The 54,564-nt window shown below is 64.6% G+C and carries 59 protein-coding genes and 1 other RNA gene (1 of these 60 running past the window's edge); 20 read left to right on the top strand and 40 right to left on the bottom strand.

All coding sequences use genetic code 11. The features are described from left to right. The 13 genes from murC to rsmI form a co-directional block, all read right to left on the bottom strand. Positions 1-1,105, bottom strand: partial view of a UDP-N-acetylmuramate--L-alanine ligase gene (murC, locus tag HMPREF2581_RS21400; protein ID WP_003094121.1) — the 5' portion only. It extends 338 nt beyond the left edge of the window; 1,105 of the gene's 1,443 nt are visible here — the first part of the coding sequence; it begins with the start codon at positions 1,103-1,105; its stop codon lies off the left edge, out of view. Then, a complete protein-coding gene (murG, locus tag HMPREF2581_RS21395) occupies positions 1,098-2,171 on the bottom strand; it encodes an undecaprenyldiphospho-muramoylpentapeptide beta-N-acetylglucosaminyltransferase (protein ID WP_003103107.1) in 1,074 nt (357 codons plus the stop codon). Before murG ends, murC begins: the two co-directional genes overlap by 8 nt. Further along, the gene (ftsW, locus tag HMPREF2581_RS21390) at positions 2,161-3,360 is read right to left on the bottom strand and encodes a putative lipid II flippase FtsW (RefSeq protein ID WP_003094125.1); all 1,200 of its coding nucleotides are present in this window, start codon (positions 3,358-3,360) and stop codon (positions 2,161-2,163) included. The genes murG and ftsW overlap by 11 nt, the downstream gene beginning before the upstream one ends. Next, positions 3,360-4,706 (bottom strand): UDP-N-acetylmuramoyl-L-alanine--D-glutamate ligase, encoded by a 1,347-nt coding sequence (gene murD, locus HMPREF2581_RS21385; protein WP_003141276.1) that lies wholly within the window; start codon positions 4,704-4,706, stop codon positions 3,360-3,362. The genes ftsW and murD overlap by 1 nt, the downstream gene beginning before the upstream one ends. Positions 4,707-4,719: 13 nt before the next feature. Beyond that, complete coding sequence (gene mraY / locus HMPREF2581_RS21380) at positions 4,720-5,802, bottom strand: phospho-N-acetylmuramoyl-pentapeptide-transferase (RefSeq protein ID WP_003094129.1); 1,083 nt, start codon at positions 5,800-5,802, stop codon at positions 4,720-4,722. Then, entirely contained in the window at positions 5,802-7,178 is a 1,377-nt protein-coding gene (gene murF, locus HMPREF2581_RS21375) for a UDP-N-acetylmuramoyl-tripeptide--D-alanyl-D-alanine ligase (protein WP_003094130.1), read from the bottom strand. The genes mraY and murF overlap by 1 nt, the downstream gene beginning before the upstream one ends. Continuing rightward, a complete protein-coding gene (locus HMPREF2581_RS21370) occupies positions 7,171-8,634 on the bottom strand; it encodes a UDP-N-acetylmuramoyl-L-alanyl-D-glutamate--2,6-diaminopimelate ligase (protein WP_003094133.1) in 1,464 nt (487 codons plus the stop codon). The genes murF and HMPREF2581_RS21370 overlap by 8 nt, the downstream gene beginning before the upstream one ends. Continuing rightward, on the bottom strand, positions 8,634-10,373 hold the full coding sequence (gene ftsI / locus HMPREF2581_RS21365; protein ID WP_003094139.1) for a peptidoglycan D,D-transpeptidase FtsI: 1,740 nt from the start codon (positions 10,371-10,373) through the stop codon (positions 8,634-8,636). The genes HMPREF2581_RS21370 and ftsI overlap by 1 nt, the downstream gene beginning before the upstream one ends. Beyond that, positions 10,370-10,663, bottom strand: coding sequence for a cell division protein FtsL (gene ftsL / locus HMPREF2581_RS21360; RefSeq protein ID WP_003094142.1), 294 nt, complete (start codon positions 10,661-10,663; stop codon positions 10,370-10,372). Before ftsL ends, ftsI begins: the two co-directional genes overlap by 4 nt. After that, complete coding sequence (gene rsmH, locus HMPREF2581_RS21355; RefSeq protein WP_003141279.1) at positions 10,660-11,601, bottom strand: 16S rRNA (cytosine(1402)-N(4))-methyltransferase RsmH; 942 nt, start codon at positions 11,599-11,601, stop codon at positions 10,660-10,662. The genes ftsL and rsmH overlap by 4 nt, the downstream gene beginning before the upstream one ends. Positions 11,602-11,603: 2 nt before the next feature. Next, positions 11,604-12,059, bottom strand: a complete 456-nt coding sequence (gene mraZ, locus HMPREF2581_RS21350; RefSeq protein ID WP_003103101.1) for a division/cell wall cluster transcriptional repressor MraZ — start codon at positions 12,057-12,059, stop codon at positions 11,604-11,606. Positions 12,060-12,373: 314 nt separating this feature from the next. Beyond that, an RNA gene (gene rnpB / locus HMPREF2581_RS21345) (RNase P RNA component class A) lies at positions 12,374-12,723 on the bottom strand. Positions 12,724-12,763: 40 nt separating this feature from the next. Continuing rightward, entirely contained in the window at positions 12,764-13,612 is an 849-nt protein-coding gene (gene rsmI / locus HMPREF2581_RS21340; protein ID WP_003134739.1) for a 16S rRNA (cytidine(1402)-2'-O)-methyltransferase, read from the bottom strand. 126 nt (positions 13,613-13,738) lie between these two features. Between rsmI and HMPREF2581_RS21335 the strand changes: the two genes are divergently transcribed. The 4 genes from HMPREF2581_RS21335 to HMPREF2581_RS21320 are packed head-to-tail and all read left to right on the top strand — an operon-like array spanning position 13,739 to position 17,124. Next, a complete protein-coding gene (locus tag HMPREF2581_RS21335; protein WP_003141282.1) occupies positions 13,739-15,553 on the top strand; it encodes a penicillin-binding protein activator in 1,815 nt (604 codons plus the stop codon). Further along, complete coding sequence (locus HMPREF2581_RS21330; protein ID WP_003110149.1) at positions 15,550-15,927, top strand: YraN family protein; 378 nt, start codon at positions 15,550-15,552, stop codon at positions 15,925-15,927. Before HMPREF2581_RS21335 ends, HMPREF2581_RS21330 begins: the two co-directional genes overlap by 4 nt. Positions 15,928-15,955: 28 nt before the next feature. After that, positions 15,956-16,549 (top strand): phosphoheptose isomerase, encoded by a 594-nt coding sequence (locus tag HMPREF2581_RS21325; RefSeq protein ID WP_003094149.1) that lies wholly within the window; start codon positions 15,956-15,958, stop codon positions 16,547-16,549. Continuing rightward, positions 16,546-17,124, top strand: a complete 579-nt coding sequence (locus HMPREF2581_RS21320) for a BON domain-containing protein (RefSeq protein ID WP_003094151.1) — start codon at positions 16,546-16,548, stop codon at positions 17,122-17,124. The genes HMPREF2581_RS21325 and HMPREF2581_RS21320 overlap by 4 nt, the downstream gene beginning before the upstream one ends. Before the next feature lie 56 nt (positions 17,125-17,180). On the opposite strand, the gene HMPREF2581_RS21315 is transcribed toward HMPREF2581_RS21320, so the two are convergent. The 7 genes from HMPREF2581_RS21315 to rplM all read right to left on the bottom strand — a co-directional run bounded on the left by HMPREF2581_RS21315 (position 17,181) and on the right by rplM (position 21,974). Beyond that, positions 17,181-17,588, bottom strand: coding sequence for a ClpXP protease specificity-enhancing factor (locus HMPREF2581_RS21315; protein WP_003094153.1), 408 nt, complete (start codon positions 17,586-17,588; stop codon positions 17,181-17,183). Positions 17,589-17,599: 11 nt separating this feature from the next. Beyond that, positions 17,600-18,217, bottom strand: a complete 618-nt coding sequence (locus HMPREF2581_RS21310; RefSeq protein ID WP_003094155.1) for a glutathione S-transferase N-terminal domain-containing protein — start codon at positions 18,215-18,217, stop codon at positions 17,600-17,602. Between the two features lie 85 nt (positions 18,218-18,302). Then, positions 18,303-19,085: a cytochrome c1 gene (locus HMPREF2581_RS21305; RefSeq protein ID WP_003094157.1), complete on the bottom strand. Its 783-nt coding sequence runs from the start codon at positions 19,083-19,085 to the stop codon at positions 18,303-18,305. Beyond that, on the bottom strand, positions 19,085-20,296 hold the full coding sequence (locus tag HMPREF2581_RS21300; RefSeq protein WP_003094159.1) for a cytochrome b: 1,212 nt from the start codon (positions 20,294-20,296) through the stop codon (positions 19,085-19,087). The genes HMPREF2581_RS21305 and HMPREF2581_RS21300 overlap by 1 nt, the downstream gene beginning before the upstream one ends. Next, complete coding sequence (gene petA, locus HMPREF2581_RS21295) at positions 20,296-20,889, bottom strand: ubiquinol-cytochrome c reductase iron-sulfur subunit (RefSeq protein WP_003100631.1); 594 nt, start codon at positions 20,887-20,889, stop codon at positions 20,296-20,298. Before petA ends, HMPREF2581_RS21300 begins: the two co-directional genes overlap by 1 nt. 249 nt (positions 20,890-21,138) lie before the next feature. Continuing rightward, complete coding sequence (gene rpsI, locus HMPREF2581_RS21290; RefSeq protein WP_003098810.1) at positions 21,139-21,531, bottom strand: 30S ribosomal protein S9; 393 nt, start codon at positions 21,529-21,531, stop codon at positions 21,139-21,141. Positions 21,532-21,545: 14 nt separating this feature from the next. Next, positions 21,546-21,974: a 50S ribosomal protein L13 gene (gene rplM, locus HMPREF2581_RS21285; protein ID WP_003094164.1), complete on the bottom strand. Its 429-nt coding sequence runs from the start codon at positions 21,972-21,974 to the stop codon at positions 21,546-21,548. Positions 21,975-22,219: 245 nt separating this feature from the next. On the opposite strand from rplM, the gene HMPREF2581_RS21280 reads away from it, so the two are divergent. Next, on the top strand, positions 22,220-23,257 hold the full coding sequence (locus HMPREF2581_RS21280) for an NADP(H)-dependent aldo-keto reductase (RefSeq protein WP_003141286.1): 1,038 nt from the start codon (positions 22,220-22,222) through the stop codon (positions 23,255-23,257). 84 nt (positions 23,258-23,341) lie between these two features. Here HMPREF2581_RS21280 and HMPREF2581_RS21275 read toward each other — a convergent pair whose 3' ends face one another. Beyond that, positions 23,342-24,487, bottom strand: coding sequence for an acyl-CoA dehydrogenase family protein (locus HMPREF2581_RS21275; protein ID WP_003134747.1), 1,146 nt, complete (start codon positions 24,485-24,487; stop codon positions 23,342-23,344). A gap of 253 nt (positions 24,488-24,740) precedes the next feature. On the opposite strand from HMPREF2581_RS21275, the gene HMPREF2581_RS21270 reads away from it, so the two are divergent. Together HMPREF2581_RS21270 and HMPREF2581_RS21265 are read left to right on the top strand one after the other, a co-directional pair. Next, positions 24,741-25,640, top strand: coding sequence for a GlxA family transcriptional regulator (locus HMPREF2581_RS21270; RefSeq protein WP_003120906.1), 900 nt, complete (start codon positions 24,741-24,743; stop codon positions 25,638-25,640). Between the two features lie 158 nt (positions 25,641-25,798). After that, a complete protein-coding gene (locus HMPREF2581_RS21265; protein WP_003110032.1) occupies positions 25,799-26,761 on the top strand; it encodes a hypothetical protein in 963 nt (320 codons plus the stop codon). A 64-nt stretch (positions 26,762-26,825) separates the two neighbouring features. Here HMPREF2581_RS21265 and zapE read toward each other — a convergent pair whose 3' ends face one another. The 3 genes from zapE to HMPREF2581_RS21250 form a co-directional block, all read right to left on the bottom strand. Then, the gene (zapE, locus tag HMPREF2581_RS21260) at positions 26,826-27,920 is read right to left on the bottom strand and encodes a cell division protein ZapE (RefSeq protein WP_003094297.1); all 1,095 of its coding nucleotides are present in this window, start codon (positions 27,918-27,920) and stop codon (positions 26,826-26,828) included. A gap of 94 nt (positions 27,921-28,014) precedes the next feature. Continuing rightward, the gene (locus HMPREF2581_RS21255; protein ID WP_003094300.1) at positions 28,015-29,361 is read right to left on the bottom strand and encodes a tryptophan--tRNA ligase; all 1,347 of its coding nucleotides are present in this window, start codon (positions 29,359-29,361) and stop codon (positions 28,015-28,017) included. A 67-nt stretch (positions 29,362-29,428) separates the two neighbouring features. Then, complete coding sequence (locus HMPREF2581_RS21250) at positions 29,429-30,058, bottom strand: alpha/beta hydrolase (protein WP_003094302.1); 630 nt, start codon at positions 30,056-30,058, stop codon at positions 29,429-29,431. A gap of 144 nt (positions 30,059-30,202) precedes the next feature. Between HMPREF2581_RS21250 and HMPREF2581_RS21245 the strand changes: the two genes are divergently transcribed. Then, entirely contained in the window at positions 30,203-30,649 is a 447-nt protein-coding gene (locus tag HMPREF2581_RS21245) for a Z-ring associated ZapG family protein (RefSeq protein ID WP_003094304.1), read from the top strand. Positions 30,650-30,722: 73 nt separating this feature from the next. Here the strand turns inward: HMPREF2581_RS21245 and cysN are convergent, their stop codons facing one another. Continuing rightward, entirely contained in the window at positions 30,723-32,624 is a 1,902-nt protein-coding gene (cysN, locus tag HMPREF2581_RS21240; protein WP_003110029.1) for a sulfate adenylyltransferase subunit CysN, read from the bottom strand. Between the two features lie 11 nt (positions 32,625-32,635). Further along, on the bottom strand, positions 32,636-33,553 hold the full coding sequence (gene cysD / locus HMPREF2581_RS21235; protein WP_003094311.1) for a sulfate adenylyltransferase subunit CysD: 918 nt from the start codon (positions 33,551-33,553) through the stop codon (positions 32,636-32,638). Between the two features lie 344 nt (positions 33,554-33,897). Between cysD and mltB the strand changes: the two genes are divergently transcribed. Beyond that, positions 33,898-35,001, top strand: a complete 1,104-nt coding sequence (gene mltB, locus HMPREF2581_RS21230; RefSeq protein ID WP_070867380.1) for a lytic murein transglycosylase B — start codon at positions 33,898-33,900, stop codon at positions 34,999-35,001. Here the strand turns inward: mltB and HMPREF2581_RS21225 are convergent. Then, entirely contained in the window at positions 34,988-35,746 is a 759-nt protein-coding gene (locus HMPREF2581_RS21225; RefSeq protein WP_003094318.1) for a Nif3-like dinuclear metal center hexameric protein, read from the bottom strand. The genes mltB and HMPREF2581_RS21225 overlap by 14 nt on opposite strands. Positions 35,747-35,862: 116 nt before the next feature. Between HMPREF2581_RS21225 and algW the strand changes: the two genes are divergently transcribed. After that, positions 35,863-37,032 carry a Do family serine endopeptidase AlgW gene (gene algW, locus HMPREF2581_RS21220; RefSeq protein ID WP_003094320.1) on the top strand — a complete coding sequence of 390 codons (1,170 nt, stop codon included), beginning with the start codon at positions 35,863-35,865 and terminating at the stop codon, positions 37,030-37,032. A gap of 42 nt (positions 37,033-37,074) precedes the next feature. Here the strand turns inward: algW and hisC are convergent, their stop codons facing one another. From hisC to HMPREF2581_RS21170, 10 genes are all read right to left on the bottom strand, one after another. After that, the gene (hisC, locus tag HMPREF2581_RS21215) at positions 37,075-38,130 is read right to left on the bottom strand and encodes a histidinol-phosphate transaminase (protein WP_003141292.1); all 1,056 of its coding nucleotides are present in this window, start codon (positions 38,128-38,130) and stop codon (positions 37,075-37,077) included. A 2-nt stretch (positions 38,131-38,132) separates the two neighbouring features. Continuing rightward, positions 38,133-39,455, bottom strand: a complete 1,323-nt coding sequence (gene hisD, locus HMPREF2581_RS21210) for a histidinol dehydrogenase (RefSeq protein WP_003094326.1) — start codon at positions 39,453-39,455, stop codon at positions 38,133-38,135. Between the two features lie 125 nt (positions 39,456-39,580). After that, positions 39,581-40,216, bottom strand: coding sequence for an ATP phosphoribosyltransferase (gene hisG / locus HMPREF2581_RS21205; RefSeq protein WP_003094331.1), 636 nt, complete (start codon positions 40,214-40,216; stop codon positions 39,581-39,583). Between the two features lie 17 nt (positions 40,217-40,233). After that, positions 40,234-41,499, bottom strand: a complete 1,266-nt coding sequence (gene murA, locus HMPREF2581_RS21200; protein ID WP_003094332.1) for a UDP-N-acetylglucosamine 1-carboxyvinyltransferase — start codon at positions 41,497-41,499, stop codon at positions 40,234-40,236. Positions 41,500-41,519: 20 nt separating this feature from the next. Next, a complete protein-coding gene (locus HMPREF2581_RS21195) occupies positions 41,520-41,759 on the bottom strand; it encodes a BolA family protein (protein ID WP_003094334.1) in 240 nt (79 codons plus the stop codon). A 116-nt stretch (positions 41,760-41,875) separates the two neighbouring features. Next, positions 41,876-42,184, bottom strand: coding sequence for an STAS domain-containing protein (locus HMPREF2581_RS21190; RefSeq protein ID WP_003094335.1), 309 nt, complete (start codon positions 42,182-42,184; stop codon positions 41,876-41,878). After that, positions 42,181-42,828, bottom strand: a complete 648-nt coding sequence (locus HMPREF2581_RS21185) for an MlaC/ttg2D family ABC transporter substrate-binding protein (RefSeq protein ID WP_003094337.1) — start codon at positions 42,826-42,828, stop codon at positions 42,181-42,183. Before HMPREF2581_RS21185 ends, HMPREF2581_RS21190 begins: the two co-directional genes overlap by 4 nt. Before the next feature lie 11 nt (positions 42,829-42,839). Further along, the gene (gene mlaD / locus HMPREF2581_RS21180) at positions 42,840-43,313 is read right to left on the bottom strand and encodes an outer membrane lipid asymmetry maintenance protein MlaD (protein ID WP_003094339.1); all 474 of its coding nucleotides are present in this window, start codon (positions 43,311-43,313) and stop codon (positions 42,840-42,842) included. Continuing rightward, complete coding sequence (gene mlaE / locus HMPREF2581_RS21175; RefSeq protein ID WP_003094341.1) at positions 43,314-44,111, bottom strand: lipid asymmetry maintenance ABC transporter permease subunit MlaE; 798 nt, start codon at positions 44,109-44,111, stop codon at positions 43,314-43,316. Further along, positions 44,111-44,920, bottom strand: a complete 810-nt coding sequence (locus HMPREF2581_RS21170; RefSeq protein ID WP_003094343.1) for an ATP-binding cassette domain-containing protein — start codon at positions 44,918-44,920, stop codon at positions 44,111-44,113. Before HMPREF2581_RS21170 ends, mlaE begins: the two co-directional genes overlap by 1 nt. Positions 44,921-45,333: 413 nt before the next feature. Between HMPREF2581_RS21170 and kdsD the strand changes: the two genes are divergently transcribed. The 10 genes from kdsD (at position 45,334) to HMPREF2581_RS21120 (ending at position 52,420) form a co-directional block, all read left to right on the top strand. After that, the gene (kdsD, locus tag HMPREF2581_RS21165) at positions 45,334-46,314 is read left to right on the top strand and encodes an arabinose-5-phosphate isomerase KdsD (protein WP_003094347.1); all 981 of its coding nucleotides are present in this window, start codon (positions 45,334-45,336) and stop codon (positions 46,312-46,314) included. Further along, complete coding sequence (locus HMPREF2581_RS21160; RefSeq protein WP_003094350.1) at positions 46,314-46,853, top strand: KdsC family phosphatase; 540 nt, start codon at positions 46,314-46,316, stop codon at positions 46,851-46,853. Before kdsD ends, HMPREF2581_RS21160 begins: the two co-directional genes overlap by 1 nt. Before the next feature lie 8 nt (positions 46,854-46,861). Then, positions 46,862-47,434 carry an LPS export ABC transporter periplasmic protein LptC gene (gene lptC, locus HMPREF2581_RS21155; protein WP_003094353.1) on the top strand — a complete coding sequence of 191 codons (573 nt, stop codon included), beginning with the start codon at positions 46,862-46,864 and terminating at the stop codon, positions 47,432-47,434. After that, positions 47,421-47,948, top strand: a complete 528-nt coding sequence (gene lptA / locus HMPREF2581_RS21150; protein ID WP_003120916.1) for a lipopolysaccharide transport periplasmic protein LptA — start codon at positions 47,421-47,423, stop codon at positions 47,946-47,948. Before lptC ends, lptA begins: the two co-directional genes overlap by 14 nt. Next, on the top strand, positions 47,948-48,673 hold the full coding sequence (gene lptB / locus HMPREF2581_RS21145) for an LPS export ABC transporter ATP-binding protein (protein WP_003094355.1): 726 nt from the start codon (positions 47,948-47,950) through the stop codon (positions 48,671-48,673). The genes lptA and lptB overlap by 1 nt, the downstream gene beginning before the upstream one ends. A gap of 225 nt (positions 48,674-48,898) precedes the next feature. Then, positions 48,899-50,392, top strand: a complete 1,494-nt coding sequence (locus HMPREF2581_RS21140) for an RNA polymerase factor sigma-54 (RefSeq protein ID WP_003094357.1) — start codon at positions 48,899-48,901, stop codon at positions 50,390-50,392. Between the two features lie 77 nt (positions 50,393-50,469). Beyond that, positions 50,470-50,778 (top strand): ribosome hibernation-promoting factor, HPF/YfiA family, encoded by a 309-nt coding sequence (hpf, locus tag HMPREF2581_RS21135; RefSeq protein ID WP_003094359.1) that lies wholly within the window; start codon positions 50,470-50,472, stop codon positions 50,776-50,778. Positions 50,779-50,791: 13 nt separating this feature from the next. Next, positions 50,792-51,256, top strand: coding sequence for a PTS IIA-like nitrogen regulatory protein PtsN (gene ptsN, locus HMPREF2581_RS21130; RefSeq protein WP_003098853.1), 465 nt, complete (start codon positions 50,792-50,794; stop codon positions 51,254-51,256). Position 51,257: 1 nt separating this feature from the next. After that, complete coding sequence (rapZ, locus tag HMPREF2581_RS21125; RefSeq protein ID WP_003094361.1) at positions 51,258-52,118, top strand: RNase adapter RapZ; 861 nt, start codon at positions 51,258-51,260, stop codon at positions 52,116-52,118. A gap of 29 nt (positions 52,119-52,147) precedes the next feature. Next, the gene (locus tag HMPREF2581_RS21120; RefSeq protein WP_003094362.1) at positions 52,148-52,420 is read left to right on the top strand and encodes an HPr family phosphocarrier protein; all 273 of its coding nucleotides are present in this window, start codon (positions 52,148-52,150) and stop codon (positions 52,418-52,420) included. Positions 52,421-52,516: 96 nt separating this feature from the next. Here the strand turns inward: HMPREF2581_RS21120 and HMPREF2581_RS21115 are convergent, their stop codons facing one another. Genes HMPREF2581_RS21115 through HMPREF2581_RS21105 form a run of 3 tightly spaced genes read right to left on the bottom strand, consistent with a single transcriptional unit; the run spans position 52,517 to position 54,541 of the window. Further along, positions 52,517-53,449 carry a ZIP family metal transporter gene (locus HMPREF2581_RS21115; protein ID WP_003120918.1) on the bottom strand — a complete coding sequence of 311 codons (933 nt, stop codon included), beginning with the start codon at positions 53,447-53,449 and terminating at the stop codon, positions 52,517-52,519. Positions 53,450-53,467: 18 nt separating this feature from the next. Continuing rightward, positions 53,468-54,079, bottom strand: coding sequence for a superoxide dismutase (locus HMPREF2581_RS21110; RefSeq protein WP_003098862.1), 612 nt, complete (start codon positions 54,077-54,079; stop codon positions 53,468-53,470). 12 nt (positions 54,080-54,091) lie between these two features. Continuing rightward, the gene (locus HMPREF2581_RS21105; protein ID WP_003094369.1) at positions 54,092-54,541 is read right to left on the bottom strand and encodes a hypothetical protein; all 450 of its coding nucleotides are present in this window, start codon (positions 54,539-54,541) and stop codon (positions 54,092-54,094) included. Positions 54,542-54,564 lie beyond the last annotated feature (23 nt).

Here is a 54,564-nt window from a genome sequence, read left to right as displayed (position 1 = left end):
CCATCACCAGGCGACGCTCCGGCCAACCGCCACGGATCGCCTTGATCACCGCGGCGACTTCGCGCGGATGGTGGCCGTAGTCGTCCACCAGCATCACGCTGCCACCCTCGACCTGCAGCTCGCCGTAGACCTGGAAGCGCCGGCCTACGCCCTGGAAGCCGGACAGCCCCTGGACGATGGCTTCGTCGGAGATGCCCTCGTCGGTAGCGATGACGATGGTCGCCAGGGAATTCAGCACGTTGTGCAGGCCGGGCATGTTCACCGAGACGTCCAGCGGCTCGCGCTCCGGGCGCAACACGGTGAACCAGGTGCGCATGCCTTCCTGGCGGATGTTGATCGCGCGCACGTCGGCGTCTTCGCTGAGGCCGTAGGTCACGGTCGGGCGGGCGATCTGCGGGAGGATCTCGCGCACCACCGGGTCATCCACGCACATCACTGCCAGTCCGTAGAACGGCAGGTTGTGGAGGAACTCGACGAAGGTCTTCTTCAGCTTGTTGAAGTCGCCGCCGTAGGTCGCCATGTGGTCGGCGTCGATATTGGTGACCACCGCGACCATCGGTTGCAGGTGCAGGAAGCTGGCGTCGCTCTCGTCGGCCTCGGCCACCAGGTAGCGGCTGGCGCCAAGCTGGGCGTTGGTCCCGGCGGCGTTCAGCCGACCGCCGATGACGAAGGTCGGGTCCAGGCCGCCGGCGGCGAACACCGAGGCGATCAGGCTGGTAGTGGTGGTCTTGCCGTGGGTGCCGGCTACCGCGATGCCGTGCCGGTAGCGCATCAGTTCGGCGAGCATCTCCGCACGCGGCACCACCGGAATCCGCCGTTCCAGGGCCGAGGCCACTTCCGGGTTGGCCCGGTTGATGGCACTGGACACCACCAGCACGTCGGCACCGTCGGCGTTTTCCGCCTGGTGGCCGATGAAGATCTGCGCGCCGAACTTCTCCAGGCGCTCGGTCACCGCCGAGGCCTTGAGGTCCGAGCCGGATACCTCGTAGCCGAGGTTCAGCAGCACTTCGGCGATCCCGCACATGCCGGCGCCGCCGATGCCGACGAAATGGATGCGGCGGATACGGCGCATGGTCCGGGTGACGCCATTCGGTTCTTTAACCACGGGCCACCTCCAGGCAGGCATCGACCACCGTCCGGGTAGCCTCGGGTTTCGCCAGGCTGCGTGCCTGGTCTGCCATGGAGCGCAGGGTTTCGGGATGCATCAGGACCTCGGACAGCTGCGCGGCCAGTTCGGCCGCGCCGGTAGACTTTTGCGGCAGCAGGCGGCCGGCGCCGCTGCGTACCAGGAATTCGGCATTGCGGGTCTGGTGATCGTCGATCGCGTGAGGCAACGGCACCAGGAAGGCGGGTAATCCCGCCGCCGTCAGCTCGCTGACGGTCAGCGCGCCGGCGCGGCAGATCACCAGGTCGGCCCAGGCATAGGCCGCGGCCATATCGCTGATGAAGGGCGCGACGTCCGCTTCGACCGCCACTGTGCGATAACGCTCGGCGGTAATCTCGGCATGCTGACGACCGGCCTGATGGCGGATTGCCGGACGGATTTCCAGCGGCACCTGCGCGAGGGCCTCTGGCAACAGCTTGTTCAGCGGTTCCGCGCCAAGGCTGCCGCCGAGCACCAGCAGATTGACCCGACGGCCGGTCAGCGGCGCGCGGGCGTGCGCGTCGAGGAACAGCTCGCCGCGCACCGGATTGCCGGTGGTCAGACGCTTGTCGCTGGCCGGGAAGGTATCCGGGAATGCCTCGCAGACGCGCCTGGCGATCGGCGCCAGGCTGCGGTTGGCGGTGCCGGCCACGGCGTTCTGCTCGTGGATCACCAGCGGCACGCCATTGAGGCGCGCGGCCAGGCCGCCCGGGCCGGTGACATAGCCACCCAGGCCGAGCACGCAGACCGGCCTCAGCTGGCGGATCACCCGCAGCGCCTGGAACAGCGACTTGAGCAGTTCCAGCGGCGCCTTGACCAGCGACTTCAGGCCCTTGCCGCGCAGCCCGCTGACCTGGATCAGGTGCAACGGCAGGCCGGCCTTGGGTACCAGGTCATTCTCGATGCCGCGCGGCGTCCCCAGCCAGTGCACGGCATAGCCGCGCGCCTGGAACTCCCGCGCACAGGCGAGCGCCGGGAACACGTGTCCGCCGGTGCCACCCGCCATGATCAGGACATTACCTTTCATCGGCAAAGTCCTCTTCGTTGAACTCATATTCCTCGCTACCCAGGTGGGTTCGCCGTTCCCATTCGATGCGCAGCAACATCCCCAGACAGGCACAGCAGATCACCAGCGAACTGCCGCCGTAGCTGAGGAACGGCAGGGTCAGGCCCTTGGTCGGCAGCAGGCCGACGTTCACCCCGATGTTGATCAGGAACTGGCCGATCCAGAGGAAGGCCAGGCCGTAGGCCACGTAGGCGGAGAAGAACTGCTTGGCCTGCTCGGCCCAGATGCCGATGTACAGCGCGCGCAGGCTGACGAACACGAACAGGGCGACGGTCGCCAGGGCGCCGACGATGCCCAGCTCCTCTGCAAGCACGGCGAAGACGAAGTCGGTGTGCGCCTCCGGCAGGTAGAACTGCTTCTGGATGCTGTTGCCCAGTCCCATGCCCAACCAGCCGCCGCGGCCGAAGGCGATCAGCGCCTGGCTCAACTGATAGCCGGCGCCGAACTGGTCGGCCCAGGGGTCGGTGAAGTTGGTCAGGCGTGCCATCCGGTAGGGCTGGGTCTGGATCAGCAGGACCACCGCGCCGACCGCCAGCAGCACCATCAGGCCGAAGCGGAACAGCCCCACCCCGCCGAGGAACAGCATGGCCGCGGCAGCGCCCATCATTACCACGGTGGCGCCGAAGTCCGGCTCGCGCAGCAGCAGGCCGGCCATCGGCAGCAACACCACGAAGGGCTTGAAGAAGCCCATCCAGCTTTCCCGGACCTCCTGCTGGCGGCGGATCAGGTAGCCGGCCATGAAGATCACCACGCAGACCTTGGCGATCTCCGAAGGCTGGATGTTGAACAGGCCGAAGCCGATCCAGCGCATCGAGCCGTTCACCTCGCGGCCGATACCGGGGGTGATCACCAGCACCAGCAGGCCGAAGGCGACCAGCAACAGCTTCCAGCCCCAACGCTGCCAGGTGGCCATCGGGACCATCATGGTCAGGCCGCAGGAAATCAGGCCGATCACCAGGTAGATCAGGTGACGGACGGAGAAGTACAGCGGGTTGCCCGACTGCGCCGCCGCCACCTCGGAAGAGGCGGAAGTCACCATCACCAGGCCGAGGCCGAGCAGCGCCAGGCAACCCGCCAGCAGCGGGAAGTCCAGGTCGATGCCGTGCCGGCTCAACAGCGGCGACGGGAAGGGGCGCAACACCGACAGCATCACGCTAGCTCCTCTACGGCTTTGGCGAACAGGCGTCCGCGTTCTTCGAAGTTCTTGAACATGTCCAGGCTCGCGCAGGCCGGCGACAACAGCACCGCATCGCCTTCGCGGGCCAGCTCGGCGGCCTGCCGGACTGCTTCGTCCAGCGTTGCGACGCGCACCAGCGGTACCGCGTTGCCCAGTGCCTGGGCAATCAGCCCGGCGTCACGGCCAAGCAGTACCACCGCCCGGCAGAAGCGCGCGACCGGCTCGCGCAGGTCATGGAAATCGGCGCCCTTGCCGTCTCCGCCGGCGAGCAGCACCAGCTTGCCGTCGATGTCGGCACCCAGCCCCTCGATCGCCGCCAGGGCGGCGCCGACGTTGGTGGCCTTGGAATCGTCGTAGTAGCTCACGCCCTGCCGCTCGCGTACCCACTGGCAGCGATGAGCCAGGCCGGAAAACGCCTTCAGCGCGCCGAGCATGGCGTCGAACGGCAGGCCGACCGCATGGCCCAGCGCCAGCGCGGCGAGCGCGTTGGAATAGTTGTGGGCGCCACGGATCTTCAGTTCGCCGACCGGCAGCAGCTTGTCGAACTGGAACGCCAGCCACTTCTGGCCGTCTTCCTCGATCAGGCCGAAAGCCTTGAAGTCCGGCTTGTTCAGGTCGAACGACCAGCACGGCACGGTATCGGCGATCAGCGGTCGGGTCAGGGCATCGGCGCGATTCACCACGACCTGGCGGGCACCGCGGAAGATCCGGTGCTTGGCCAGGTGGTAGTCAGCCATGCCGTCGTAGCGATCCATATGGTCTTCGCTGACGTTCAGCACGGTCGCCACCTCGGCGTTGAGGCGATCGCAGGTTTCCAGCTGGAAGCTCGACAGCTCCAGCACGTACAGCTCGATGTCGTCGGCCAGCAGGTCGAGCGCCGGGGTGCCGAGGTTGCCGCCGACGGCGACACGCTTGTCCGCGGCCACCGCCATTTCGCCCACCAGGGTGGTCACGGTGCTCTTCGCGTTGGAACCGGTGATGGCGACGATCGGTGCCTTCGCCTCGCGGGCGAAGAGATCGATGTCACCGGAGATGCGCACGCCTTTCGCGGCGGCCTGTACCAGCGCAGGGGTGCGCAGCGACAAGCCGGGGCTGACGTAGAGTTCGCGGGCGGAGCAGAGGAACTCGGCGTCGAGTTCGCCGCAACGCACTTCCACCTGCGGATACTGGGCACGCAGGGTGGCCAGCTCCGGCGGGTTCTCTCGGGTATCGACCACGGCGAAAGGCAAGCCGCGGCGCGCCAGGTAGCGCACCAGGGACATGCCGCTCTTGCCGAGGCCGACAACGATGCGGAAGTGGTCGGAGGCGATCAGGCTCATGCTCTCTTCGTCCTCAACGCAGCTTCAAGGTGGCGAGGCCGATCAGCACCAGGATCACGGTGATGATCCAGAAGCGCACGATCACGCGCGGCTCCGGCCAGCCTTTCAGTTCGAAATGGTGATGGATCGGCGCCATGCGGAAGACGCGGCGTCCGGTCAGCTTGAAGGAAGCGACCTGGATCATCACCGAGAGGGTTTCCATGACGAACACCCCACCCATGATGAACAGCACGATCTCCTGGCGCACGATCACCGCGATGGTGCCCAGCGCGGCGCCCAGCGCCAGCGCGCCGACGTCGCCCATGAAGACCTGCGCCGGATAGGTGTTGAACCAGAGGAAGCCGAGGCCGGCGCCGACCAGCGCGGCGCAGAACACGATCAGCTCGCCGGCGCCCGGTACGTTGGGAATCAGCAGGTACTCGGCGAACTTCACGTTGCCCGACAGGTAGCAGAAGATGCCCAGCGCGCCGGCAACCATTACCGTCGGCATGATCGCCAGGCCGTCGAGACCGTCGGTGAGGTTCACCGCATTGCTCGAACCGACGATGACGAAGTAGGTCAGGACCACGAAGAAGATGCCCAACTGGATCTCGACGCTCTTCAGCATCGGCACGATCAGGGTGGTCTCGATCGGGGTTTCGGCAGTCATATAGAGGAACACGGCGGCGCCGATGCCAAACACCGACTGCCAGAAGTACTTCCAGCGGCTCGGCAGGCCGCGGGAGTTCTTCTCGATCACCTTGCGGTAGTCGTCCACCCAGCCGATGGCACCGAACAGCAGGGTAACGACCAGCACCACCCACACGTAGCGGTTGGAAAGATCCGCCCACAGCAGCGTGCTGATGGCGATGGCGGTAAGGATCAGGGCGCCGCCCATGGTCGGGGTGCCCTTCTTCGACAGGTGCGACTGCGGACCGTCGTTGCGCACGGCCTGGCCGATCTGGCGGATCTGCAAGGTACGGATCATCCAGGGCCCCAGCCACAGCGACAGCGACAGCGCGGTGAGCACGCTGAGAATGCCGCGCAGGGTCAGGTACTGGAAGACGCCGAAGCCCTTGTAGAACTGTTGCAGGTATTCGGCCAGCAGCAGGAGCATTAGTGACTCTCCTCGGAGGAACCGCACAGCGCCGCGACGACTTTGTCCATCGCCGCGCTGCGGGAACCCTTGATCAAAATGGTGGTTGTCGGTTGTTCGGTGGCCAGCGCCCCGATCAGGCTGGCCTGGTCGGCGAAGTGCCGGCCCGTGGCGCCGAACGCCTGTACGGCGTGGGCCATCAGCGGTCCGACCGCATAGAGCGCGGACACCTTGCCAGCGGCGTAGGCGCCCACCTCGCGGTGGGCCTGCTCGGCCCAGGAACCGAGTTCGCCCATGTCTCCGAGGACCAGGACGGTGCGCCCGGAAAAGCCGCTCAGTATATCAATCGCCGCCAGCATTGACGCGGGGTTGGCGTTGTAGCTGTCGTCTATCACACGCAGCCCGCTGGCGGTCAGTTGCGCTACCGCGCGGCCCTTGACCGGCTGCAGCGCCTGCAGCCCGGCGACGATCCCATCCAGCGGCACGCCCAGTGCATGGGCGGCAGCGGCGGCAGCCAGGGCATTGGCGACATTGTGCCGCCCCAGCAGGTTGAGCTGGACCTGCGCTTCACCCGCTACGCCCTGCAGCCTGAAGCCCATGCAGCCGCGCGCATCGCGCTGCAGATCGGCGGCGCGGAAATCGGCCTGGGGCCGGTCGAGGGAGAAAGTCAGCAACGGACGGCCGCTGGCACGGGCCTTCCAGGTGTCGAAGGCCTTGTCGTCCAGGTTCAGCACGGCGGTGCCGTCGGCGGCCAGCCCTTCGAGTATCTCGCCCTTCGCCTCGACGATCTTCTCCGGTCCGCCGAACTCGCCGACATGGGCGGTGCCGGCATTGGTGATGATCGCCACGTGCGGGCGGGTCAGCTCGACCGTGTAGGCGATCTCGCCGATGCGCGAGGCGCCCAGTTCGATCACTGCGCTACGGTGCTGCGGCGCCAGTTGCAGCAGGGTCAGCGGTACGCCGAGGTCGTTGTTCAGATTGCCACGGGTAGCCAGCACCGACTCGGCATCGCCGGCCTGGGTACGCAGGATGCTGGCGAGCATCTCCTTGACCGTGGTCTTGCCGCTGGAGCCCGTCATGGCCGCCAGCGGGCCGGTGAACTTGCGCCGGTTCAGCGCGCCCAGTCGCCCCAGGGCCGCACGGGTATCGCGCACCAGCAATTGCGGCAGGGGCGCGTCGGCGACTTCGCGCTCCACCAGCGCAGCCACCGCGCCCTTGGCGGCAACCTCGGAGAGATAGTCGTGGCCGTCGAAACGCGGCCCACTCAGGGCAATGAACAGTTGGCCGGGCCCGATGGCGCGACTGTCGGTGGAAACCGCCGAAAAGACGGCGTCCTCGCCGATCAGGCGGGCGTCCAGCGCGACCGTCAACTGGCTGAGGCGAAGAGGCTCAAGCATGCGGCACCTCCCAGGCGGCCAGGGCGCGCTCGGCCTGCTCGATGTCGGAGAACGGATGGCGTACGCCGTCGATCTCCTGATAATCCTCGTGACCCTTGCCAGCCAGGAGCACCACGTCATCCACCGCAGCGGAAGCGATCAGATGGGCGATCGCCTCACCGCGCGACGGCAGGAAGGTAACCTTGTCAGCGGCAGCGAAGCCTTTGCGGATATCGGCGATGATCGCCGCACTGGCCTCGGTGCGCGGGTTGTCGTCGGTGACCAGCACCCCATCCGCCAGGCGTTCGGCGATCGCAGCCATCAACGGACGCTTGCCGGCATCGCGATCGCCACCGCAGCCGAACAGGCACAGCAGGCGCGCGGCCGCGTGCGGACGCAGGGCCTCCAGGACTTTTTCCAGGGCGTCGGGAGTATGCGCGTAGTCCACCACCACCAGCGGCTTGTCGCCGCCTCCCAGGCGCTGCATGCGGCCGACCGGCCCCTGCAGTTGCGGCAAGGTGCGGAGGATATCGCCCAGGGGATAGCCCAGGCCAAGCAGCGCACCGACCGCCGCCAGCAGGTTGCTCAGGTTGAAGCGGCCGAGCAACGGGCTGCGCAGCAGGCCCTCGCCGTGCGGAGTGACCAGTGCCGCCTCGATGCCGGCGTCGCCGAAGCGCGCTTCGCGGCAATAGAGGAACGCCGAGCTGTCGGTGAGGCTGTAGGTGATCAACTCCGAGTCCTGTTCCTCGCCGGCCAGTCGACGGCCGAAATCGTCGTCCAGGTTGATCACCCGGCAGCGCAGGCCCGGCCAGGCGAACAGCTTGGCCTTGGCGGCGGCATAGGCTTCCATCGAACCGTGATAGTCGAGGTGGTCGCGGGACAGATTGGTGAACACCGCGATATCGAAACCGAGCGCCGCCACGCGGCCCTGGTCGAGGCCGTGGGAAGACACTTCCATCGCTACCGCGCGGGCGCCGGCCTGCTTCAGCGTGGCCAGCGTGGCTTGCACCGCGAGCGGGTCCGGCGTGGTGTGCCGGCCGCTCTCCAGGGCGCCGTAGAAACCGGTGCCGAGGGTGCCGACGATGCCGCAGCGCTCGCCGAGCAGATCCAGGGCCTGGGCCACCAGTTGGCTGACGCTGGTCTTGCCGTTGGTGCCGGTGACGCCGATCAGGTCCAGCCCGCGGCTCGGCTCGCCGTAGAAACGCCCGGCGACCGCCGACAGTTGCGCGGCCAGCCCCTTCACCGCGATCAGCGGCGCATCGCTGGGCGGCAGCTCTCCGGCGCCTTCCGCCTCGTAAGCCACGGCAGCCGCGCCCTTGGCCAGGGCATCGGCGATGTGCGCACGACCATCCTGGCGCCCGCCCGGCACCGCCAGGAACAGGTCGCCCGGACGAACGCCGCGGCTATCCAGGGTCAGCTCGCGGATCAGCAGATCGCGCTCGGCCTGGGGAAACAGTTGGTTCAGGCTCATAGGCATCAGCCACGCCCTCCTTTTGCGGGCGCAGCATTGACCTGCTGCTGTTCGGTGGCCGTCGGCAGGTTATCCGGCGGCACGTTCATCAGGCGCAGCGCGCCAGCCATGACCTTGCTGAACACCGGCGCCGACACCAGGCCGCCGAAGTAGCCCGCCTTGCTCGGCTCGTCGATCACCACGACCATCGCGATGCGCGGATCGGTGGCCGGGGCGAAACCGGCGAACAGCGAGCGATAGGCGTTTTCCCGGTAGCCCTTGGTGCCGACCGAGACCTTGCGCGCGGTCCCGCTCTTGCCGGCGGCGTGGTAACCCGGCACCTGGGCGCGGAACACCCCGCCCTGGGCCTCGACCACTTGTTGCAGCATGCCCTGCACGGTGGAAGCCACTTCCGGCGAGATCACCTGCACGCCATCCGGCACGCGGTCGACTCGGGTCATGCTCAGCGGCACGCTCTTGCCGTCGTTGGCCAGGGCCGCATAGGCATGCGCCAACTGGATCGCGGTTACCGAGAGACCGTAGCCGTAGGCCAGGGTCGCGGTTTCCGCCTTCGGCCACTTGCGGTGGTTGGGCAGGTTGCCGACGCGCTCGCCGGGGAAGCCCAACCCCGTGTCCTGCCCGAGGCCGACCTGTTGCATGACCGAGTAGATGGATTCGGCGCCGATGTCGAAGGCGATCTTGCTGATGCCGACGTTGCTCGACTTGATCAGGATGCCGGTGAGATCGAGTTGCCGCGAATTGCGCGATACGTCGCGAATGGTGTAGCGGCCGATCTGCAGGGTGCCCGGGTAGACGTCGACGATATCGCTGGGTTTCCAACGCCCGCTGGCCAGCGCCGCGCTCATCGAGAACGGTTTGACCGTCGAGCCCGGCTCGAACACGTCGATCATCGCCCGGTTGCGCATGGCCGCCGGCTGCAGGTTACGACGATTGTTCGGGTTGTAGGTCGGCTGGTTGGTCATGGCCAGGATCTCCCCGGTCTTCACGTCCATGATCACCAGGCTGCCGGCCTTGGCGCCGTTCTCCAGCAGAGCGTTGCGCAGTTCGCGATGAGCCAGGTACTGCAGGCGCAGGTCGATGGACAGCGCCAGGGTCTTGCCCGGCTTGGCATTCTTGGTGACCTGCACGTCCTTGATCACGCGGCCACGGCGATCCTTGAGCACCTGGCGCTTGCCCGGCACGCCGGCCAGCCATTCGTCGAAAGCCAGCTCGATACCTTCGCGACCGCGGTCGTCGACATCGGTGAAGCCGACCGCATGGGCCACCACTTCGCCAGCCGGGTAGAAACGCCGGAACTCCTCGATGGAGTACACGCCCGGCACCTTCAGGGCGATCACGCCTTCGCCCTGTTCCGGGGTCAGCCCACGGACCAGATAGATGAACTCGCGCTCGGCGTTCTGCTCGATGCGGTCGGCGAACAGCTTGGTATCCTGCCCGAGCGCCGCCGCCAGTTGCGGCCAGCGTTCCTTGGCGGTCATCAGCTCCTTGGGGTTGGCCCACAGGGTGGTGACCGGGGTGCTCACCGCCAGCGGTTCGCCGTTGCGGTCAGTGATCAGGCCCCGGTGCGCAGGGATAGCGATATGCCGCACGCTACGCGCGTCGCCCTGGCCCTTGAGGAAGTCATGGTCGATCACGTGCAGGTCGACGATTCGCCAGACGATGGCGCCGACCATCGCCAGCAGCAGGCCGACGATCACGCAGAACCGCCATGGGTAGAGGGCGCCCTGGAAATAATTCAGTTTCATGGCGCCACCATCCTGACCTCGGCCGGGTCGGGAACGCGCATGCGCAACTGTTCCACCGCCAGGCTTTCGATGCGGCTATGAGCGGTCCAGGTGCTCTGCTCGAGAATCAACCGGCCCCACTCGGCCTGCGCCTTGTCGCGCACGCTCAGCTCGGAATACAGCGAGTTGAGCAGTTGCCGGTTCCAGTAGGTGCTGTAGGCCACGGCAATCGCCGAGAGCAACAGACCTATATAAAGCAGCAACATGAGGAAGCTGCCGGTAGGCAGGCGCTTGACGAAGAGACGGCTCATCTCAGCTTCTCCGCCACGCGCATGACCGCGCTGCGCGAGCGCGGGTTGGCCTTGAGTTCTTCTTCCGAAGCGTACTGCGGCTTGCCCAGCAGCTTCAGGCGCGGCTCGAAGACCTTGGAACGGATCGGCAGGTCGCGCGGCAGGTTGTCCGCCTCGCCCTTGGCGTGCTTGCGCATGAACAGCTTGACGATGCGGTCTTCCAGGGAATGGAAACTGATCACCACCAGGCGGCCGCCGACGGCCAGCGATTCGAGCGCGGCGTCAAGGCCGCGCTCGAGATCGCCCAATTCATTGTTCACATGGATGCGCAGGCCCTGGAATGCGCGGGTCGCCGGATTCTTGCCCTTCTCCCAGGCGGGGTTGGCAACCGTGATCACTTCGGCGAGATCAGCGGTCCGTTCGAACGGCCGCTCCTGACGGCGCTGCACAATGGCGCGGGCCATCCGCTTGGCGAAGCGCTCTTCGCCATATACCTTGAAGACCCGGGCGATTTCCTCTTCGGTGGCGTTGGCGATGAACTCCGCTGCGCTGATGCCCTGGCCGGGATTCATGCGCATGTCCAGGGGACCATCGTTGAGGAAGCTGAAGCCGCGCTCGGGATCGTCGAGTTGCGGCGACGACACGCCAAGGTCGAGCAGGACGCCATCGACCCGACCTTCGAGACCGCGTGCGCGCACCTCATCGCCCAGTTCGGCGAACGAGCGCTGCACAATGACGAAGCGGCCGTCTTCGGCCGCCAATGCTTTTCCTGTCTGGATGGCCTGGGGATCTTTGTCGAATCCGAGCAGGCGTCCCCCGGTGCCCAGTTTCTCGAGCAAGGCTCGACTATGGCCCCCTCTTCCGAAGGTACCGTCCAGATAGCAGCCGTCCTCCCGCGGGGCCAGTGCGGAAACGGCCTCCTCGAGCAGAACGGTGATATGGCGGTAGGTGGCATTCATAGTCAAAGGATCAGGTCGCGTAGTTCGTCCGGCAGCCCACCGGGTTGTTTGATTGCCGCCAGGTCGGCTTCAGCCATGGCGTTCCAGGCATCCTCATCCCACAACTGAAACTTGTTCAGTTGCCCCACCAGCATCGCCCGCTTGTCCAGCTTGGCGTACTCGCGCAGGCGCGGCGGAATCAGGAAACGCCCGTTTCCGTCCAGTTCCAGATCGACGGCATTACCGATCAGCAGCCGCTGCAGGCGCCGCGTTTCTTCTCGCAAAGAAGGCAGCTCGCGCAGCTTGGCTTCGATCAGTTCCCATTCGGGCAAGGGGTAAACGGTGAGGCAGGGGTCGACTGCGTCGATAGTGACGATGAGCTGGCCGGCACAACGCGAAACGAGCTCGTCACGATACCGACTCGGCATCGCGAGGCGCCCTTTGGCGTCAAGACTTATGGCATTAGCTCCGCGAAACACGTCAGCGCTTCCCCTGTGGTTGGCTTTCCATGCCAATTGATCCCACTTTTACCCACTTCATACCACTTCTGCACACTATAGAAATCCACACTCCCCACCGTCAAGGCGCGTCAGAAGTGAAAAATCCTTACAGGACGGAGATTTAGCGTGCTTTTGGAAGGTTGCGGAGCGCTTTTAGAAGTAAAAGAGATGACAAAACACAATAAGTCCAAAGTCTTAGCCTTCGAACTTAAAGTGATTTATCAAGAGTTGCGGCTTTTCGCTTTTGCGACGGACGGATAAAACCGGGAAAAAGCGAAGAGAGTGGGAAGAAGTGGGAGAGTCGATCTATAAGCCGGGTTCTGTCGAGGACAGCCATTCCTCTGGGACGCACATCACTGTACGCCTCAAGCGACCTACCCGAATCCAACGCGGGCCGCGCCAATGGATTCCTATTTGGTCTTGCTCCGAGTGGGGTTTACCTAGCCACGCACTGTTGCCAGCCGTGCGGTGCGCTCTTACCGCACCTTTTCACCCTTACCGGCGCTGTTGCGCTTAGGCGGTTATTTTCTGTGGCACTTTCCGTAGGCTCGCGCCTCCCAGGCGTTACCTGGCACTCTGCCCTATGGAGCCCGGACTTTCCTCCACCGCGCTATTGCGCGACAGCGACTGTCCAATCGACTCTCCGCCGACAAGGTTAGCGGGAGCAGGCGCGAAGAACAAGCTCAACTCTTCCCTTGGCGTTGCAAAGCCTGTTGATACAAAAGGTTTTTTCGCACCCCGGTGATTTCCGCCGCCAGCGCCGCGGCTTTCTTCAACGGCAGCTCGGCAAGCAGCAGGTCGAGCACCCTGAGCGCCTCTGCACCGATCGACTCCTCGCCTTCCGGCGCCTGCCACCCCGCCACCAGCACAACGCACTCGCCGCGCTGCTGGTTGCTGTCCGACGCGACCCAATCATGCAGTTCGGCCAACGGCAGGCTGCGAATGGTCTCGAAGGTCTTGCTCAGCTCCCGCGCCAGCACCGCACGGCGCTCCCCGCCGAACACGTCGCGCATGTCCGCCAGGCTTTCCAGCAGACGATGGGGCGCCTCGTAGAAAATCAGCGTGCGTGGCTCTTCCTGTACCGCCTGGAGGCGGCTGCGTCGTCCCGCAGCCTTGGCGGGCAGGAAACCTTCGAAGATGAACCGGTCCGACGGCAATCCCGCCGCCGACAGCGCCGCGATCAGCGCGCAGGAGCCCGGCACCGGGACCACCCGGATACCCAGCGCCTGTGCCTGGCGCACCAGGTGGAAGCCGGGATCGGAAATCAGCGGGGTACCGGCGTCCGAGATCAGCGCGACGTCCTCCCCCCCCTGCAGCCGGGAGATGAAGCGCCCGCCCTCCTCGCGCTCGTTGTGCTCGTGGCAGGCCGCCAATGGCGTCTCGATGCCGAAGTGCTGGAACAGCCGGATCGAATGGCGGGTATCCTCCGCAGCCACCAGGGCCACCTCCCGCAGCACCCGCAGGGCGCGCGGGGTGATGTCGTCGAGATTGCCGATCGGGGTCGCCACTACGAACAGAGTGCCTGCTGACACGAAAATACCTCGGGAGCTATCTGAAAAGGCGGCATTGTATCGCGATTCAGGGTGCCGCCATCGCACCCGAGGCGGGCCTCCGGTACAATCGGCGACTCTTCGTGAATGCGCCATGAGAAGCCCTATATGATCGCTCGCCTGCGTCCGCTTTCTGCTCTGATCCTGGCCGGTCTGCTGACCGCCTGCGCGACCTCGTCCAATTCCGGACTGGGCGAACTTCCCCGTACGCCGAATGCCAGCATCGAGCAGTTGTTGCAACAGGCCAGCCAGAGCAAGCCCGAGGAAGCGGCGCTGCTGCGCCTCTCGGCAGCGGACCTTGCCTACCAGCAGAAGGACCTCGCCAGGTCCACCGCCATCCTGGGACAGATCCCGCTGGAAAGCCTGAAGCCGGCCCAGCAGGTCTTCGCCAGCACCCTGAACGCCGAACTGGCCCTCGCCCGCAGCAAGCCCAAGGCCGCCCTGCAGGCATTGCAGCATCCGAGCATGCAGCATCTCAGCGAGCTGCCGGTGACCCAGCAGGTTCGTACCCAGCGCGCCAAGGCCCAGGCCCTCGCCGCCGACGGCCAGGTCCTTGCCGCAGCCAAGGAGCGCATCTACTTCGCCCCGCTGCTCGAGGGCCCGGCGGTGATCGAGAACCAGGAAAAGATCTGGACCCTGGTCAGCAGCCTGCCGGTCGACCAGTTGCAACCGAGCGCCAACGAAGGCGACCTCAGTGGCTGGCTGGCTCTGGCCCGCATCACCAAGACCTCGCCGACCCTGCAACAACAGCAGGCCAGCATCGAGAGCTGGCAACAGCAGAACCCCGAGCACCCGGCGGCCAAGCACTTGCCGGCGGCGCTGGAGAAACTCAAGACGCTGTCCCAGCAGCCGCTGACCCGCATCGCCCTCCTGCTACCCCAGCAGGGGCAGTTGGCCAACGTCGCCCGGGCCCTGCAGGACGGCTTCCTCGCCGCCCACTTCCAGGCCCAGCAGGCCGGCCAGAACCCTCCTTCGATCAAACTCTACGACAGTACCCAGGTGCGCTCGCTAGATGACTTCTACCGCCAGGCCCAGGCCGATGGCGTCGAACTGGTCGTCGGTCCACTGGAGAAGCCGCTGGTCAAGCAACTCGCCAGCCGCGAGCAACTGCCGATCACCACCCTCGCACTCAACTACAGCGACAACAGCCAGGAAGGCCCGGCGCAGCTGTTCCAGTTCGGCCTCGCCGCCGAGGACGAAGCGCGCGCGGTGGCCAGCCGGGCCTGGGGCGACGGCATGCGCCGGGCCGTGGCGCTGGTGCCGCGCGGCGAATGGGGCGACCGCGTGCTGGCCGCCTTCAGCCAGAGCTGGCAGTCCGCGGGCGGCAGCCTGATCGCCGCCGAGCATGTCGACCAGCCGGTACAACTGGCGCAACAGATCGCCGACCTGCTGCAACTGCGCCAGAGCGAAGGCCGCGCCCAGCGCCTGCAGGGCGCCCTCGGCAGCCAGATCGCCACCCAGCCGTCGCGCCGCCAGGACATCGACTTCGTGTTCCTCGCCGCTACCCCGCAGCAGGCCCGCCAGATCAAGCCGACCCTGGCCTTCCAATACGCCGGCGACCTTCCGGTCTACGCCACTTCGCACCTCTACACCGGGACCAACAACCCGACCCAGGACCAGGACCTCAACGGCATCCGCTTCTGCGAGACCCCGTGGCTGCTCAACCCCAGCGACCCGACCCGCCAGCAGGTCGCCGCCCAATGGCCCCAGGCCAACGGCAGCATGGGCCGCCTCTACGCCATGGGCGTCGACGCCTACCGCCTCGCTCCGCGACTGCCTGAACTGAAGGCCGTGCCGAGCCTGCAGATCGACGGCCTGACCGGTACCCTGAGCCTGAATCCGACCCAACGTATCGAACGCCAGTTGCAATGGGCCGAGTTCCGCAATGGCCAGGTCCAGCCGCTGGGGACCAGCAGCTTTTGACCGATAGGGAAAGCTCCCGGGACAAGGGGCGCCAGGCCGAGGAACTGGCCTGCGCCCATCTACGGCGACAGGGCCTTGCCACACTTGGCAAGAATTGGACCTGTCGCCGCGGAGAGCTCGATCTGGTCATGCTCGACGGCGATACAGTAGTATTCGTCGAAGTCCGCTCCCGCCGGCATCGCGCCTGGGGCGGAGCCCTGGAGAGCATCGACGCGCGCAAGCGGCAGCGCCTGATTCTCTCCGCCGAACTTTTTCTGCAACAGGAGGCGCGCTGGGCCAAACGCCCCTGTCGCTTCGATGTGGTCACCGTCGATACCAGCGACGGACAATCACCACCGCGACTGGACTGGATTCAGAACGCATTCGACGCCTGATCAGCCGCCCCACCGAAGGTCATTACCGATGGACATGCAACACCGTATCCGCCAGCTCTTCCAGGCCAGCATCGAGACCAAGCAGCAGGCGCTGGAAGTACTGCCTCCCTATATCGAGCAAGCCAGCCTGGTGATGGTCAATGCGCTGCTCAACGAGGGCAAGATCCTCTCCTGCGGCAATGGCGGCTCGGCCGGCGATGCCCAGCACTTCTCCTCCGAACTGCTCAACCGCTTCGAGCGCGAACGTCCGAGCCTGCCGGCCGTGGCCCTGACCACCGACAGCTCGACCATCACCTCGATCGCCAACGACTACAGCTACAACGAAGTCTTCTCCAAGCAGATCCGCGCCCTGGGCCAGCCGGGCGACGTCCTGCTGGCGATTTCCACCAGCGGCAATTCGGCCAACGTGATCCAGGCCATCCAGGCTGCCCACGACCGCGAGATGCTGGTGGTCGCCCTGACCGGCCGCGACGGTGGCGGCATGGCTTCGCTGCTACTGCCGGAAGACGTGGAGATTCGCGTTCCTTCCAAGATCACCGCACGCATCCAGGAAGTCCACCTGCTGGCCATCCACTGCCTCTGCGACCTGATCGACCGCCAACTGTTCGGGAGTGAAGAATGAGCCGTACCGCCTTCGTCGCCGCCACCCTGGCCCTGAGCCTGGCCCTGGGAGGCTGCAGCAGTTTCCTCAGCGCCACCCGGGACAAACCGATCGACGACGATCGCGGGACCCGAACCATCGGCAGCAAGATCGACGACTCGCTGATCGAGACCAAGGCCGCGGTGAACATCGCCAAGGCCGATCCAGCCCTGGACAAGGACTCTCACATCGTCGTGGTCAGCTACAACGGCATCGTGCTGATCGCCGGCCAGACCCCGCGCGCCGACCTCAAGAGCAAGGCCGAGCAGGCCGCACGCACGGTGCAGAAGGTCAAGAACGTGCATAACGAACTGCAGGTGACCTCGCCCTCCTCCCTGCTCGCCCGCAACAACGACGCCTGGATCACCACCAAGCTGAAGACCCAGATGCTCAGCGATCCCAACGTGCCCTCGTCGCGGATCAAGGTGGTCACCGAGAACGGCATCGTCTACATGATGGGCCTGGTCAACCAGCAGGAAGCCGCCCAGGCTGTCCGCGTCGCCCAGGGCGTCGACGGGGTGCAGAAGATCGTCAAGCTGTTCGAATACATAAACTGAAGAACAGCGAACGAAAAAAAGGCGATCCTTCGATCGCCTTTTTCATTGCCCGCCGTTTACTTGACCACCTTCAGGGATGGCCTGCCACTGGGACGCGGCGGCTCATCGGACGGCCCACCATCGTCATCGCCCGGCTCGTCGTCCACCGGACCCGGCTGCTCCAGATCGAAGACCATGCCCTGGCCGTTTTCCCGGGCGTAGATGGCCATTACCGCCAGCGCTGGAATGTACAGGCTCTGCGCCACGCCGCCGAAACGCCCCTCGAAGCTGACCGCCTCGTTGTCCATGTGCAGATGCCGCACGGCAGAGGGCGAGACATTGAGCACGATCTGCCCATCGCTGGCATAGCCCGGAGGCACCTTTACCCCGGCGAACTCTGCGTTCACCAGGATATGCGGCGTGCAATCGTTGTCGACGATCCATTCATAGAGCGCGCGGACCAGATAGGGACGGCTGGAATTCATCTTCATGTTCCTTAACGCATATCTCGTTCAACGGAAGACAGGCTGGCCCGGAAGCTTTCCCGGGCGAATCCGCGCTCCATGTAGTCGAGCAACGGCTTGGCCTGCCGCGGCAACTCGATGCCCAGCAGCGGCAGACGCCAGAGGATCGGCAACAGGCAGCAATCCACCAGGCTGAAATCCTCGCTGAGGAAATATGCCTTGTCGGCGAACAGCGGGGAAACCCCGGTCAGGCTCTCGCGCAACTCCTTGCGCGCCTGGACCCGCTCGGCCTCCTTGCTGCGCGCATCCAGGATCCGGTCCACCAGGGAACACCAGTCCCGCTGGATACGATGGATCAACAGGCGGCTGTTGGCACGCTTCACCGGATAATCGGGCAGCAGCGGCGGATGCGGATAGCGTTCGTCGAGGTATTCCATGACCACCGTCGGCTCATACAGCGCCAGGTCGCGATCGACCAGGGTCGGTACGCTGCCGTAGGGGTTGACCTCCGCCAGCATCGGCGGACAGCGGCCCGCCTCGATATCGATCACCTCTACCGCCACGTTCTTCTCGGCCAGGACCAGGCGGATGCGATGGCAGTAATGATCGGCAGGGTCGGAATAGCAGGTCAGCTTGTTGATTGAAGCCATGGAGCCCTCCTCGCAGGTCGACTTGTGGGAGGTGAAAAGACGCGCGCGCCCCGTAGGGCGCGCGCTTCGAAGACCAACGTGCGGGTTAGTGCACGTCCTTCCAGTACTCGCGCTTGAGGAGATAGGCGAATACGAAGAAGAAGGCCAGGTAGAGCAGGACGTAGGTACCGATACGCTCGGAGGCCAGCTTGTTCGGGTTGGCCGAATAGGCCAGGAAGGTCACCAGGTTCTTGACCTTCTCGTCGAACTGGGCTTCGTTCAGCTCGCCGGTCTTCGGCACCACGGTCAACTGGTCACAAGCTTCGTGAGTCAGCGGGGTACCGGTCAACGGATCGAACTGCTTCTTGCCATCCTCGACCACCTGTACCTGCTTGCAGCCGATCACCTGGCGTCCCTGCAGGGGCGCCAGGACGTTCGGCATGCCGACGTTGGGGAAGATCACGTTGTTCACGCCCCACGGACGCTTGGGATCCTCGTAGAACGAGCGCAGGTAGCTGTACAGCCAGTCGGTGCCGCGTACGCGGGCAACCAGGGTCAGGTCCGGCGGAGCGGCGCCGAACCAGGTCTTGGCGTCGGCCGGCTTCATGCCGATGTCCATGTGGTCGCCGATCTTGGCGCCGGTGAACACCAGCTTCTCCATCATCAGATCGGCAGGAATGCCCAGGTCGGTGGCGACACGCTCGTAACGCTGGAACTTGGCGCTATGGCAGCCCATGCAGTAGTTGGCGAAGGTACGCGCGCCATCCTGCATGGCCGCCTTGTCGGTCAGGTCGATATCGACATGATCCAGTTGCGGCCCATGGCCGCCAGCGGCGAAACCCAGGACTGGCAGTACCGCCAGAATCAGTGCAGCGAATTGCTTTTTCATCAGCCAGTCACCCTTTCCGGAACCGGTTTGGTCTTCTCCATCCGGGTGTAGAACGGCATCAGGATGAAGAAGGCGAAATACAGGACGGTGCAAACGCGCGACAGGGTAGTACCCAGCGGGCTCGGAGCCTGGGCGCCGTAGTAGCCGAGGATCACGAAGGACACCGCGAAGATCACCAGCCACAGCTTGCTCAGCCAGCCCTTGTAGCGGATCGAGCGAACCGGGCTGCGATCCAGCCACGGCAGGACGAACAGCACGGCGATCGCCGCACCCATCGCCACCACGCCCATCAGCTTGTCCGGAACCGCGCGGAGGATCGCGTAGAACGGGGTGAAGTACCAGACCGGAGCGATGTGCTCGGGGGTCTTGAACTGGTTGGCCATCTCGAAGTTGGGCTTCTCGAGGAAGTAGCCGCCCATTTCCGGGAAGAAGAAGATCACGGTGCAGAAGATGAACAGGAACACCACCACACCGACGATATCCTTCACGGTGTAGTACGGATGGAACGCGATGCCGTCCAGCGGTACGCCGTTCTCGTCCTTCTTCTTCTTGATGTCAACGCCGTCCGGGTTGTTCGAACCGACTTCGTGCAGCGCCAGGATGTGCAGCACGACCAGGCCGAGCAGGACGATCGGCAGGGCGATCACATGCAGGGCGAAGAAGCGGTTCAGGGTGATGCCGGAGATCAGGAAGTCACCGCGGATCCACTGGGCCAGGTCTTCGCCGACCACCGGAATCGCGCCGAACAGGGAAATGATCACCTGGGCGCCCCAGTAGGACATCTGACCCCAAGGCAGCAGGTAGCCCATGAAGGCCTCGGCCATCAGCGCCAGGTAGATCAGCATGCCGAAGATCCACACCAGCTCGCGCGGCTTCTGATAGGAGCCGTAGAGCAGGCCGCGGAACATGTGCAGGTAGACCACGATGAAGAACGCCGATGCACCGGTGGAGTGCATGTAGCGAATGATCCAGCCGTAGTCGACATCGCGCATGATGTATTCGACGGAAGCGAACGCCTCTTCGGCCGACGGCGTGAAGCTCATGGTCAGCCAGATGCCGGTGAGGATCTGGTTGACCAGCACCAGCAGCGCCAGGGAACCGAAGAAATACCAGAAGTTGAAGTTCTTCGGTGCGTAGTACTTGCTCAGATGGTCTTCCCACATCTTGGTCGCGGGAAAACGCGCATCGACCCAAGCCATGAACTTGTTCATCAGGCTTTCTCCTGGTCCACGCCGATGGTGATGACGTCGTCAGCATCGAACGTATAAGGCGGAATCGGCAGGTTCAGCGGCGCTGGCTGGCCTTTGTAGACACGACCGGCGAGGTCGTAGTGGGAGCCGTGGCAAGGGCAGAAGTAGCCACCCTTCCAGTCCGGACCGAGGTCGGCGGGGGCGACTTCGGGACGGAAGGTCGGCGAGCAGCCCAGGTGGGTGCAGATGCCGACGATCACCGCCAGTTCCGGCTTGATCGAGCGAAGCTTGGGATCGACGTACTCCGGCTGCTCCGAGGCCTTGGAGTCCGGGTCGGCCAGTTGTCCTTCGAGGCTCGGCAGGGCGTCCAGCATCTCCTTCGTGCGGTGCACGATGAATACAGGCTTGCCGCGCCATTCAGCGATGATCTGCTGACCTGGATCGATCTTGCCCACGTTCACCTGCACCGGCGCGCCAGCAGCCTTGGCTTTGGCACTGGGGAACCATGACCCTACGAACGGGACCGCAGCACCCACCGCTCCCGCCGCGCCAACCACAGAGGTGGCCGCGACGAGGAAGCGACGCCGGCCTGCATTCACGCCGTCATTACTCATTCAGTCGTCTCCCATCAGCTTCAGACCTGTTCTAATCAGGCCTTTAAGTAAAAATTCGAGCCGCGCAAAAAATTCGCCAAATGGTAAAGAAAACCCCCTTTGATGACAAGGTAATAGCCTGACACAAAACGCCCGAAACCCTTGTAGGGCGCGCCCTTCGGCCATGCGACACCTTGCCGCAGAGTTAAAGCGTAGACATAAAAAAACGCCCAGCTCCGAAGAGGTGGGCGTTTTTCAGCAAGCGTCGAATTAACGCTTGGAGTACTGCGGACGCTTACGCGCTTTACGCAGACCGACTTTCTTACGCTCGACTTCACGGGCATCGCGAGTCACGTAGCCGGCCTTGCGCAGCGAGCTACGCAGGGTTTCGTCGTACTCGATCAGGGCACGGGTGATGCCGTGACGGATCGCACCGGCCTGACCGCTTACGCCACCGCCAACGACGGTAACGAAGATGTCGAACTTCTCGACGGTCTCGGTCAGCTCGAGCGGCTGACGCACGACCATGCGAGCGGTTTCACGACCGAAGAACTGATCGAGACCACGGTTGTTGATGGAAATCTTGCCAGTACCCGGACGCAGGAAGACGCGAGCGGTAGCGGTCTTACGACGGCCAGTGCCGTAATTTTGAGTCGCCGACATAATGAGCTATCCCGTTAAATCTTCAGTTCTTGGGGCTGCTGAGCGGTGTGCGGGTGGCTGGCACCCTTGTACACCTTCAGCTTGCGATACATATCGCGACCCAGAGGGTTCTTCGGCAGCATGCCTTTTACAGCGGTCTCGATGACGCGCTCAGGGGCCTTGGCGATCAGCTTCTCGAAGTTGATCGACTTGATGCCGCCCGGGAAGCCGGAGTGGTGGTAGTACATCTTGTCGGTGGTCTTGGCACCGGTCACACGCACCTGCTCGGCGTTGATGACGACGATGTAGTCGCCGGTGTCAACGTGCGGAGTGTACTCAGGCTTGTGCTTGCCACGCAGGCGGCGGGCAATTTCGGTCGCCAGACGACCCAGGGTCTGGCCGGCAGCGTCGACGACGAACCAGTCGCGCTGTACAGTTTCCGGTTTCGCGGTATAGGTTTTCATTCGTTATAGCCTCAGGGGCCGCCTGAAAATAAGACGGCGAATCTTACTGGACAGTGGTTGCCTTGACAAGTCAAGGACAGCCGAAAACAGACACGAATTGGGGCTCGGGTCGGTGTGCGTCCGTAACGACTAGATACATCGATCGGCAGGCTTGGCATCCCCCACCGATGAAAGGCTGCGGAATTATGCAGATTTCGCCAGAATTTACAACCGCATTAACCACTTAATTTCACGAGGACACCCGCATGGAGTATCGCCCGCTCGGCCGCACCGATCTGAAAGTCAGCGCCCTCTGCCTCGGCACCATGACCTGGGGCGAGCAGAACAGCGAGCAGGACGCCTTCGCCCAGATCGCCAGGGCCAAGGCCGCCGGGATCAATTTCATGGATACCGCCGAAATGTATCCGGTGCCGCCCCGCGCCGAGACCTACGCCAGCACCGAGCGCATCATCGGCAACTGGTTCCGCCGCAGCGGCGACCGCGCCGACTGGATCCTCGCCAGCAAGATCGCCGGCCCCGGCAACGGCATCAGCCATGTGCGCGACGGCAACCTCAAGTTCAACCGCCAGCACATCGTCGCCGCCCTCGATGCCAGCCTGGAGCGCCTGCAGACAGACTGGCTGGATCTCTACCAGTTGCACTGGCCGGAGCGGCGGACCAACTTCTTCGGCCAGCTCGGCTACCAGCACCAGGAAGAGAGCTTCACACCGCTGGAGGAAACCCTGGAAGTGCTCGACGAACAGGCGCGCGCCGGCAAGATCCGCCACATCGGCCTGTCCAACGAGACGCCCTGGGGCACCATGACCTTCCTCAGGCTCGCCGAGGAGCGCGGCTGGCCGCGCGCGGTATCGATCCAGAACCCCTACAACCTGCTCAACCGCAGCTTCGAGGTGGGCCTGGCGGAAATCGCCATCCGCGAGCAGTGCGGCCTGTTGGCCTACTCGCCGATGGCCTTCGGCATGCTTTCCGGCAAGTACGCGGACGGCGCCCGCCCGGCCAACGCGCGCATCAGTCTCTACAGCCGCTTCACCCGCTACACCAACCCGCAGGCGGAAGCGGCCTGCGCGCGCTACGTGGCGCTGGCCCGCGAACATGGACTGGAACCGGCGCAGATGGCACTGGCCTACGTCACTTCGCGGCCGTTCGTGACCAGCAACATCATCGGCGCGACCTCGCTGGAACAGCTGGAAGCCAATCTCGGTAGCGTCGACCTCAGGCTGGACGAGGAGGTGCTCGCCGGTATCGATGCGATCCACCGGGAGCAACCGAACCCGGCTCCCTGAGGCTCCAGGGGCCTGGCGCTGCCGCGGGTTCGGCGGACAACCGCGCAATGCGCTCGTTCGCCCCTCCCGGTGGCCAGGAGCGCCTCACAGGGCCCGCGCGATGATCTCCTTCATGATCTCGTTGGTACCGGCGTAGATCCGCTGTACCCGGGCATCGGCCCAGGCCCGCGCCACCGGATATTCCCACATGAAGCCGTAGCCGCCGTGCAACTGCACGCATTCGTCGAGCACCTTGCATTGCAGGTCCGTCGTCCAGTACTTGCACATGGCGGCGGTGGGTACGTCCAGCTTGCCCTGGAGATGCAGCTCCATGCAGCGATCGACGAAGACCCGGCCGACCTGGATCTCGGTAGCCATCTCGGCAAGCTTGAAGCGGGTATTCTGGAAGTCCGCCACCGACTTGCCGAACGCCTTGCGCTCGCGAGTGTAGTCGAGCGTCCATTGCAGGGCCGCCTCGGCCGACGCCAGCGCGCCGATACCGACGGTCAGGCGCTCCTGCGGCAGCTCCTGCATCAGGTAGATGAATCCCTGGCCGTCCTTGCCGAGCAGGTTCTCCCGGGGAATCCGCACATCCTGGAAGAACAGCTCGGAGGTGTCCTGGGCCTTCATCCCGACCTTCTCCAGGCGCTTGCCCTTGCTGAAACCCGGCGTACCCGCCTCGACCACGAACAGGCTTATGCCCTTGGCGCCAGCCTTCGGATCGGTCTTCGCCACCACGATCACCAGGTCGGCGAGGAAGCCGTTGGTGATGAAGGTCTTCGAGCCATTGATGACGTACTCGTCGCCATCCAGTACCGCCGTGGTCTTCACCCCTTGCAGGTCGGAACCGGCCCCCGGCTCGGTCATGGCGATGGCCGCGACCATCTCGCCGGATACCAGCTTCGGCAGGTACTTGCGCTTCAGCGCCTCGCTGCCGTAGTGGAGGATGTAGGGCGCAGCGATGTCCGAATGCAGGGAGAAACCGATCCCGGTCAGGCCGGCCCGACCGATCTCTTCGATGACCACGGCGCTGTAGAGGAAGTCCGCGCCCATCCCGCCATACTCTTCCGGCAGGTGCGAACAGAGCATTCCGGCCTCGCCGGCCTTGTTCCAGAGCGCGCGGTCGACATGCCCATCCTTTTCCCATTGGTGATGGAAAGGCACGGCTTCCTGTTCGAGGAACTTGCGCACGCTGTCGCGAAACAGTTCGTGGTCGGAGCTGAACAGGGTTCTCGGTATCATCGTGGTCACCTGGAAACGGTCTGGGATCGGGTTGGCTGCACGCGGCAGGTCTTCGACTGTAGGGAAATGCCCCGACCGACGCACTGGACAGTTGCGCCAAAAAATAAGACGATCCAGCCGCCTTTTGACCGCTTTCCCTTACTCACAACAACGATAAAAATCCATGCGCGCTCAATCCGCTCCGGTGCTGAAACATGTCGGCATCGTCGCCATCGACGGCGTCTTCGCCTCGACCCTGATGCAGGCCAAGGACTTCTTCCACATGGCCAGCCTGCGCCACGGCAAGCAGCAGGGCCTCGGTCTCCAGCCGGCCTTCCGCACCCGCATCCTCAGCCCCGACGGCCAGCCGGTACGCAGCTTCAGCGGCGACAGCATCGCCGTCGACGGTCCCCTCGCCGCCTGCGATATAGTGGTCCTGCCCGCCTTCTGGGGCGACTTCGACGCGCTCGAACGGCGCTATCCGCAAATCGTTCCCTGGTTGCGCCGCAGCCATGCCGAGGGAACCGCCCTCTGCGGCGAGGCGACCGGGGTCTTCTGGCTGGCCCAGGCAGGCCTGCTGGATGGCAAGGAAGCGACCACCTACTGGCGCTTCTATCGGGAATTCGCCGAACGCTTCCCGAACGTGCTCCTCAACCAGGAGAAGCACCTGACCGATGCCGACGACCTGTTCTGCGCCAGCGGCGTCACCTCCGCCTGCGACCTCTACATCTATCTGATCGAGCGTTTCTGCGGCGGATCGGTGGCCCAGGCGGTGGCCCGGGATACCCTCTACGAAGTACAGCGCAGCTACACCCCAGGGCGTATCGGCTTCGGCGGTCAGAAGCTGCACCATGACCCGACGATCCTGCAGATCCAGCAATGGCTGGAAGACCACTTCGCCGACAAGTTCCGTTTCGAGGACGTCGCCCGCGACCACGGCATGAGCATCCGCAACTTCATGCGGCGCTTCCAGGCCGCTACCGGCGACAAGCCGCTGCACTACCTGCAGCGACTGCGGATCGAGACCGCCAAGGGCATGCTCTCGAGCACGCGCAAGAGCATCAAGACGATCAGCTACGAGGTCGGCTACGACGACGCCAGCTTCTTCGCCCGCCTGTTCCGCCAGCACACCGAACTCTCTCCCCACCATTACCGTCGCCAGTTCATGCAGAAGGAAAGCTGAGCCGGACATCGCCGGGCCTGCCCGAACGGCATCGGCGCCGGCGCTTTCCCTACAGAACCTAGGATAGGTAGCCAGGTCGGCCTTCGCGGGTTCTCATGAATCCGCAGGCCCGCCGCAGACGCGGGCGTTCCGAACAACGACAAGAACGGACCTTTGCCATGCGCCTTTATCTGCTCGCCTTCCTGGCCCTCTTCGGTATGAATGCTATGGCCGCCGACAACTGGAAAGCCTTCCCCTACGACCAGAGCGCCTATGACTATCCAGGCGACAAGTTGAAGGAAGCCTGGCCGCGCCTGACCCGCGGCTTCGGCGACTATCCCTATCCGGACGCCGACTGGGTGGTGAACATGGCGACCGCCCATCCGGATGCCCTGGAAAAGACCGTGAAGGCCGGCACCGGCTTCACCGGCAAGCCGGAAGAGGCCGCGCAATATGCGGCGCGCCTGCAGGATGTCTGGCGCCTGCTGTTCCGCGGCGACTACGCCAAGGCCAAGGAGCAGGGACTGGCTCTGGGAGTCGGCGGCCAGGTACCGGCGATGTTCGCCCAGGTGCTCTACGCCATGTTCCTGGCTCCCGACCAGGCGGAGAAACAGCGCCTGCTCGAAGAGGTCATCGACTACACCGAACAGGCCGGCCCGCTGGTCAAGGCCGATATCGTCGCCCAGTTCGGCAGCGTCTACGCCAAGGCGCGCCTGGCCGAGGAGCTATCGGTACCGGTAGTGCTCAAGCGCGGCTATACCAGCGAGATACCCAAGGAACTGGACGCCCTCCTGGCCAGGCAACCCAACCAGCCGTTCGCCCTGGCGCTCTACGGCGGCTACGAGGCGGGAGTGATCCGCAAGGTCGGCAAGCTGGTCGGCAAGATGACCTACGGGGTCAGCGCCGACAAGATGGAACAGTACTTCGCCCGCTCCTTCCGCCAGGCCAACGACCTGCCGATCGGCCACTACGAGTACGCCAACGCGCTGACCTACGTATACGGCGACGACGAGCGGGAGAAGGCCATCGCCCAACTGAAGCAGGCCGTGGCGATCAAGCCGATCAACGCCATGGAAGCCCTCGAAGTGGCCCATGCGAAGAAGCTCCTCGCCGGCTTCGAGCAGAACACCGCGCAACGCTGAAACGCCGCGCGTCCATGAAAAAAGGGGTTGCCATCGGCAACCCCTTTCTCGTTTCCGCCCCGGATCAGGGCCGGTGCGGACGCGTCAGGTATTCGTGGGACTGCATTTCCAGCAGACGACTGAGGGTGCGCTGGAATTCGAACTCCAGCCGGCCGCCGCTGTAGAGATCCTTTAGCTCGACCTCGGCGGAGATGATCAGCTTGACGCTGCGGTCGTAGAACTCATCCACCAGGTTGATGAAACGCCGCGCCATGTCGTCCTTGGTGACGCCCATCTGCTCGACGTTGGAGATCAGCACGGCGTGGAAAATCTTCGCCAGCTCGATGTAGTCGTTCTGGCTGCGCGGGCCGTCGCACAGCTCACGGAATTCGAACCAGGCCACGTCGTCGCAGGTCAGGCGCGCGCGGATCTCGCGGTTCTCGATCATCAGCGCCTCGTCGCGCTGGGCCTTGGCGCAGTCCGGGGTCAGGGCCTTGAAGCTGCGCGCCATCTCCTCCTCGACCTGTTCGCTGAGCGGCCAGTGGAACAGCTCGGCCTGCTCCAGCGCGCGCAGGCGATAGTCGACGCCGCTATCGACGTTGACGATCTCGGTATGCTCCTTGAGCAGGGCGATCGCCGGCAGGAAACGGGCGCGTTGCAGGCCGTCCTTGTACAGGCCGTCCGGCACGATGTTGGAGGTCGCCACCAGGCTCACGCCGTTCTTGAACAGCTCTTCCAGCAGGGTGGCGAGGATCATCGCATCGGTGATGTCGGAGACGAAGAACTCGTCGAAGCAGATCACCCGCGCCTCGTCGGCGAAGCGCTTGCCGATGATGGTCAGCGGGTTCTTCTCGCCCTTGAGGGTCTTCAGTTCTTCGTGTACCCGCTTCATGAAGCGGTGGAAGTGCGTGCGCACCTTCTGCTCGAACGGCAGCGACTCGAAGAAAGTGTCCACCAGGTAGGTCTTGCCACGGCCGACGCCGCCCCAGAAATACAGGCCCTTCACCGGCCCGCCGGACTTCCTGCCGAGCAGCTTGCCGAACAGGCCGGGCTTGGCGTGGTCGGCGGCGACCAGGTCATCGTAGAGGCGTTGCAGATGCTTCACGGCATTCGCCTGTGCGGCATCGTGGAAGAAATCGGGGCGTTGGAGATCGGCCTGGTAGCGCTCGAGGGGCGTCATGATCGGTAGCAATGCAACGAAAACGGGGCCGTCACTTTAGCGACGACCCCGTCTCTTGGCAATCGGCCATCCGTCGAGGATGCACCGGGGAGGCCTACTCCTGCGGCGCCAGCGCTTCGCGGGTGCGCTCGATGGCGGCGTCACGGGCGGCGGCGTCGGCGAAGGCCGGGCTCTGCGCCACCGCCTCGCCATCCAGCCACAGGCCAAAGGCATTGCCCTCGGCCCGCAGGTCGGCAGTCTCGCCAGCCAGCAGGCGCTTGCTCACCGCACCGGCGGCCTTGCCGTCGGCGAAGGCGCGGGACAGCAGCAGCTGTTCGCCGGCGGCGTCCAGCAGGCGGAAGCGGAAGCTGCCGTCGTCGTCGCGGAAGCTGACCAGGCGCGCAGCCTTGGCGGCCTTCTTCTTGCCGCTCTCGGTACTTTTCAGCGGCTCGCGCAGGGAGCGCAGGCCGACGGCCTCGCGCAACTCGGCGATGAATGGGGTTGCGATGCGGCGCGCCTTGGCGGCGCCGGCGAGGAGAATGTCCTCGATATCGTCGGGCTTGGCGATCAGCGCCTGGTAACGCTCGCGAGCCTCGCCCAGTTCGTTGTCGAGCAACTGGAACAGGCGCTGCTTGGCTTCGCCCCAGGCCAGGCCGTCGAGCAGTTCCTGGCGGAACGCGGCGACCTGTTCGGCGCTGGCGAAGGCCGAGTAAAGAAGGAACAGGTGCGAACTGTCCGGGTCCTTCGGCTCACCCGGCGCGCGCGAGTCGGTGACGATGCGTGCGATGGCGTCCTTGAGCTGCCTGGACGGGCTGAACAGCGGGATGGTGTTGTCGTAGCTCTTGGACATCTTGCGCCCGTCCAGGCCCGGCAGGGTGGCGACGTTTTCCTCGATCACCGCTTCGGGCAGGACGAAGAACTCGCGGCCGTTGCCGAACAGGTGGTTGAAACGCTGGCCGATGTCGCGGGCCATCTCCACGTGCTGCACCTGGTCGCGGCCGACCGGGATCTTGTGCGCGTTGAACATCAGGATGTCCGCGGCCATCAGCACCGGATAGCTGTAGAGGCCCATGGTCACGCCGGCGTCCGGGTCTTCGCCGGCCTCGACATTGCGGTCCACCGCGGCCTTATAGGCATGCGCGCGGTTGAGCAGGCCCTTGGCACTGACGCAGGTGAGCAACCAGGTCAGCTCGGGAATCTCGGGGATGTCCGACTGCCGGTAGAAGGTCGCACGCTCGACGTCCAGGCCGCCGGCCAGCCAAGTCGCGGCGATTTCCAGGCGCGAGCGCTGAATACGAGCGGGATCGTCGCACTTGATCAAGGCGTGGTAGTCCGCCAGGAAGTAGAACGAATCCACGTCGCTCCGACGGCTGGCGAGGATCGCCGGGCGGATGGCGCCGGCGTAGTTGCCCAGGTGCGGAGTGCCGGTAGGAGTGATGCCGGTCAGGATACGAGTAGTCATGCGATACCAGATGTCAGGCAAAGAAAAGAATGGCGCGCCGGATGGTAGCAGGGCCGGCGCGACGACGTCAGTCCTGCAGGCGTGGCAGCAACAGGTCCTTCAGATCGATCAGCTTGCCATGGAAGAAATGTCCGCTTTCTGCCACCCGCAACAGCTCGTGCGGTCGTGCCAGGGACTCGCTCCAGGCATATACCGCGGCCGGCGTGACCACGTCGTCGTCCTCCGGCTGCACCACGGTCAGCGGGCAGCGCGCAGGCAGGCTGACCGCGAAGCGCTCCACCGGCGGCGCGATCATGAACAGCCGCGCCAGCCCGACGCCCTCCGCCTCCAGGCGACCCGCCAGATTGCCGGCGACGCAGGAGCCGAAGGAAAAGCCCATCAGTGTCAGCGGCAGCCCCGGATGGCGTGCCAGCAACCAGCGCGCAGCGGCCTCGGCGTCGTCGATTTCGCCGATCCCCTCGCCATAGCTGCCAGCGCTCTGGCCAACGCCACGGAAGTTGAAACGCAGGGTCGCCAGGCCGGCATCGCGGGCGCTGCGTTGCAGAGTGGCGACCACCTTGTTCTGCATGGTGCCGGCGAACAGCGGGTGCGGATGGCAGACCAGGGCGATGCCGCGGGCATCGGGCAGATCGAGGTGCAGGGCTTCCAGCGGCCCGCAGGGGCCATCGATGGATACAGGGATTTCGCGGGTAGACAAACAGGAACTCCGTGACCCCGGCTCGGGTCGACTCGTCTAGCAGATTACTCCAAGCGACACAGGCACTTACTCGCGTGCCGTGGTATACAGCTCGGACTCAAGCCGTTAACGTAAAGCAAAGCCGTCTATAGAGGAAGGATTCGCGTGGAACAGTCGCTCACCGCCTGGCTGCTGCCGGCCCTCGCCCTGGTCGCCGGGGTCGCCATCGGTTTTCTGATCGCCCGCCTGCTGCCCAACGCCGCGCCGAACAAGGTGCAACGCCAGATGGACGACCTGCAGGACCGCTTCGACAGCTATCAGCGCGAAGTCGTGACCCATTTCAACACCACCGCCAGCCTCGTGAAGAAGCTGACCCAGAGCTACCAGGACGTGCAGGAGCACCTCTCCGACGGCGCCCAGCGCCTGGCCCTGGACGAACAGACCCGCCAGCGCCTGCTGGCTGCGCTGCATGCCGACGAGGCCTATCCGGCCGAGCGCCGCGAGCGCCTGACTCCGCCGGCCTCCGGCGAAGTGCCGAAGGACTATGCGCCGAAGAGCCCGGACAGCCCCGGCACCCTCGACGCCACCTACGGCCTGAAAGGCAAGTACTGACGCGCTGCGCGAACCTGCCGACGCCCATGAAAAAGCCCCGCATCAGCGGGGCTTTTTCATGGCTGCGAGACGATCAGATCGCCTGGCGTTCGCGCAACAGGTCGAGCACCTGCTTCACGCCGTCCTCGACGCTCAGCGCCTGGGTATCGATCACCAGGTCGGCATCCAGCGGCACGTCGTAGGGGAAGGACTCGCCGGGGATATTGTCCTCGCCCGCCGCATACAGCCCCTGGGGATCGCGTTCGCGGCAGACCTGCGGCGACGCCTGCACATAGACGGTGATCAGGCGCTCGGCGCCGATCAGCGCCCTGGCCTGCTCGCGCCCTTCCGCGCTCGGCGCGACGAAGGCGCAGAGGCTGATCAACCCGGCCTCGTTGAACTGCTTGGCGACATGGGCGGTACGCAGCCAGTTCTCGGTGCGCCCGGCGCGGTCCTGCGGCAACCCCTTGTTCAGGTCGTGGCGCAGGTTCTGCCCGTCCAGCACGTAGACCGCGCGGCCCATATCGAACAGCTTGCGCTCCACGGCGTAGGCCAGGGTGCTCTTGCCGGCGCCGGAGAGGCCGCTGAACAGTACGGTCGCCGGCTGCTGGCCGAAGCGGCCGGCACGCTCCTCGCGCGTCACATGGGCATTCGAACCGTGATGCGCGCTGCTGCCATGGGCCGCCGGCGGAGCGGAGACGATCATGCCGGCGCCAACGGTGCCGTTGGTCAGGCGATCGATGACGATGAAGGCGCCGGTGGTGCGGTTCTGCTCATAGCCATCGAGCGCGATGGGCGCGTCCAGGCTGACCTTGACCCTGGCGATCTCGTTCAGCTTCAGCTCGCTGCCCGGGGTCCGCTCCAGGGTATTCACGTCCACCTTGTGGACGATGCTCGGAATCGAACCCGGCACATAGCTGGTAGCGCGCTTGATATCGTACTTCTTGCCCGGAAGCATCGGCTCCTCGGCCATCCACACCAGCATGGCATCGAAGCCGTCGGTGACCAGCGGGCGATTGTCGGCATGCACCAGCATGTCGCCGCGGGAAACGTCGATCTCGTCTTCCAGGGTCAGGGTGACGGCCTGGCCGGGACCGGCCTGCTCCAGTTCGCCCTCGAAGGTGACGATGGATTTCACCTTGCTGCCCTTGCCCGACGGCAAGGCCACCACCTCGTCGCCCTTGCGCACCACGCCGCTGGCCAGGGTGCCGGCGAAACCGCGGAAGTTCAGGTTCGGCCGGTTCACGTACTGCACCGGGAAGCGCATGTCATCGAGGTTGCGGTCGGCGGCGATCTCGACGGTTTCGAGGATTTCCATCAGCGACTGGCCGGCGTACCAGGGCGAACGCTCGGACTTGTTGACCACGTTGTCGCCCTTGAGCGCCGACATCGGCACGAAGTGCAGCGAACTGGTCTTCAGACCGATCTTCTCGGCAAAGGCCAGGTAGTCGGCCTTGATCTGTTCGAAGACACCCTGGTCGAAGTCCTTCAGGTCCATCTTGTTGATGGCGACCACGATATGCCGGATGCCCAGCAGGGACGCGATGAAACTGTGCCGGCGGGTCTGGGTCTGCACGCCGTAGCGGGCATCGATCAGGATGATCGCCAGGTCGCAGGTCGAGGCACCGGTGGCCATGTTGCGGGTGTACTGCTCATGGCCGGGCGTGTCGGCGATGATGAACTTGCGCTTGGCGGTGCTGAAGTAGCGGTACGCCACGTCGATGGTGATGCCCTGCTCGCGCTCGGCCTGCAGGCCGTCGACCAGCAGCGCCAGGTCGACGTCGTCGCCCGTGGTGCCGACTTTCTTCGAGTCGCGGGTGATGGCCTCGAGGTGATCCTCGTAGATCATCTTGGAGTCATGCAGCAGGCGCCCGATCAGGGTGCTCTTGCCGTCATCGACGTTGCCGCAGGTAAGGAAGCGCAGCAGTTCCTTGCGTTCGTGCTGCCCCAGGTAGGCGAGGATGTCCTCGCTGATCAGATCGGATTGATGAGACATGCTGCGTACCCTCAGAAATAGCCCTGACGTTTCTTTTCTTCCATCGAACCGGCCTGGTCATGGTCGATGACCCGGCCCTGGCGTTCGGAAGTACGCGTCAGGAGCATTTCCTGGATGATTTCCGGCAGCGTGGTGGCGCTGGACTCGACCGCGCCGGTGAGCGGGTAGCAGCCGAGGGTACGGAAGCGCACCATGCGCTTCTCGATGCGGGCTTTCTCTTCGTCAGAGAGATGCTCGAGGATGCGCTCGTCGTCGATCATGATCAGCGTGCCGTTCTTCTCGATAACCTCGCGCTCGGCGGCGAAGTACAGCGGGACGATCGGGATGCCTTCCAGGTAGATGTATTGCCAGATGTCCAGCTCGGTCCAGTTGGACAGCGGGAAGACGCGGATCGACTCGCCCTTCTTCACCTTGCCGTTGTAGATGTTCCACAGCTCGGGACGCTGGTTCTTCGGGTCCCAGCGGTGCTTGCTGTCGCGGAACGAATAGACCCGTTCCTTGGCCCGCGACTTCTCCTCGTCGCGGCGCGCACCGCCGAAGGCAGCGTCGAAACCGTACTTGTCCAGGGCCTGCTTGAGTCCCTCGGTCTTCATCACATCGGTGTGCTTGGCGCTGCCGTGGGTGAACGGGTTGATGCCCTGGGCGACGCCGTCCGGGTTGACGTGGGTGATCAGGTCCAGGCCCATTTCCTCGACCATCCGATCGCGGAACCTGTACATCTCCTGGAATTTCCAGCGGGTGTCCACGTGCATCACCGGGAAGGGCAGCTTGCCGGGGAAGAAGGCCTTGCGGGCCAGGTGCAGCATGACCGCGGAATCCTTGCCGATCGAGTACAGCATCACCGGGTTATCGAACTCGGCGGCCACCTCGCGGATGATGTGGATGCTTTCCGCCTCCAGCTGTTTCAGGTGCGTCAGTTTGTCGACCATGGCTACTCACGGAATTGCTTATGGACGGCCGTCGGGCCGTAGACGAACGCGCACTCTATCACAGCGCAAGGCTCTAAAAGATTCGCCATTTATACCGAAAAAATATACTCATATAGCCATCAGCGCTCAGGGTTGCAGCCGGCGAAAACACTGGCATGGAGAGGCTTTCCTGGGCGTTTCGCGGAGCGGACGGACAGGCCTGCGACGGCATCGCCCCTGGACCGAGCGAAGCCACCACCGCAACCGCGAGCGGACGGTCCGCCCCCCTTTCGGCGGCTCGACTTGTACGCCAGCGGCACTGCGCTAGCATAGCGGGCATCGTCATTCCGCCAAGAAGACCCCAGATGCGCCGTACCGCCCTCGCCCTGCCCCTGTTCCTTCTGGTTTCAGCATGCAGCAGCGAACCGACGCCACCACCGAAACCCGCCGCCAAACCCCAGGCCCGCACCGTCATTACCCCCCGCCCCGTACGCCAGTCGGTGCAACCGATACTGCCGCTGCGCGGCGATTACGCGAACAATCCGGCGGCACAGCGCTTCATCGACAGGATGGTCAGCCAGCACGGCTTCAACCGCCAGCAACTGCACGACCTGTTCGCCCAGACCCAGCGCCTGGACTGGGTGATCCGCCTGATGGACCGGCAAGCTCCGACCTATACCCCACCCAGCGGACCGAACGGCGCCTGGCTGCGCTACCGGAAGAAGTTCGTCACGCCAGGCAACGTACAGAACGGCGTGCTGTTCTGGGACCAATACGAAACCGACCTGCAACGGGCATCGCGCGTCTACGGCGTGCCGCCGGAGATCATCGTCGGCATCATCGGCGTGGAAACCCGCTGGGGGCGGGTGATGGGCAAGACGCGGATCATCGATGCGCTGTCCACCCTGTCCTTCTCCTACCCTCGCCGCGCGGAGTTCTTCAGCGGCGAGCTGGAACAATTCCTCCTCCAGGCGCGCAAGGAAGGCACCGACCCGCTGGCCCTGCGCGGTTCCTATGCCGGCGCCATGGGCTACGGCCAGTTCATGCCGTCTTCATTCACCAAGTACGCAGTGGACTTCGACGGCGATGGGCATATCGACCTGTGGAATCCGCGTGACGCGATCGGCAGCGTCGCCAACTATTTCAAGCAGCACGGCTGGGTCAACGGCGATCGCGTGGCGGTTCCCGCCAGCGGCCGGGCGCCCTCGCTGGAGGATGGCTTCAAGACGCTGTACCCGCTGGACGTGCTCGCTTCCGCCGGACTACGCCCGCAGGGTCCGCTCGGCGGGCACCGGCAAGCCAGCCTGCTGCGCCTGGACATGGGCAGGAACTACCAGTACTGGTACGGCTTGCCGAACTTCTACGTGATCACCCGCTACAACCACAGCACCCACTACGCGATGGCTCTCTGGGAACTGGGCAAGGAGGTCGACCGGGTACGTCACCGCTCCGTCGTCAGGCAGGATTAGGACAGTCGATGAACAAGTGCTCGATGGCGAAGCGCTTGCCCAGGTAGTCGCCCAGCGCCTGTACCCCGTAGCGCTCGGTGGCATGGTGTCCGGCGGCGATGAAGCTGATGCCGTTCTCCCGCGCGCTGTGCACGGTCTGCTCGGAAACCTCGCCGGTCAGGTAGGCATCGACGCCGGCGGCGATCGCCTGGTCGATATAACCCTGGGCGCCGCCGGTGCACCAGGCGATGCGTCGGATCGGCTGGCCGGCGTCGACCAGCAGCGGCTCGCGCCCCAGCGCATCGCGCACATGCCGAGCGAAATCGGCAGGCTGCATCGGCTCGGCAAGCGAACCGAGGAGGACGATGGAACGCGGGTTGCCCGGCTCCAACGGCCCTTCCACTTCGAAGCCGAGCTGCCGGGCGAGCTGCACGTTGTTACCCACCTCCGGATGCAGATCCAGCGGCAGGTGGTAAGCGAGCAGACTGATATCGTTGTTCAGCAGGGTCTTCAGGCGCCGTTGCTTCATGCCGACCACGCAGGGATTCTCACCCTTCCAGAAGTAGCCGTGATGCACCAGCACCACGTCGGCGTCGGCCTCCACGGCGGCATCCAGCAGCGCCTGGCTGGCAGTGACCCCGCTGACGATCCGCCGCACCTGCGGCCGGCCCTCGACCTGCAGGCCGTTCGGGCAGTAGTCCTGGATGCGCGCGGCATCCAGATAACGGTCGGCCTCTTCGACCAGGGTGCTCAGGGCGATAGCCATGCAAATTCCTCTTCATTCAGGCAGGGCGCGCCGCTCCTCTAATGGACGGCTTCCCCCTATAATGGGCGCCACCTTATCGGCCGCTTTTCGGCCTCGCAACCCCAAGGATTGTCCCGATGCCCAAGGCCCTGCGTTTCCTCGGCTGGCCCGTGCTGGTCGGCGTGCTGCTGGCCCTGCTAATCATCCAGCGCAACCCCGAGCTGGTCGGCCTGCCACGCCAGGAGGTGCACGTCGAGCAGGCGCCTCTGCTCAGCCGCCTGCAGGAAGGCCCGGTGTCCTATGCCAATGCGGTGAGCCGGGCGGCTCCGGCAGTGGCCAACCTGTACACCACCAAGATGGTCAGCAAGCCCTCCCACCCATTGTTCGACGACCCGATGTTCCGCCGCTTCTTCGGCGACAACCTGCCACAACAGAAGCGCATGGAATCGAGCCTCGGCTCGGCAGTGATCATGAGCGCGGAAGGCTACCTGCTGACCAACAACCACGTGACCGCTGGCGCCGACCAGATCATCGTGGCCTTGCGCGACGGCCGCGAAACCATCGCCCAGTTGGTCGGCAGCGACCCGGAAACCGACCTGGCCGTGCTGAAGATCGACCTTAAGAACCTGCCGGCGATGACCCTCGGCCGCTCCGACGGCATTCGCACCGGCGACGTCTGCCTCGCCATCGGCAACCCGTTCGGCGTCGGCCAGACCGTGACCATGGGCATCATCAGCGCCACCGGACGCAACCAGCTCGGCCTGAACACCTACGAAGACTTCATCCAGACCGACGCGGCGATCAACCCCGGTAACTCCGGCGGCGCGCTGGTGGACGCTGCCGGCAACCTGATCGGCATCAACACGGCGATCTTCTCCAAGTCCGGCGGCTCCCAGGGTATCGGCTTCGCCATCCCGACCAAGCTGGCCCTGGAGGTCATGCAGTCGATCATCGAGCACGGCCAGGTGATCCGCGGCTGGCTCGGCGTCGAGGTCAAGGCGCTGACCCCGGAACTGGCGGAGTCGCTGGGCCTCGGCGAAACCGCCGGGATCGTCGTCGCCGGCGTCTATCGCGACGGTCCGGCGGCGCGCGGCGGCCTGCTGCCGGGCGACGTGATCCTGACCATCGACAAGCAGGAAGCCAGCGACGGCCGCCGCTCGATGAACCAGGTGGCGCGCACCCGTCCGGGACAGAAGATCAGCATCGTGGTGCTGCGCAACGGGCAGAAGGTCAACCTGACCGCCGAGGTCGGCCTGCGTCCGCCGCCGGCACCGGCTCCACAGCAGAAACAGAACGGCGGCGAGTGATCCCTGCCATTGAAAACGGCGCCCTCGGGCGCCGTTTTCGTATCACTTGAGGAAGTGCAGGGCGTCCAGTAGCGCCTGGTTCTGCTCCGGACTGCCGATGGTGATACGCAGGAACTGGTCGATCCGCGCCTGCTTGAAATGGCGGACGATCACTCCCTGCTCGCGCAGGGTCGAGGCAATCTGCCCGGCATCGTGCCGCGGATGACGGGCGAAGACGAAGTTGGCGGCCGACGGTAGTACCTCGAAGCCCAGCGCCTGCAAAGAGGCGCTCAACGCCTCGCGGCTATCGATCACTGCCTGGCAGGTCCGACGGAAATAGGCGTCGTCCTCGAAAGCCGCCGCCGCGCCGGCGATCGCCAGGCGATCCAGCGGGTAGGAATTGAAGCTGTTCTTGATCCGCTCCAGCGCCTCGACCAGATCGGCATGGCCGACCGCCAGGCCGACCCGCAGGCCGGCCAGGGAGCGCGACTTGGACAGCGTCTGGGTGACCAGCAGGTTCGGGTAGCGATCGACCAGGGCGATGGCGCTCTCGCCACCGAAGTCGACATAGGCCTCGTCGACCACCACCACCGAATCCGGCGACGCCTTCAGCATCGCTTCGATGGCGTCCAGCGGCAGCAGGCAGCCGGTCGGCGCGTTCGGATTGGGGAAGATGATTCCGCCGTTGGGCCGCGCGTAGTCTTCGACGCGGATGCGGAACCTTTCATCCAACGTGATCTTCTCGTGCGCGACCCCGTACAGGCCGCAATAGACCGGGTAGAAGCTGTAGGTCACGTCCGGGAACAGAAGCGGCAGGTCGTGTTGGAACAGGCCATGGAAAATGTGCGCGAGCACCTCGTCGGAGCCGTTGCCGACGAACACCTGGTTGGCCTGTACGCCGTAGTGCGCGGCGACCGCCTGCTTCAACCGCTCGCCGTTGGGATCGGGATACAGGCGCAGGTCGTCGTTGAGTTCCGCCTGCATCGCGGCGAGCGCCTGTGGCGACGGACCGTAGGGATTCTCGTTGGTGTTCAGCTTGACCAGCCGCGACAGCTTCGGCTGCTCGCCCGGCACATAAGGCACCAGGTCCTTGACGAAGGGACTCCAGAATTTGCTCATGCTCAGGCCTCCTTCTCGTCGAGGATGCGGTATTCGGCGCTGCGCGCGTGGGCGGTCAACGACTCGCCGCGAGCCAGCACCGAAGCGGTGCGACCGAGGACCGAAGCGCCCTCGGCCGAGCAGTTGATGATCGACGAACGCTTCTGGAAGTCATATACCCCCAGCGGCGAAGAGAAACGCGCGGTACCGGAGGTCGGCAGCACGTGGTTCGGGCCGGCGCAGTAGTCGCCCAGGGCCTCGGCAGTGTAGCGGCCCATGAAGATCGCACCGGCATGGCGGATCTCCGGCAGCCAGCTTTCCGGATCGGCCACCGACAGTTCCAGGTGTTCCGGGGCGATGCGGTTGGCCACCGCGCAGGCCTGGGCCTGGTCGGCGACCTGGATCAGCGCGCCACGCCCCTCCAGGGAGGTGCGGATGATCTCGGCGCGCTCCATGGTCGGCAGCAGGCGAGCGATGCTGTCCGCGACGCGGTCCAGGAACGCCGCGTCCGGACTGACCAGGATCGACTGGGCGTCTTCGTCGTGTTCGGCCTGGGAGAACAGGTCCATGGCGATCCAGTCGGGATCGGTCTGGCCATCGCAGACCACGAGGATTTCCGAGGGACCGGCGATCATGTCGATGCCGACCTGGCCGAACACGTGACGCTTGGCGGTGGCCACGTAGATGTTGCCGGGGCCGACGATCTTGTCCACCCGCGGCACGCTTTCGGTGCCGTAGGCCAACGCGGCCACGGCCTGTGCCCCGCCGATGGTGAAGACACGGTCGACACCGGCGATGCAGGCGGCGGCGAGGACGATCTCGTTGATCTCGCCGCGCGGGGTCGGTACGACCATGACCACTTCGGACACCCCGGCGACCTTGGCCGGGATCGCGTTCATCAGCACCGAGGACGGGTAGGACGCCTTGCCGCCCGGCACATAGAGCCCGGCGCGATCCAGGGGAGTGACCTGCTGGCCGAGCACCGTGCCGTCGGCCTCGGTGTAGCGCCAGGAACCCTGCTTCTGCTTCTCGTGGTAGCTGCGCACGCGCTCGGCGGCGACTTCCAGGGCTTCGCGCTGGGCTACGGTGATACGGGTGAGAGCCAGCTCCAGGCGCTCGCGCGGCAGGATCAGGTCAGCCATCGAGGCGGCCTGGAGACCGTCGAAGCGCTGGGTGAACTCGACCACGGCGGCGTCGCCACGGCTGCGTACGGCGGCGATGATGTCGAGGACGCGCTGGTTGACCGAATCGTCGGAGACACTTTCCCAGCTCAGCAGATGATCCAGATGACGCCCGAAGTCCGGATCAGCGGCATTGAGTCGACGGATAGCGAAGGGAGCGGTCATAGCGAGCCTCTTTTATGGATGGCGTTGTCTCGGGCGCCGCTAGACTACCAAGCCCACCGTGCGGGCACCCGAGAAAATTTGGCTATGACACGGATAGGCAGGTGCGGCGCGGAGCCGCACGGGTATCAGTGACGGTGTCGCGCCTCGACGGCGTCGCGCAGGGTATCGATCAGCGACTGGATGCGACCGTGCTGCATCTTCATCGAGGCCTTGTTGACCACCAGGCGCGAGCTGATCGTGGCGATCAGTTCCTGGGGCTCCAGGCCGTTGGCGCGCAGGGTGTTGCCGGTATCCACGACGTCGATGATCTTGTCGGCGAGACCGACCAGCGGCGCCAGCTCCATCGAGCCGTACAGCTTGATCACGTCGACCTGGCGGCCCTGCTCGGCGTAGTAGCGCTTGGCGACATTGACGAACTTGGTGGCCACCCGCAGGCGTCCCTTGGGTTCAGGCGCGCCAATGGCGCCGGCGGTCATCAGCTTGCAGTTGGCGATACGCAGGTCCAGCGGTTCGTAGAGTCCCTGGCCGCCGTACTCCATCAGCACGTCCTTGCCGGCCACGCCGAGATCGGCGGCGCCATGCTCGACATAGGTCGGCACGTCGGTGGCGCGCACGATGAGCAGGCGCACATCGGGCAGGGACGTCGGGATGATCAGCTTGCGGCTCTTGTCCGGGTTCTCCGACGGCACGATGCCCGCCGCTGCGAGCAGCGGCAGGGTATCGTCGAGAATCCGGCCCTTGGACAAGGCGATGGTCAGCATTTGCGCGACAGCCTCCGCTAGCCCGGTACGCGGCGGATCTTGGCGCCGAGCAGCTGGAGTTTCTCTTCGATGCACTCGTAGCCACGGTCGATGTGGTAGATGCGATCGATCAGGGTGTCACCCTCGGCCACCAGGCCGGCGATCACCAGGCTCGCGGATGCGCGCAGGTCGGTCGCCATGACCGGAGCGCCCTTGAGCTTGGGTACGCCGGTGACGATGGCGGTGTTGCCTTCGACGAGGATCTGCGCACCCATGCGGTTCATTTCGTAAACATGCATGAAGCGGTTCTCGAAGACCGTCTCGATGACCGCGCCGGTGCCTTCGGCAACCGCGTTCATGGAGATGAACTGGGCCTGCATGTCGGTGGGGAACGCCGGGTACGGCGCGGTACGCACGTTGACCGCCTTCGGCCGGTTGCCCTTCATGTCCAGCTCGATCCAGTTGCTGCCGGTGCTGATGTGAGCACCGGCCTCTTCCAGCTTCTGCAGGACCGCCTCGAGGATGGTCGGATCGGTATCCTTCAACTTCACCCGGCCGCCGGTCGCGGCCGCGGCCACCAGGTAGGTGCCGGTCTCGATACGGTCGGGCAGTACGTCGTAGCGAGCGCCGCCGAGGCGCTTCACGCCTTCGATGACGATGGTATCGGAGCCAGCGCCCTGGACGTTGGCGCCCATGGCGTTCAGGCAGTTGGCCAGGTCGACCACCTCCGGCTCGCGAGCGGCGTTCTGCAGCACGGTGCGGCCGTTGGCCAGCGCGGCGGCCATCATCAGGTTCTCGGTGCCGGTCACGCTGACGGTATCGAAGAAGAAGTGACCGCCACGCAGGCCGCCGGCGGGCGCCTTGGCCTTGATGTAGCCGCCTTCGACCTCGATCTGCGCGCCCATGGCCTCGAGACCGCGGATATGCAGGTCGACCGGACGCGAACCGATCGCGCAACCGCCCGGCAGGGCCACTTCGGCCTCGCCGAAGCGCGCCAGCATCGGACCCAGCACCAGGATCGAGGCACGCATGGTCTTCACCAGTTCGTACGGCGCGACCAGGGTCTTGATGCTGCTGGCGTCGACTTCGACGTTGAGCTTCTCGTCGATGATCGGCTGCACGCCCATGCGGCCGAACAGTTCGATCATGGTGGTAATGTCGTGCAGGTGCGGCAGGTTGCAGACGGTGACCGGAGTATCGGCCAGCAGGGTCGCGGCCAGGATCGGCAGCGCCGAGTTCTTCGCGCCGGAAATGCGGATTTCGCCATCGAGGCGGTTACCGCCGGTAATAATCAGTTTATCCATTGCAATGATCCCCCGTGGGCTCAGGAACGCTCGGCCCAGGCGGCGCGGCTGAAGAATTTCATGGTGACGGCATGGATGCTGCCATCGGCGATCCAGGCGTTCAAATGGGCGTAGACCTGCTGCTGACGCTTGACCGGGCTCTGGCCGGCCAGTTCGTCGCTGATCAGATTCAGTTGGAAATTGCACCCTTCGCCCTCGACTTCCACCTGGGTGCCGGGGAGTTTTTCCTGGAGAAGGCTCTTAACGTCTTCGGCCTGCATGCTCAACCTCAATCGGGCGCCCTACGCGCACGGTCGGCCATCATACAAAAAAGCCCTCCGCCTGCGAACCCCAGGAAGGGACGCGCAGACGGAGGGCCGCTCGTTCCACCGGCCGGTCATTCCTGCAGAGGCAGGATCTCCAGAAGGCTGCTGACCTTGGCAATCTCCCGCATGTCGTCCGGCAAGGCCCTGACGCTCAGGACCTTGCCGGCCTTGCGTGCGTCGCGCATGAAGGCCAGCAACAGGGAAATGCCCACGCTGCTGGAGCGCTCCACCGCCGAGCAGTCGACGACCAGTTCCGCCGCCTGGCTGGCGCGGATCAGCCGACCGCCCTGCTCGCGCAACGCCGGCCCGCTGCTGTAGTCGAGCACGCCGGCGAGCTGCAGTTCGCCGGCCGCGCCTTCGCGCAGGCTGGCCTGGCTCATTTCGCCCCGGCCTCTTCCGCTTTCGCGGTTTCCTTGGCCTTGGCGACCACCTCGCCCCAGCCGGCGATGGTCTTCTCGAGGTCGTTGCGGTTCTTCTGCATGGTGTCGGCGAACTGGTCGCGGAACAGCTTGCCGATGTTGATGCCGTTGATGATCACGTTGCGGACCTTCCAGCCACCGGCCAGGTTGGTCATGGTGTAGGAGACCGGGTAGACCGTGCCCTTGCTGTCACGGATCTCCATGTTGACGCTGGCGCGATCGTCGCTCGGCTTGGCCGAGCTAGGCAGCACGCGGATGTCCTGGTTGTCGTATTCGAGCAGCGCGTTGCCGTAGAACTGCATCAGGCTGTTCTTGAACACTTCCTCGAAGCGCTTGATCTGCTCGGGTGAGGCCTGGCGCGAATACTTGACGGTCATCACGCTCTTGGCGATGCCCTCGGCATCGACCACCGGCCCGAGGATACGGTCGAGAGTGGCGTAGAGCTTTTGCGGATCGGCCTTGTAGGCGGCCTTGTTGGCCTTGATGTCGGAAAGCAGCTCGTCGACCGTGCCCTGCACCACCTGTTGCGGGGTCGGCGCCGCCATGGAAAGCAGCGGGAAAGCCGCCAGGAACACCAGCAGGCCGCGACGCAGAAGAGTCAGCATGGAAGAAAACCTCACTTTTTGGCTTCGTCTTTGTTAACCGAGTTCAGCAGGAACTTGCCGATCAGGTCTTCCAGCACCAGCGCCGACTGGGTGTCGTGGATGGTGCTGCCGTCCTTCAGAACGTCCTCGTCGCCGCCGACGCTGATGCCGATGTATTTCTCGCCCAGCAGGCCGGCGGTCAGGATCGACGCCGTGGAATCGACCGGCAGGTTGTTCACGTTCTGGTTGATCTCCATGGTCACGCGACCAGTGTAGCTGTCGCGATCCAGGTCGACCGCCGTCACCTTGCCGATCGTCACGCCGGCCAGGGTGACCTTGCCGCGCACGGTAACACCGGCGATGTTGTCGAAGTAGGCGTAGACCTTGTAGGTATCGCCGGCGTTGCCCACGCTCAGGCCGCTGACCCGCAGGGCCAGCAGCAACAGGGCCAGCAGGCCGGCCAGGAGGAACAGGCCGACACCGATTTCCAGGGTGCGGGTTTGCATTCAGAAATCTCCAAACATCAAAGCAGTCAGAATGAAATCGAGCCCCAGCACCGCCAGGGAGGCATAGACCACGGTCCGAGTCGTCGCCCGGCTGATTCCTTCCGAGGTCGGCTCGCAGTCGTAGCCTTGGTAGACCGCGATCCAGGTCACCACGAAGGCGAATACGATACTTTTGATCACGCCGTTGAGCACATCCTCGGTGAACTGCACGCTGTTCTGCATGTTCGCCCAGAACGACCCCTCGTATACGCCCAGCCAGTCGACCGCGACCATCGCCCCGCCCCAGATGCCGACCACGCTGAAGATCGCGGCGAGCAGCGGCATGGAGATGAAACCGGCCCACAGGCGCGGCGCGACGATGTACTTGAGCGGGTCGACACCGATCATTTCCAGGCTGGAAAGCTGTTCGGTGGCCTTCATGTTGCCGATTTCCGCGGTAAGCGCAGAGCCGGCACGGCCGGCGAACAGCAGGCCGGTCACCACCGGCCCCAGTTCGCGCAGCAGGGTCAGGGCCACCATCTGCCCGACCGCCTGCTCGGAACCATAGGAAATCAGGATGTTGTAGCCCTGCAGGGCCAGCACCATGCCAATGAACAGGCCCGAGACGACGATGATCGCCAGCGACAGCACGCCTACCGAATAGAGTTGCTTCACCAGCAGGTGCAACCCGGTGCCTGGCGTGCGCCGGCCGAGCAGGGCGTGGCCGAGGAACAGGGTCGAGCGGCCGAGCGCGGCGACCACGTCCAGGCCGGCGCGGCCGAACAGGCGGATACGCTCGAGGGGAGAGACTCTACGCATCAGCGCTCTCCCAGCAGGTCGGCCCGGTAGTCGCGGGCCGGATAATGGAACGGAACGGGACCATCCGGGATTCCCTTGACGAACTGGCGGATACGAGGATCGTCGGTTTCCTTGAGGACGTCCGGCGTCCCGTGGCCAAGTACCCGGCCGTCGCCGACGATATAGATGTAGTCGGCGATGCTGGCGGTCTCGGCCAGGTCATGGGAAACCACGATGCTGGTGATGCCGAGGGCATCGTTGAGCAGGCGGATCAGGCGCACCAGGACGCCCATGGCGATCGGATCCTGCCCCACGAACGGCTCGTCGTAGAGCAGGATCTGCGGGTCCAGGGCGATCGCCCGGGCCAGGGCGACGCGGCGCTTCATGCCGCCGGAAAGCTCGTCCGGCATCAGTTCCACGGCGCCGCGCAGGCCGACGGCCTGAAGCTTCATCAGGACGATGTCGCGGATCATTTCTTCCGGCAGCTGGGTATGCACGCGCAGCGGAAACGCGACGTTCTCGAAGACGTCGAGATCGGTGAACAGCGCCCCGCTCTGGAACAGCACGCCGAACTGCTTGCGCATGTCGAACAGGTCGCCGCGCGAAAGCTGCGGCAGGTTCTGCCCGTTGACCCAGACCTCCCCCTTCGAAGGACGCAACTGGGAGGCGATCAGCCGCAGCAACGTGGTCTTGCCGCAACCGGACGGGCCCATGATGCCGGTCACCTTTCCGCGCGGGATACGCACATCGATGTTGTCGAAAATCGCCCGCGATCCGCGCTTGAAGGTCAGGCCCTTCAACTCGACCGCGTAGGCACTATCGGTGCTCATCAGGACTCCTTGCGATGCGACCCGTCCATGCTGGACGCCTTGCCCCGTTGCAAAGGCACGCATCCGGGAGGGGTCGAATGGGCGCGGACTATAGCACTGCGGCGGGTTCTGGCCCAAGGCCTGGCACCGTGCCGTTCAGCTTGGATTCAGCTTGTTCGGAGCGTTCTCTCAGCCCTTTAGGACATATCGCACACTTCAGGTTCACTACGGACAGAAAAAAATCGCGTCGACGTCGAATATATCGACATTTATGCAGTCATAGCGCGGAGTGCAGATAACGGCGGCGTAACAGAGCATTGCAGTCCATACAACATTGCGCCGCGGGGGATGCGGACCGACTTCACAGCATGGCTGGTGTAAGCGGGACACGCTTTCCCGTTATAATCCCGCCTTTAATCCAGGCGCCACATTCGTTGAACATGAGCCAGAACCTCGATTTCATCCATTCCGCCCAGCGCACCATCGGCCTCGAGCGCGACGCGGTAGACAGCCTGCTGGCGCGGATTGGCGACGATTTCGTCAAGGCCTGCGAACTGCTGCTGGCCGGCAAGGGCCGGGTCGTCGTCGTCGGCATGGGCAAGTCCGGTCACATCGGCAAGAAGATCGCCGCTACCCTGGCCAGCACCGGCACCCCCTCCTTCTTCGTGCATCCGGCCGAGGCCAGCCACGGCGACATGGGCATGATCACCAAGGACGACGTGGTCCTCGCCCTGTCCAACTCCGGCTCGACTGCCGAAATCGTCACCCTGTTGCCTCTGATCAAGCGCCTGGGCATCACCCTGATCAGCATGACCGGTAACCCCGAGTCGCCCCTGGCCAAGGCTGCGGAAGTGAACCTGGACGCCAGTGTCGGCCAGGAAGCCTGTCCACTGAACCTGGCCCCGACCTCCTCCACCACCGTAACCCTGGTCCTCGGCGACGCCCTGGCGATCGCCCTGCTCGAAGCCCGCGGCTTTACCGCGGAAGACTTCGCCTTCTCGCACCCGGGCGGTGCGCTGGGCCGCCGACTGCTGCTGAAGGTGGAAGACGTCATGCACGTCGGCGAAGGGCTGCCGCAGGTGCTGCTCGGCACCTCGCTGACCGGCGCGCTGATGGAAATGACCCGCAAGGGCCTGGGCATGACCGTAGTGCTCGACGAACATGGCAAGCTTGCCGGCATTTTCACCGATGGCGACCTGCGTCGCGCCCTGGATCGGGGCATCGACGTCCGCCAGGTCACCATCGACCAGGTGATGACCGTCCACGGCAAAACCGTCCGCGCCGAGATTCTCGCCGCGGAAGCCCTGAAGATCATGGAAGACAACAAGATCGGCGCACTGGTGGTGGTCGACGCGGACGACCGTCCGGTCGGCGCCCTGAACATGCACGACCTGTTGCGCGCAGGAGTGATGTAATGAGCGATACCCATTCGGCCGCGGAACTCCCGGTCCGGGCCCGCCGGATACGCCTGGCGATCTTCGACGTCGACGGCGTGCTGACCGACGGCAAGCTGTATTTCCTCGTCGACGGCAGCGAGTTCAAGACCTTCAACACCCTGGACGGACATGGCATCAAGATGCTCATCGCCTCCGGCGTGCGCACCGCCATCATCACCGGCCGCGACACTCCGGTGGTCGAACGGCGCGCGCGCAACCTGGGCATCCAGCACCTCTATCAGGGCCGGGAAGACAAGCTCGCCGTCCTCGACGAACTTCTCGGCGAACTCGGACTAGGCTATGAGCAAGTCGCCTACCTTGGCGACGACCTGCCCGATCTGCCGGTGATCCGCCGCGTCGGCCTGGGCATGGCGGTAGCCAGTGCCGACCCGTTCGTGCGCCAGCATGCCCATGGCGTCACCGCGGCCCGCGGCGGCGAAGGCGCCGCCCGCGAGTTCTGCGAACTGATCATGCGCGCCCAGGGTACGCTCGAAGCCGCCCAGGGCGCCTATCTGTAGAGCCGACCATGCCGAAGACACTACGCCAGAAACTGCTGCTCGCCCTGATCGCCCTGTTGCTGATCGTCGCGGGCTACTACTGGAACGTCGGGCTCGAGCTGTTCAACGAACAGCCGACCCGCCCCGGCCAGGACAACACCATCGACTACTATGCCGAGAATGCCCATAGCCTCCAGTACCAGGAGGACGGCAGCCTCGACTACGAGATGACCGCGGTGAAGCTGGAGCACCAGAAAGCCACGGACATCACTTTCGTCACCACCCCCGACCTGCTGCTCTTCCGTGGCAACGTGCAACCCTGGCACATCCAGAGCGCCCGCGCCGAAGTCGGACCGAAAGGCAAGGAGGTCGAACTCATCGACGACGTGCGCGTCGCACGTACCGATGCCAAGGGCCAACCAAGCATCCTGACCACCACTCGGCTGACCGTATTCCCCGACAAGAATTATGCACAGACCGAGCAAGCCGTTAAAATCGACGCGGCCAATGGAGTGACGACGGCTGTTGGAATGAAAGCGTATCTGAAAGACAGCCGGATGCACCTGCTGTCCAACGTAAGAGGTCAGCATGAGGTTCGTTAATACCCTCCCCCTTATTTTCGGTCTGACTGCCGCCCTCGGCAGCTCCATGGCCTTGGCCCTGCCTTCGGACCGCGAACAACCGATCCGCGTCCAGGCCGACAGCGCCGAACTGGACGACAAGCAGGGCGTCGCGGTCTACCGCGGCGACGTCGTGGTGACCCAGGGCAGCACCAAGCTGACCGGCAACACCGTGACCCTGAAGCAGGACAAGAACGGCGACATCGAGGTCGTGACCTCGGTCGGCAAGCCTGCCTACTACGAGCAGAAACCCGCTCCGGACAAGGACGTGACCAAGGCCTATGGCCTGACCATCCAGTACTTCGTCACGCAGAACCGGGTCGTGCTGATCGACCAGGCCAAGGTGATCCAGGAAGGCAACACCTTCGAAGGCGAGAAGATCGTCTACGACACCCAGCGCCAGATCGTCAACGCGGGTCGTGCCACCGGCTCCCAGGTGACCAGCCCGCGCCCGCGCATCGACATGGTCATCCAGCCGAAGAAAAAGGCCCAGTAATGGCAACGCTCAAAGCCCAGCACCTGGCCAAAAGCTATAAAGGCCGGCAAGTCGTCCGCGACGTCAGCATGTCCATCGATAGCGGGCAGATCGTCGGCCTGCTCGGTCCGAACGGTGCCGGCAAGACCACCTGCTTCTACATGATCGTCGGCCTGGTCCAGGCCGACCAGGGCGTGGTCCGCATCGACGAGCAGAACGTCACCCACCTACCGATGCACGGGCGCGCCCGGGCCGGCATCGGCTACCTGCCGCAGGAAGCCTCGATCTTCCGCAAGCTGTCGGTATCCGACAACATCATGGCGATCCTCGAGACCCGCAGCGACCTCGATCGCAACGGTCGCAAGGAAGCCCTGGAAGGCCTGCTGCAGGAATTCCACATCCACCACATCCGCGACAACCTCGGCATGAGCCTGTCCGGCGGCGAACGACGCCGGGTGGAAATCGCCCGCGCCCTGGCCAGCGCGCCGAAATTCATCCTCCTCGACGAGCCCTTCGCCGGCGTGGACCCGATCTCGGTCGGCGACATCAAGCAGATCATCCATCACCTCAAGGCGAAGGGTATCGGCATCCTCATCACCGACCACAACGTCCGCGAGACCCTGGACATCTGTGAAACGGCGTATATCGTCAATGATGGGCAGTTGATCGCGGAGGGGGATGCCGAGAGCATCCTCGCCAACGACCTGGTCAAGGAAGTCTACCTGGGGCACGAGTTCCGCCTCTGAAGAAATCTCCTAGCGCGCCCTCCGGCCTCGCCGGAGCGGTTCCGCTCGCCCGCGGTTTCGCAACCGCGAGTGCCGCCTGGAGCGGATGATTTATTCAGAGCAACCCTAGGCAAAGTACGAAAATTCAGGCATATAATTTGCTTCCTGGCGGTGCCGCCACCTCGGCACCCGTAGTAGTGGATGGTGCCATCCGGTACCAGCGAATAAGGTACTAAGCCCTCAGCCATGAAACCATCGCTAGTCCTCAAGATGGGCCAGCAGCTGACGATGACGCCGCAGCTGCAACAGGCCATACGCCTCCTCCAGCTATCCACCCTGGACCTCCAGCAGGAAATCCAGGAAGCGCTGGAATCCAATCCCATGCTCGAACGCCAGGAAGACGGCGACGATTTCGACAACAGCGACCCTCTCGCCGATGGCGCCGAACAGGCGGCCAGCGCGCCCCAGGAGAGCCCTCTCCAGGAAAGCGCCACGCCCAGCGTCGAAAGCCTCGACGACGACCAGTGGAGCGAACGCATACCCAGCGAGTTGCCGGTGGATACCGCCTGGGAAGACATCTACCAGACCAGCGCCAGCAGCCTGCCCAGCAACGACGATGACGAATGGGACTTCACCGCGCGCACCAGCAGCGGCGAGAGCCTGCACAGCCACCTGCTCTGGCAGGTCAACCTGGCACCGATGTCGGACACCGATCGGATGATCGCGGTGACCATCATCGATAGCATCAACAACGATGGCTATCTCGAAGAGTCCCTCGAAGAAATCCTCGCCGCCATCGATCCGGAACTGGACGTCGAACTCGACGAAGTGGAAGTCGTGCTGCGCCGCATCCAGCAACTGGAACCCGCCGGCATCGGCGCCCGCAACCTGCGCGAGTGCCTGCTGCTGCAACTGCGCCAGTTGCCGTCCACCACGCCCTGGCTGAACGAAGCGCTGCGCCTGGTATCCGACTACCTCGACCTGCTCGGCGGCCGCGACTACAGCCAATTGATGCGGCGCATGAAGCTCAAGGAAGACGAACTGCGCCAGGTCATCGAGCTGATCCAGTGCCTGCATCCCCGGCCCGGTTCGCAGATCGAATCGAGCGAAGCCGAATACATCGTCCCCGACGTCATTGTGCGCAAGGACAACGAGCGCTGGCTGGTCGAGCTGAACCAGGAGGCGATGCCGCGCCTGCGCGTCAACGCCACCTACGCCGGCATGGTCCGCCGCGCCGACAGCAGCGCCGACAATACCTTCATGCGCAACCAGTTGCAGGAAGCCCGCTGGTTCATCAAGAGCCTGCAGAGCCGCAACGAAACGCTGATGAAGGTCGCCACCCAGATCGTCGAGCACCAGCGCGGTTTCCTCGACTACGGCGAAGAAGCCATGAAGCCGCTGGTCCTGCACGACATCGCCGAAGCGGTGGGCATGCACGAATCGACCATTTCGCGGGTCACCACGCAGAAATACATGCATACGCCGCGCGGCATTTTCGAGCTGAAATATTTCTTTTCAAGTCACGTCAGTACCGCTGAAGGCGGGGAATGCTCGTCCACCGCGATCCGCGCGATCATCAAGAAACTGGTGGCCGCGGAAAATGCGAAAAAGCCATTGAGCGACAGCAAGATCGCTGGTTTACTGGAGGCACAGGGCATTCAAGTGGCTCGCCGCACCGTCGCCAAATACCGCGAATCCCTGGGCATAGCCCCTTCGAGCGAGCGCAAGCGACTGGTGTGACGTTGATCCACGCCAAGGTGTTCCGGAGGCAGGTTGCTAACCTGCCACTTACACACGGGCAACAAGGAGAACGCGGTATGCAAGTCAACATCAGTGGCCATCAACTGGATGTGACCGACGCCCTGCGCGACTATGTCGGCGAGAAACTGAGCCGTCTGGAGCGCCATTTCGACAAGATCACCAATGTTCAGGTGATCATGGAGGTCGAGAAACTGAAGCAGAAGATCGAAGCCACTCTGCGCATCGCCGGTGGCGAGATCGTAGCCAATGCGGAACATGAGGACATGTACGCGGCCATCGACCTGCTGATCGACAAACTCGACCGTCAACTGATCAAACACAAAGAGAAGTATCTCGAACGGCAGCAAGGCGTAGGCGCCCGCTGATCTCCCCTCCCCTATGATCCGACTTGAGCAAATCCTGACCCCCGGCCGTTCCCTCGTGAACGTGCCGGGCGGCAGCAAGAAACGCGTACTCGAACAAATCGCCAACCTGGTAGCCAGGGAGCTGCCGGAGTTCGACGCCCAGACCATCTTCGAAAACCTGGTGGCCCGGGAAAAACTCGGCTCCACCGGCTTCGGCAATGGCATCGCCATTCCGCACTGCCGCCTGTCTGGCTGCCAGAGCCCCATCAGCGCCGTGCTGCACCTGGATGCTCCCGTGGACTTCGACGCGCTGGACGGCGCGCCGGTCGACCTGCTCTTCGTCTTGCTGGTACCGGAGGCCGCGACCGAAGAACATCTCGAACTGCTCCGGCAGATCGCCGCCATGCTCGACCGTGCCGACGTACGCGACCGCCTGCGCAGCGCTCCCACTGCCGAAGCGCTTTATCAGATCGTGGTAGACGTACAGAACGGGCAATGACATGCGCCTGATCATCGTCAGCGGCCGCTCGGGCTCGGGCAAGAGCACCGCCCTGAACGTCCTCGAAGACAACGGCTTCTATTGCATCGACAACCTTCCCGCCAGCCTGCTTCCCGACCTGGCGCAGCGCGCCCTGTTGCACACGGAGCTACTGCAGCCACAGGTGGCGGTGTCGATCGACGCCCGCAACCTGCCCAGCCAGTTGCAGCGCTTCCCCGAACTGTTGCAGGAAGTGCGGGACAACCACATCAACTGCGATGTGCTGTATCTCGACGCCGACGACGAGACGCTGCTCAAACGATTCTCGGAAACCCGCCGGCGCCACCCGCTGACCACCGACACCCGTTCGCTGGCGGAGGCGATTGGCGACGAGAGCCAATTGCTCGGACCGATCGCCGACCTCGCCGACCTGAAGCTGGACACCACCAGCCTCAACCTCTATCAGTTGCGCGACACCATCAAACTGCGCCTGTTGAACAAGCCGGAACCCGGCACCGCGTTCCTCGTCGAATCCTTTGGCTTCAAGCGCGGCATGCCAGTCGACGCCGACCTGGTGTTCGATGTGCGCTGCCTGCCGAACCCCTACTGGAAGCCCGAGTTGCGCGATCATTCGGGGCTGGAGCCGGAAGTCCGCGAGTATCTGGCCGCCCAGCCGGACGTCGAGGAAATGTACCAGGACATCGTCGGCTACCTGAACAAATGGTTGCCGCGCTTCGCCGCCAGTAACCGCTCATATGTAACAGTTGCGATAGGCTGTACCGGCGGGCACCATCGTTCGGTCTACCTCGCCGAGCGGATTGGCGCTGCACTCAGGGATTCCCTGAAGAACGTGCAGATTCGCCACCGCGATCTCAGCAGCTAGCCCATAACAAGAAGGACAGACTCCCCAAGATGCCCGCCCTCGAGATCACCATCATCAACAAGCTCGGTCTGCACGCCCGCGCGGCGGCCAAGTTCGTCGGCGTCGCGGGGCGCTACCCTTGCCAGGTCCGGGTCGGCCGCAATCCTGAAAGCTGCGTCGACGGCAAGAGCATCATGGCCGTGATGATGCTGGCTGCCGGCAAGGGCACCAACCTGCACCTGCATACCGAAGGCGAACAGGAAGACGAGGCGTTGAACGCACTGGTCGAACTGATCAACAACCGTTTCGACGAAGGCGAGTAGGCTCTTCCCAGAGACAACGAAAAAGCCGCCAACTGGCGGCTTTTCCTTTCCGGCGATTACGGCCGACGTCAATTCAGCGCGGGTCGAATGAGTCCCCTAGCCCAGCGCGGTATCCAGCACCATCATCAGGCAGAAGCCGAACACCAGGCCCAGCGTAGCCTCGGCGGCATGTCCCTGGCGGTGGGACTCGGGAATGATCTCGTGGGTGACCACGAAGAGCATCGCTCCCGCCGCGGCGGCCAGCCCCCAGGGCAGGAGCAGCGCGGAGAGGCCGACCAGCCAGGCGCAGAGCACCGCGAACAGCGGCTCGACCAGGCCCGACGCGGCACCGACCAGCATCGCCTTGAAACGCGACATACCGACTCCGGCCAGCACCAGCGCCACCACCAGCCCTTCCGGCACATCCTGCAGAGCGATGCCCAGGGCGAGGCCGTTGGCCTCGTCCAGGCCGGCACCGGCCGACACGCCAACCGCCATGCCTTCGGGGATGTTGTGCAGGACGATGGCCGTGACGAACAGCAGGATGCGCGGGGGAATGCCACCAGACAGTGGCGCGCCCTCGCAACCGGGATGGACGTCCGGCATCAGCCGGCCGAGGATGAACAGCCCCATCACGCCGACCGCCAGGCCGAAACTGACCAGGAACCCCGCGCCGAACTTCGAGTAGCCGAGGTCGCCGGCCGCGGATAGCGCCGGCATGATCAGCGAGAAGGCCGTCGCCGAGAGCATCACGCCGGCACCGAAGCCCAGCAGCGCATCCGACAGGCGCGCCGGCATGGTCTTCACCACCAGCACCGGCATCGCCCCGAGAGCGGTACCGAAGGCGCAGAGCAGGCCGCCTTTCAACGCCAGCACGATGGGCGCCGGCAGGTTGAGTTCGGCCAGCAACAGGGCGTGGCGGCCGAGCAGGTAGCCGCCGCCGATGAAGATCAGCAGGCCCAGCAGGTTGCGCAGCGTCCGCCCGTTACCTTCGGCGATGCCATGGAGCAACGCCTTCATCGCTGCACCGCCAGGCTGCCGGCCAGCCATCTCGCATCACGGGTAGTATTAGGCCAGGGCTTGCGCATAGCGACGCGCGACCTCCCGCCAGTCGATCACGTTGTAGAAAGCGCCGATGTATTCCGGGCGGCGGTTCTGGTACTTCAGGTAATAGGCGTGCTCCCATACGTCCAGGCCGAGGATCGGCGTATTGCCGTTCATCAGCGGGCTGTCCTGGTTACCGCTGCTCTCCACCAGCAAGCTGCCCTGGGGAGTCACGCTGAGCCAGGCCCAGCCGCTGCCGAAGCGGGTCAGCGCAGCCTTGGTGAACGCATCCTTGAACGCCTCGAAGCCCCCGAGCTGCTCATCGATGGCCCGCCCCAGGTCGCCATCGGGACGGCCACCGCCCTGGGGCGACATCACGGTCCAGAACAGCGAGTGGTTGGCATGCCCACCGCCATTGTTGACAACCGGGGTGCGCAGCTTCTCCGGCAGACCAGCCAGTTGCCGCAGCAGGCTTTCCACCGGCTGCTCGGCATAGGGCGTGCCTTCCAGCGCGGCGTTCAGGTTGTTCACGTAGGTCTGGTGGTGCTTGCTGTGGTGGATCTCCATGGTCAGCGCATCGATGTGCGGTTCCAGGGCATCGTAGGCGTAGGGCAAGGGCGGCAAGGCGTGGGGCATGGAAACTCTCCGTCAGTGATAGCGAAGTGAGGGGGGCGGAGCGAGGAACTCGGGTCGGACCTCCGCGTTCGGCGGTCCCTTGAGCAGGCGCTCGGTGCGCGGATAGGCACCGTGTTCGCCGATGAACGACAGCAGTTCGACATAGGTGCGCCGGCTGTGATGCTGGGCCGCCTGGCGCAGGGCCAGCGGCAGCTTCTGGTCGGCGCTGACACGCAACAGGCGCTCGTGGCAGGCGCAGAGGTATTCGGCGGTCTCCTCCGGTTGCTCCAGTTGCAGGTGCAAGTCGGCCAGGTTGTGATGGGAAATGACGAACGCCATCACCGCCTCGTCGGCGTCGCCCCAGCGTTCCAGCAGCACCTGGGCCAGGGCCAGGGCATGGAGGTAGTGCTCACGCGCATCGATCAATGCGCCGGTGACGAAACAGCGGTTGCCCTGTTCGATCGTTCGTTGCCAATGACGCATGGCGGTACCTCCAGTGGTGGGGG

The organism is Pseudomonas sp. HMSC057H01 (assembly GCF_001836405.1).
GTDB lineage: Bacteria > Pseudomonadota > Gammaproteobacteria > Pseudomonadales > Pseudomonadaceae > Pseudomonas > Pseudomonas aeruginosa.
The sequence above is the reverse complement of the archived record's forward strand: the minus strand, read 5'-3'. Positions and strand labels throughout refer to the sequence as shown.

Excerpts from the sequence above, each read along its gene's own strand:
- murG (WP_003103107.1), bottom strand. The coding sequence starts at position 2,171 with ATGAAAGGTAATGTCCTGATCATGGCGGGTGGCACCGGCGGACACGTG.
- ftsW (WP_003094125.1), bottom strand. The coding sequence starts at position 3,360 with ATGCTGTCGGTGTTGCGCCCCTTCCCGTCGCCGCTGTTGAGCCGGCAC.
- murD (WP_003141276.1), bottom strand. The coding sequence starts at position 4,706 with ATGAGCCTGATCGCCTCCGACCACTTCCGCATCGTTGTCGGCCTCGGC.
- mraY (WP_003094129.1), bottom strand. The coding sequence starts at position 5,802 with ATGCTCCTGCTGCTGGCCGAATACCTGCAACAGTTCTACAAGGGCTTC.
- murF (WP_003094130.1), bottom strand. The coding sequence starts at position 7,178 with ATGCTTGAGCCTCTTCGCCTCAGCCAGTTGACGGTCGCGCTGGACGCC.
- HMPREF2581_RS21370 (WP_003094133.1), bottom strand. The coding sequence starts at position 8,634 with ATGCCTATGAGCCTGAACCAACTGTTTCCCCAGGCCGAGCGCGATCTG.
- ftsI (WP_003094139.1), bottom strand. The coding sequence starts at position 10,373 with ATGAAACTGAATTATTTCCAGGGCGCCCTCTACCCATGGCGGTTCTGC.
- ftsL (WP_003094142.1), bottom strand. The coding sequence starts at position 10,663 with ATGAGCCGTCTCTTCGTCAAGCGCCTGCCTACCGGCAGCTTCCTCATG.
- rsmH (WP_003141279.1), bottom strand. The coding sequence starts at position 11,601 with ATGAATGCCACCTACCGCCATATCACCGTTCTGCTCGAGGAGGCCGTT.
- HMPREF2581_RS21335 (WP_003141282.1), top strand. The coding sequence starts at position 13,739 with ATGATCGCTCGCCTGCGTCCGCTTTCTGCTCTGATCCTGGCCGGTCTG.
- HMPREF2581_RS21325 (WP_003094149.1), top strand. The coding sequence starts at position 15,956 with ATGGACATGCAACACCGTATCCGCCAGCTCTTCCAGGCCAGCATCGAG.
- HMPREF2581_RS21320 (WP_003094151.1), top strand. The coding sequence starts at position 16,546 with ATGAGCCGTACCGCCTTCGTCGCCGCCACCCTGGCCCTGAGCCTGGCC.
- HMPREF2581_RS21315 (WP_003094153.1), bottom strand. The coding sequence starts at position 17,588 with ATGAATTCCAGCCGTCCCTATCTGGTCCGCGCGCTCTATGAATGGATC.
- HMPREF2581_RS21310 (WP_003094155.1), bottom strand. The coding sequence starts at position 18,217 with ATGGCTTCAATCAACAAGCTGACCTGCTATTCCGACCCTGCCGATCAT.
- HMPREF2581_RS21305 (WP_003094157.1), bottom strand. The coding sequence starts at position 19,085 with ATGAAAAAGCAATTCGCTGCACTGATTCTGGCGGTACTGCCAGTCCTG.
- HMPREF2581_RS21300 (WP_003094159.1), bottom strand. The coding sequence starts at position 20,296 with ATGAACAAGTTCATGGCTTGGGTCGATGCGCGTTTTCCCGCGACCAAG.
- petA (WP_003100631.1), bottom strand. The coding sequence starts at position 20,889 with ATGAGTAATGACGGCGTGAATGCAGGCCGGCGTCGCTTCCTCGTCGCG.
- rpsI (WP_003098810.1), bottom strand. The coding sequence starts at position 21,531 with ATGTCGGCGACTCAAAATTACGGCACTGGCCGTCGTAAGACCGCTACC.
- rplM (WP_003094164.1), bottom strand. The coding sequence starts at position 21,974 with ATGAAAACCTATACCGCGAAACCGGAAACTGTACAGCGCGACTGGTTC.
- HMPREF2581_RS21280 (WP_003141286.1), top strand. The coding sequence starts at position 22,220 with ATGGAGTATCGCCCGCTCGGCCGCACCGATCTGAAAGTCAGCGCCCTC.
- HMPREF2581_RS21270 (WP_003120906.1), top strand. The coding sequence starts at position 24,741 with ATGGCCAGCCTGCGCCACGGCAAGCAGCAGGGCCTCGGTCTCCAGCCG.
- HMPREF2581_RS21265 (WP_003110032.1), top strand. The coding sequence starts at position 25,799 with ATGCGCCTTTATCTGCTCGCCTTCCTGGCCCTCTTCGGTATGAATGCT.
- zapE (WP_003094297.1), bottom strand. The coding sequence starts at position 27,920 with ATGACGCCCCTCGAGCGCTACCAGGCCGATCTCCAACGCCCCGATTTC.
- HMPREF2581_RS21255 (WP_003094300.1), bottom strand. The coding sequence starts at position 29,361 with ATGACTACTCGTATCCTGACCGGCATCACTCCTACCGGCACTCCGCAC.
- cysN (WP_003110029.1), bottom strand. The coding sequence starts at position 32,624 with ATGTCTCATCAATCCGATCTGATCAGCGAGGACATCCTCGCCTACCTG.
- cysD (WP_003094311.1), bottom strand. The coding sequence starts at position 33,553 with ATGGTCGACAAACTGACGCACCTGAAACAGCTGGAGGCGGAAAGCATC.
- mltB (WP_070867380.1), top strand. The coding sequence starts at position 33,898 with ATGCGCCGTACCGCCCTCGCCCTGCCCCTGTTCCTTCTGGTTTCAGCA.
- HMPREF2581_RS21225 (WP_003094318.1), bottom strand. The coding sequence starts at position 35,746 with ATGGCTATCGCCCTGAGCACCCTGGTCGAAGAGGCCGACCGTTATCTG.
- algW (WP_003094320.1), top strand. The coding sequence starts at position 35,863 with ATGCCCAAGGCCCTGCGTTTCCTCGGCTGGCCCGTGCTGGTCGGCGTG.
- hisC (WP_003141292.1), bottom strand. The coding sequence starts at position 38,130 with ATGAGCAAATTCTGGAGTCCCTTCGTCAAGGACCTGGTGCCTTATGTG.
- hisD (WP_003094326.1), bottom strand. The coding sequence starts at position 39,455 with ATGACCGCTCCCTTCGCTATCCGTCGACTCAATGCCGCTGATCCGGAC.
- hisG (WP_003094331.1), bottom strand. The coding sequence starts at position 40,216 with ATGCTGACCATCGCCTTGTCCAAGGGCCGGATTCTCGACGATACCCTG.
- murA (WP_003094332.1), bottom strand. The coding sequence starts at position 41,499 with ATGGATAAACTGATTATTACCGGCGGTAACCGCCTCGATGGCGAAATC.
- HMPREF2581_RS21195 (WP_003094334.1), bottom strand. The coding sequence starts at position 41,759 with ATGCAGGCCGAAGACGTTAAGAGCCTTCTCCAGGAAAAACTCCCCGGC.
- HMPREF2581_RS21190 (WP_003094335.1), bottom strand. The coding sequence starts at position 42,184 with ATGAGCCAGGCCAGCCTGCGCGAAGGCGCGGCCGGCGAACTGCAGCTC.
- HMPREF2581_RS21185 (WP_003094337.1), bottom strand. The coding sequence starts at position 42,828 with ATGCTGACTCTTCTGCGTCGCGGCCTGCTGGTGTTCCTGGCGGCTTTC.
- mlaD (WP_003094339.1), bottom strand. The coding sequence starts at position 43,313 with ATGCAAACCCGCACCCTGGAAATCGGTGTCGGCCTGTTCCTCCTGGCC.
- mlaE (WP_003094341.1), bottom strand. The coding sequence starts at position 44,111 with ATGCGTAGAGTCTCTCCCCTCGAGCGTATCCGCCTGTTCGGCCGCGCC.
- HMPREF2581_RS21170 (WP_003094343.1), bottom strand. The coding sequence starts at position 44,920 with ATGAGCACCGATAGTGCCTACGCGGTCGAGTTGAAGGGCCTGACCTTC.
- HMPREF2581_RS21160 (WP_003094350.1), top strand. The coding sequence starts at position 46,314 with ATGAGCGATACCCATTCGGCCGCGGAACTCCCGGTCCGGGCCCGCCGG.
- lptC (WP_003094353.1), top strand. The coding sequence starts at position 46,862 with ATGCCGAAGACACTACGCCAGAAACTGCTGCTCGCCCTGATCGCCCTG.
- lptA (WP_003120916.1), top strand. The coding sequence starts at position 47,421 with ATGAGGTTCGTTAATACCCTCCCCCTTATTTTCGGTCTGACTGCCGCC.
- lptB (WP_003094355.1), top strand. The coding sequence starts at position 47,948 with ATGGCAACGCTCAAAGCCCAGCACCTGGCCAAAAGCTATAAAGGCCGG.
- HMPREF2581_RS21140 (WP_003094357.1), top strand. The coding sequence starts at position 48,899 with ATGAAACCATCGCTAGTCCTCAAGATGGGCCAGCAGCTGACGATGACG.
- hpf (WP_003094359.1), top strand. The coding sequence starts at position 50,470 with ATGCAAGTCAACATCAGTGGCCATCAACTGGATGTGACCGACGCCCTG.
- ptsN (WP_003098853.1), top strand. The coding sequence starts at position 50,792 with ATGATCCGACTTGAGCAAATCCTGACCCCCGGCCGTTCCCTCGTGAAC.
- rapZ (WP_003094361.1), top strand. The coding sequence starts at position 51,258 with ATGCGCCTGATCATCGTCAGCGGCCGCTCGGGCTCGGGCAAGAGCACC.
- HMPREF2581_RS21120 (WP_003094362.1), top strand. The coding sequence starts at position 52,148 with ATGCCCGCCCTCGAGATCACCATCATCAACAAGCTCGGTCTGCACGCC.
- HMPREF2581_RS21115 (WP_003120918.1), bottom strand. The coding sequence starts at position 53,449 with ATGGCTGGCCGGCAGCCTGGCGGTGCAGCGATGAAGGCGTTGCTCCAT.
- HMPREF2581_RS21110 (WP_003098862.1), bottom strand. The coding sequence starts at position 54,079 with ATGCCCCACGCCTTGCCGCCCTTGCCCTACGCCTACGATGCCCTGGAA.
- HMPREF2581_RS21105 (WP_003094369.1), bottom strand. The coding sequence starts at position 54,541 with ATGCGTCATTGGCAACGAACGATCGAACAGGGCAACCGCTGTTTCGTC.